Raw genomic sequence first — 56,315 nt, 5'->3', positions numbered from 1 at the left:
ATTCACAGGTACGCTGACTGACTATGTGTGGAATCGTCGGATACGTCGGCCAGCGGGATGCGCTCGGCATCGTGGTCGAGGCGCTGCGGCGGATGGAGTATCGCGGATACGACTCGGCCGGGGTGGCCATCCTCGACGGAAAGGGCGGCACGGCGGTCGAGAAGAAGGCCGGTCGCCTGGAGAACCTGGACAAGCAGATCGCCACCGTGGGGCCGGAGAAGCTCAGTGGCACCACCGGGATGGGGCACACCCGATGGGCGACGCACGGAAAGCCCACCGATCGCAATGCCCACCCGCATGTGAGTACCGACGGGCGGCTCGCGGTGGTGCACAACGGCATCATCGAGAATTACGCCACCCTTCGTGACGAACTCGAGGCCGACGGCATCGAGTTCGCGTCGGAGACCGACACCGAGACCGCCGTGCACCTCGTCGAGAGCTTCTACGCCGACGGCCCTACCGCCGGCGACTTCGTGTCGAGCGCCTACGCCGCGTTGCGGCGCCTCGAAGGCGCCTTCACGCTCGTCTTCACCCACTCCGACCATCCGGACACCATCGTCGCCGCCCGCCGTTCCACCCCACTGGTGGTCGGTGTCGGCGAGGGGGAGATGTTCGTCAGCTCCGACGTCACGGCGTTCATCGAGCACACCCGCGATGCGGTGGAACTCGGTCAGGACGAGGTCGTGGTGATCACCGCCGACGACTACCGAATCACCGATTTCGACGGCGACCCGCGGGCCGGGAAGCCGTTCCACATCGACTGGGATCTCGCCGCGGCGGAGAAGAGCGGCTACGACTTCTTCATGCTCAAGGAGATCGCCGAGCAGCCGGCCGCGCTGGCCGACACCCTCCTCGGTCATCTCGACGGTGGCCGCATCGTGCTCGACGAGCAACGTCTCACCGACGACGACCTGCGCGACGTGGACAAGGTCTTCGTGGTGGCGTGTGGCACCGCATATCACGCCGGACTGCTCGCGAAGTACGCCATCGAGCACTGGACGCGACTGCCGGTCGAGGTGGAACTGGCCAGCGAATTCCGCTACCGCGACCCGGTGCTGGACCGATCGACGCTGGTGGTCGCCATCTCCCAGTCCGGCGAGACCGCCGACACCCTCGAGGCCGTCCGGCACGCCAAGGACCAGAAGGCCCGGGTGCTGGCGATCTGCAACACCAACGGGGCGCAGATCCCGCGGGAATCCGACGCGGTGCTCTACACCCATGCCGGCCCGGAGATCGGGGTGGCCTCCACCAAGTGCTTCCTCGCGCAGATCGTGGCCGCCTACCTGGTGGGTCTCGCGTTGGCGCAGGCGCGCGGCACGAAATACGCCGACGAGGTCTCGCGCGAGTTCGCCGCGATGGAGGCGATGTCCGGTGCGGTGACCGAGGTCCTCAAGACGATGGAACCGGTCCAGCAGCTCGCCCGCTCGCTGGCCGACCACAACACGGTCCTGTTCATCGGCCGCCATGTGGGATATCCGGTGGCACTCGAAGGAGCGCTCAAACTCAAGGAACTCGCCTACATGCACGCCGAGGGTTTCGCGGCGGGTGAACTCAAGCACGGACCGATCGCGCTGATCGAGGACGGGCTGCCGGTGATCATCGTGATGCCCTCGGCCGACGGTCGGGCGGTACTGCATTCCAAGATGGTCAGTAACATCCGCGAGATCCAGGCGCGTGGTGCACGCACCATCGTGATCGCCGAGCAGGACGACACCGCAGCCGCAGTGGTCGCCGACCACTTCATCCCAATCCCCAAGACGCCGACCCTGTTGCAGCCGCTGGTGTCCACGGTGCCGCTTCAGGTGTTCGCGGCCACCGTCGCACAGGCCCGCGGCTATGACGTCGACAAACCTCGCAACCTGGCCAAGTCGGTCACCGTCGAGTAATCGGGCCCGGAGGAGGAGCAGCACCGATGCCGATCCGCCACCTCACCGCCGACGCCGTCCGCACCGCCGAACACGCGGCCGGTGATCTGCTGGCGAACGGAACCTTGATGCGCCGCGCATCCGGGGGCGTTGCAGCCACGGTGATCGAGGAGTTGCGCCGCACCGGCGGCTGCTACGGCCGTCATGTCGGCCTCGTCGTGGGCGCCGGCGACAACGGCGGGGACGCGTTGTATGCCGCCGCGGCGCTCGCCCGCCGCGGCGTGCGGTGTGTTGCGGTGCTCCTCGCGCCGCAGCGGGCGCACCCGGCGGGGCTCACCGCATTCCGGGCCTCGGGCGGTCGCGTCGTGGCCGAGTTGCCCGCCGGACTCGACGTGGTGCTCGACGGGGTCGTCGGCATCGGAGGTCGGGGTCCGCTGCGTCCGGCGGCCGCTGCCGTGTTTGCCGCGCTGGTGCCTGCCGACCAGGGCGGACCCATCGTCGTCGCTGTCGACCTGCCGTCCGGCGTCGACGCAGACACCGGACAGGTACACGACCCGGCCGTGCGCGCCGACATCACCGTGACGTTCGGTGTGCGGCGTCTCGCGCATCTGCTGGCCGGCCCACAGTGCGGTCGGGTGCGACTCGTCGACATCGGGATCGACACCTCGGGTGCCGACGAGGCGGACACGCTGTGGGAGCTGACCGATGCCGACGTCGGTCGGATGTGGCCGGTACCCGGCCCGTCCGACGACAAGTACAGCCAGGGTGTGGTCGGGGTGATCGCGGGGTCGGCCCGCTACCCGGGGGCGGCGATCCTCGCCTCCGGCGCCGCGGTGACCGCGACCTCAGGGATGACCCGATTCGTCGGTTCGGCCGCTGCGGACGTGGTCTCCCACCACCCCGAGGTGGTCGCCGTGGCGCGCTATGCCGACGCCGGACGCGTGCAGGCGTGGGCGGTCGGGCCCGGGATGGGTACCGACGACGACGCGCTGGCGCTGTTGGGTGAGATCCTGGCCACCGATCTACCGGTCCTCGTCGACGCCGACGGCCTCACCCTCCTCGCCGCTCACCCCGAACTGGTGGCCGACCGCGCCGCGCCGACCCTGTTGACCCCACACGCCGGTGAGTTCGCCCGGTTGACCGGCGCCGACGTCGGTTCCGACCGACTCGGTGCGGTTCGTGGCCTCGCCCGGGACTGGCGGGTGACCGTGTTGCTCAAGGGCCGAATCACGTTGGTGGCCGATCCCACCGGCACGGTCCTGGGCAACGACGCCGGATCGTCGTGGGCGGCGACAGCCGGCGCCGGCGACGTGCTCACCGGCATCGCCGGCGGGTTGCTCGCGGCGGGCCTGTCGCCGCAGTCGGCGGGCGCCGCGGCGGCCCGGGTGCATGCGCGGGCGGCCGCGCGGGCAGCCCGGGGAGCCCCGATCGGCGCCGCCGACCTCCTGGCCGAGGTCCGCGACGCGATCAGGGATGTGCGCGCCGGTCTGGGACAATGGTCGCGATGACCACTCATGCCCTGACCGCGACCATCGATCTCGACGCGATCGCCCACAACGTCGACGTCCTGCGTACCGCCGCGGGCGCCGATGTGCTGGCAGTGGTGAAAGCCGACGCCTATGGACACGGGGCGGTACCCGTCGCCCGGGCCGCGCTGGCCGCCGGCGCCGCCGAACTCGGGGTGGCCCACATCACCGAAGCGCTCGCGCTGCGCCGCGCCGGTGTCGACGCCCACCTCACCGCATGGCTACACGCACCCGACGCCGATTTCGCATCCGCCATCGAACACGACATCGACATCGCGGTGTCCTCGACGCGTCAACTGGACTCGGTGGTGGCGGCAGCCGAACGACTGTCGCAACCGGCCACCGTCACGGTCAAGGTCGACACCGGACTCAACCGCAGCGGGGTGGCGGCCGATGAATGGCCGGACTTCAGTGAGGTCCTCGGCAAAGCTCGTGCCGCCGGGGCCGTCGCGGTGCGTGCGATCATGTGCCATCTCGCGCGTGGCGACGAACCCGAACATCCGCTCAATTCCGAGCAGGCACGACGACTCGACGACGCAGCCGCCGACCTGCGCCGGCTCGGCGCCGGTCCCGAGGTCGCCCATATCGCGAATTCTCCTGCGGCGCTGACCCGTCCGGACCTCGCGCGGGATCTGGTGCGTCCGGGCATCGCCCTCTACGGCCGTAGCCCGATCCCCGAACGCGGTGACTTCGGGCTCGTGCCGGCGATGACGCTGACGGCTCAAGTGGCGCTGGTCAAGAAACTCGCTGCCGGACAAGGTGTTTCCTACGGACACACATTCGTGGCGCAACACGACACGATGATCGCGGTGCTACCTGCCGGATATGCCGACGGCGTGCCCCGCCTGCTGTCCGGTCGCTTCCAGGTCGCGATCAACGGGCGGCTCTTCCCCGGCATCGGACGAGTCTGCATGGACCAGTTGGTGATCGACCTCGGACCCGACGGAGGTGGGGTGCGCGAGGGCGACCTGGCCGAGCTGTTCGGCACCGGACGGACCGGCGGGCCGACGGCCGGCGACTGGGCCGACGCCATCGGCACCATCGACTACGAGATCGTCAGCGGTATCGGGTCGCGTGCCGTGCGCCGCTACGTGGGTGATGTCGATGAGTAGATCCGAGCGATTCGGTTGGCTCGCCGGGGTCACCGGCGTCGGGGCGATCGGTGCGGTCGCAGCCGGTGGGGTGGCTCGCAACGCGGCACGACGACGTGGGTCCGCGCGGGTCGATCCATTTGCCGGCGTGGACTTCACCACGATCTACGACGACGACGCGACCACGGTGACCGCCGACGACGGCGTATCGCTGGCCGTGCGCACCGTCGTCACCGGTCCGGGGCGCGAGGACCCCTCGATCGAACCCGACCTCACCGTGGTGTTCGTCCACGGCTTCAGCCTGCGGATGGCGAGTTGGCATTTCCAGCGCTATGCGCTGGAGGCATGGTGGTCGCAGCGGACGGTCCGCATGGTCTTCTTCGATCACCGTGGACACGGGCGTAGCGATCCGGCGCCGTCGGAGACCTGCACGATCACCCAGCTCGCCGACGACATCGCCGCGGTGATCCGATCGGTGGCCCCGCGCGGGCCCATCGTGCTGGTCGGACACTCGATGGGCGGTATGTCCGTGATGGGCCTGGCTCGCCGTGACCCGGCACTATTCGGGCCGGACGGCCGCGTCACCGGGGTGGCGCTCATCGCGACCGCGGCGCGCGGCATCACCGAGGCGGGACTCGGGGAGGGCTTGCACAATCCGCTCGTCGGCGCCTTCCGCATGTCGGTGCGTCACGTCCCCGCGCTGGTCCGCGCCGGTCGCGGAATCACCCGGCAGGCGCTCGAACCCGTCCTGGTCGCCGCGAGCTTCGGCACCGACTTCTACAGCCCGAACGCGGGTCGTGCAGTCGAGAAGATGATCCAGAACACACCGATCGAGACGCTCGTGGATTTCCTGCACGCTCTGGAGGACCACGATGAGACGACGGCGTTTCCGATTCTGGCGCATGTTCCGTCGGTGGTGGTGTGCGGCAACCAGGATCGGCTCACGCCGCTGCCGAGGTCGGTGCGCATGTACGCCGAGCTCGGTCCCGATTCGCGCCTCGTCGTGGTGGATGGTGCCGGGCACATGGTGCCGATGGAGCGGCCGGAGGAAGTGACCGAGGCCATCGCCGACCTGGTGGAGCGGGCCCGGGCCGCCGCCCCCCAGCCACACCGCCGATGGTGGCGAAAGCTGCTGGCGCGGTGAGCGAATCGACTCGACCCGCCACTGCAGGCGAACGGACACTGCCCGAGGTCGACGACACCGAGGCACTCGGCCGTGAACTCGCGGCGCAGTTGCAGGCAGGCGATCTGGTGATCCTGGACGGTCCACTCGGTGCCGGCAAGACCGCGATGACCAGGGGCATCGCGGCAGGTCTGGGGGTGATCGGACGGGTGTCATCGCCCACGTTCATCATCGCCCGGGAACACCGGGCCGCGCTGCCGGGACGGCCCGGCCTGATCCACGTCGACGCCTACCGGCTCGGCGGCCTCGACGAACTCGACGCCCTTGATCTCGATACCGATCTCGCGGATTCGGTGATCGTGGTCGAGTGGGGCGAGGGGGTGGCCGAACGTCTGGTCGAGCGTCACCTCCTGGTGCGCCTGCGGCGCGAACCGGAGTCCGAGGTGCGTAGCGCGGCATGGGAATGGGTGGAGCACTGATGTACATACTCGCGATCGACACCTCCACCGACGCAGTCGTCGCCGGTGTCGCGGCGCTTCGGGGAGCCGACGCCACCGGAGAGGTGCTCGCCGAACGGCAGGTGACCGACGGTCGGCGGCATGCCGAGATCCTCACCAGCCTCGTCGGCGAAACCCTGGACGAGGCCCGCGTGGCCCGCAGTCAACTCGACGCCGTGGTGGTGGGTTGCGGTCCGGGGCCGTTCACCGGGCTGCGGGTCGGGATGGCCACCGGGGCGGCATTCGGCGACGCGTTGGGCGTGCCGGTGCACGGGGTGTGTTCACTCGATGCGATCGCCGCAGCGCAGATGTCGGAGACCTCCGCGTCGTCGCTGTTGGTGGTCACCGACGCGCGGCGCCGCGAGATCTATTGGGCTACTTACGATCAGGGCAGGCGGACGGCTGGCCCCGCAGTGGCGCCGCCCGGCGAGGTCGTTGCCGATCTCGCCGACATGCCGATCGATGTCGTCGTCGGTTCACCGACCCACGCGGGGCTGTTCGATCGGCCGGTCGGCGCGGCGTCGGTACCGTCGGTGGTCGGACTGGTGACGGTGGCACGCGCCGACTTGTCGGGCAGCATGCCCCCGGCGGCGCTGGTGCCCCTGTACCTGCGGCGACCGGACGCGGTGGAACCCAAGCGGCGCCGACCCGCCGACCCGCAGCGACAGGAGTTGGCCCGGTGACGACCTCGGAACTGATCGTCGACGCCCTCGAACACCCGGACATCCCGCGTTGCGCGGCGTTGGAGAAGCTGATGTTCGCCGACGACTCTCCCTGGCCGGCGACTGCTTTCCGTGCCGAGCTGAATGCGCCGTACAACCGGTACTTCGCTGCGCGCGAACAACCCGGTGGCCCGGTCGTCGGCTACGCGGGCATCTCCACGCTCGGGTCGCCGGGGGATCTCGAGTGTGAGATCCACACCATCGCGGTGGCGCCGACCCATCGCGGTCGCGGATACGGGCGCGCGTTGCTCGCAGCGCTGCTCGCGGTGGCCGACGAGTGCGGTGCGCCCGTCTACCTGGAGGTGCGTACCGACAACGACACCGCGATCGCCCTGTACGAGGGCACCGGTTTTGTCCGGTCCGGCGTGCGCCGCAACTACTATCAGCCGTCCGGCGCCGACGCGTACACGATGATCCGCCCGGCGAGCGGAGTCACGTTGCAGCAGACCGGGGGTGCGCAATGATCGTGATGGGTATCGAGAGTTCCTGCGACGAGACCGGCGTGGGCATCGTCGAGTGGTCGCGCGACGGCATGGGCGACGGTGGACGCGGTACGGCGAGGTTGCTTGCCGACGAGGTGGCATCCAGCGTCGACGAACATGCGCGCTTTGGTGGCGTGGTACCCGAGATCGCGTCCCGGGCACATCTGGAGGCCATCGTGCCGACCATGCAGCGCGCCCGGGAGGCGGCTGGTGTCGACCGGCCCGACGCGATCGCGGTCACGATCGGCCCGGGGCTGGCCGGGGCGTTGCTGGTCGGGGTGGCCGCGGCCAAGGCGTACGCGCTGGCCTGGGACGTCCCGTTATATGCGATGAATCATCTCGGCGGCCATGTGGCGGTGGACACCCTCGAGCACGGCCCGATGCCCGAGTGTGTGGCGCTGCTCGTCTCGGGTGGACACACCCACCTGTTGCACGTCACCGACCTGGCACGTCCCATCACGGAGCTGGGCACCACCGTCGACGACGCGGCGGGGGAGGCGTTCGACAAGGTGGCGCGATTGCTCGACCTCGGGTTTCCCGGCGGTCCGGCGCTGGACCGGGCGGCGGCCCACGGCGACCCGCACGCCGTCGGCTTCCCCCGCGGGATGACCGGTCCCCGTGATGCGCGCTACGACTTCTCGTTCAGCGGCCTCAAGACCGCTGTCGCCCGCCACGTGGAGAAATGTGAGCGGCAGGGCACCGCGGTGTCGATTCCCGATGTCGCCGCATCGTTTCAGGAAGCGGTCGCCGACGTGCTGACGATGAAGGCGGTGCGGGCGTGCACCGATCTCGATGTCGACACCCTCGTTCTCGGGGGTGGTGCCACCGCCAACTCGCGCATCCGGTCGCTGGCCCAGGAGCGCTGCGCGGCCGCCGGGATCACCTTGCGAGTACCCAAGCCGCGCCTATGCACCGACAACGGCGTCATGATCGCCACCCTCGGAGCGCACGTGATCGGTGGTGGGGCAGAGCCCTCGCCACTGACCGTGGCCACAGACCCGGGAATGTCGGTGCAGGTCAGTCAGCTCTGAGCGATCAGATCGGACTTTCGCAGCCTCCGCCCTTGAGTGCTGGCACTCTCGTGTATAGAGTGCTAGTGGCACTGTGATGAAGCCTCGTACACCCGCGACGGCGGGGTTTCGGCCCAGGGCCAATGAACGTGCAATTCGATTCATCGTTCAACAACTCAGTACGAAAGTTGAGGAACCACATCGTGGCGAGCGTGAACATCAAGCCGCTTGAGGACAAGATCCTGGTGCAGGCCGTGGAGGCAGAGACGACCACCGCGTCCGGTCTGGTCATCCCGGACACCGCCAAGGAGAAGCCGCAGGAAGGCACCGTCATCGCCGTGGGCGAGGGCCGGGTCACCGAGCAGGGTAACCGCGTCCCCGTCGACGTCAAGGAAGGCGACACCGTCATCTACAGCAAGTACGGGGGCACCGAGATCAAGTACGCCGGCGAGGAGTACCTGATCCTCTCGGCGCGCGACGTGCTGGCCGTCATCGGCAAGTAAGACCCACGAGCACTTCGTGAGTCTCCCGCCCCGGTGCCCTCGTCGGGCGCCGGGGCGGAGCCATTTCTCCCGCGATTCCCCGGATCGAGAAAGAAATCCATGCCCAAACAGATTGAATTCGACGATGTAGCGCGCCGCGCACTCGAGCGCGGCATCAACCAACTGGCCGACACGGTCAAGGTGACGCTCGGCCCGCGTGGTCGGCATGTGGTGCTGGCCAAGGCCTTCGGTGGACCCAACGTCACCAACGACGGTGTCACGATCGCCCGCGACGTGGACCTCGAGGATCCGTTCGAGAACCTCGGTGCCCAGCTGGTGAAGTCGGTTGCCACCAAGACCAACGATGTCGCCGGTGACGGCACCACCACCGCGACGGTGCTGGCCCAGGCAATGGTGACCGCAGGCCTGCGCAACGTGGCCGCAGGCGCCAATCCGATCGCGCTGGGAGCCGGCATCGGCAAGGCCGCCGACGCGGTCAGCGCCGAACTGGTCCGGCTGTCCACCCCCGTCGATGGGGAGAAGGCCATCGCCCAGGTCGCCACCGTGTCTTCTCGTGACGAGGAGATCGGCGAGATGGTCGCCAAGGCCATGACGCGCGTCGGCGCCGACGGCGTCGTCACCGTCGAAGAAGGATCGGGTCTGTCGACCGACCTCGACGTGACCGAAGGTATCCAGTTCGACAAGGGCTACCTGTCGCCCTACTTCGTGACCGACGCCGACAGCCAGGAAGCCGTTCTCGAGGACGCCCTCGTGCTGCTCTACCGCGACAAGATCAGCTCGCTGCCGGAATTCCTGCCGCTGCTGGAAAAGGTCGCCGGCGACGGCAAGTCTCTGTTGATCATCGCCGAGGACGTCGAGGGCGAGCCGCTGTCGACCCTGGTGGTCAACTCGATCCGCAAGACCATCAAGGCGGTCGCGGTCAAGGCGCCGTTCTTCGGTGATCGTCGCAAGGCGTTCCTGGAGGATCTGGCCGTGGTCACCGGCGGCACCGTCATCTCCTCGGACATCGGCGTCAGCCTCTCCGACGCGGGTGTCGAACTGTTGGGCTCCGTGCGCCGGGCGGTGGTGACCAAGGACACCACGACGCTGGTCGAGGGTGCGGGTACATCCGAGGAGATCGCGCAGCGCTCCGAGCAGCTGCGCCGCGAGATCGAGCGCAGCGATTCCGATTGGGACCGCGAGAAGCTCGCCGAGCGGTTGGCGAAGCTCGCCGGCGGTGTCGCGGTGATCCGAGTGGGCGCCGCCACCGAGACTGCGCTCAAGGAGCGTAAGCATCGCGTCGAGGACGCGGTCGCCGCGGCGAAGGCAGCCGTCGAGGAGGGCATCATTGCCGGTGGCGGTACCGCCATCCTGCAGGCCGCGAAGGTCCTCGACGATCTGGCCGCCGACCTGTCCGACGAGGAGGCCCTGGGCGTGAAGGTCGTCCGCGACGCAGCGCGGGCCCCGCTCTACTGGATCGCATCGAACGCCGGCGTCGACGGCTCGGTCGTCGCTACCCGGGTGACCGATTCGGACTCGGGTATCGGCTTCAACGCCGCGACACTGGAGTACGGCGATCTGCTCGCCGACGGCATCATCGACCCGGTCAAGGTGACTCGGTCGGCTGTCGTCAATGCAGCCTCGGTGGCCCGCATGGTGCTCACCACCGAGACCGCCATCACCGATCAGCCGGAAGAGGCCGCGGCCGACGCGCACGGTCACGGTCACGCGCACTGATGAAGTGAGACCGGGCAGCGGCGGACGAACCCGACCGCACTGCCCGAGACGCACCGATGGGGGCATCGATCACACGATCGATGCCCCCATCGGCGTAGAGGTCTGAAAACTGTCGTCAGCTCGCGATGCGGCGGCCCACACCGCGCTTCATCAGCATGCTGCGCTCGGACTCCGACAGCCCGCCCCAGATGCCGTAGGGTTCGGCAACGGCGAGGGCGTGTTCGCGGCACTGGGCGATCACCGGGCACTGATGGCACATCTCTTTCGCGCGGCGCTCGCGTTGGGCGCGCGCCCGGCCGCGTTCGCCGTCCGGGTGAAAGAACATCGACGAGTCCACACCGCGGCACAGGCCCTGCATTTGCCAGTCCCAGATGTCGGCATTCGGGCCAGGGAGGTGATTCGGCTGAGGCATGACAGCGACTCCTTGTCTGCGAGTGGCACTCGATTGATCGGCGCAAACACACAGTAAGCAAGCCGCAGAAATGCAGTCAATCCCGCCAAATAAGGGGTCAACGATGGTGAAATTTCCAGAAATGTTAACTGTGCGTTGACTATGCGTCGGCGGCTACCATACCGATTCGGTGTGGTCGGCCCGACCCGGCACATTCGTCGTTTTGGTGCGACTGACCTGCTGTTTTCGGTGTGTTGGCGGGTGCTTGGCGCGGCCCTGTGTCGCGTGACGAGCAGGTGACGGAACAACTGCCGAGTAACACGATTGAAACTCAGAGCTCATTTCTGTGTGACCTGGGCGGCGAATTAATGTTTGTGACACCAGGTTAAATTCATGCAAACTAGAACAGGTTACACTCGTTCTGAATCGATGTCGGAACCGCAAAAAACAGGGTGTGAAATGGGGGAATGCGCGCACGGCCGGGCGTTGTGGTCTGCCGCGGTTGAGCAGGGAGGTATAGGTCACACTGCCGGCGCATTCGCGATCCTCGACGAGGTTGAGCGTGCCGGCCGGCGATGCGGGGCTCCGGCATTGGAGTCCTTGGCACTGTCGACGCGCGCCTCACTTCTGCGGCAGGCGGGCCGACATCGGAACGCGGCCGCGCTCGACGGTCGCGCGTTGCTGCTTGTCGGATCTTCTGGCGCACCAGAGCCGCGCAACCGGACACAGACACAGACGCATCGCGCCGCAGTGCTCGATGCGCTCGTCGGTCTGGCCGCTGATCATCTGGGGCAGGTGCACCTCGCGGCAGCACGACGCCTGTTGGCGCGGGCACGTGGCATCGCAGACGTGGCCGACACCGCATGGCTGGCCGGCCGTCGGCCGCTGCTGCGCATCGAGTGGGTCAGTGCCGAGGTCGCGATCTACTCGGCAGACTCCGCGTCGGCGCTCGAGCACGCGCAACACGCCCGGGAACTGTGCACGGTCGCCGACACGCCCCTGCGGCACCGGGTCAAGACCGAGTTGATCGCTGCGGCAGCGCACGCGGCGGCGGGCGACCTGCTCATGGCCGCTCAACGTGCGGCCGAGGTCACCGCGGACGCGCGGGCCGGTGGGCTCGTGCCGTTGGAATGGGCGTCGTTGGCGCTGCGACACGGTCTGGATCCCGCCGATGAGGACGTGGCCGGAGACCTCACCCGGGTTCGGGGGTTACTGGTGGGTCGAGGAGTGCCGTTTGCAGATGAGAGGACCGCCGGTGGGTGACTCGGTACTCGGTGGCAATCGCTAAGGTGACGTGGGTACACAGCACACGAGCAACACCACGACCATGTAACACGGGGATCTCAACTGACGATGAAACTGACGGGTGTTGAGCTGGACGAGGCCGTCCGCGCCGCAGGGCAGGGCGATCGAACAGCGCTCACGTCGGTTCTCGAAAGTGTGCAGGATCCGATCCTGCGTTACTGCCGAGGGCGGATTGGAGTCGGAGAACGCCACCTGTTCTCCGCCGACGATATCGCGCAGGAGGCGTTGATGGCAGTGATGACCGCGCTGCCCCGGTACCAAGACCAGGGCAGGCCGTTCATGGCTTTTGTGTACGGCATTGCCGCGCACAAGGTTGCCGATGCCATGCGAGTGGCCGGTCGGGTCAAGTCCGATCCGGTCGAGACGCTCCCCGAGACCGTGTCGTTCGTCGGTGGGCCCGAGCAGATGGCGCTGGATTCCGACGGCAGCCGCAGGATGCGGTCGCTGCTGGAGATCCTGCCGGACAAGCAACGCGAGGTGCTCGTGCTGCGGCTGGTGGTGGGATTGTCGGCCGAGGAGACCGCGGACGCGATCGACAGTACGCCCGGCGCGGTGCGGGTCGCCCAACACCGCGCGCTGGCAAAACTACGGACCGAACTGAGGAAGGCAGGTGAGGTCGATGAACGACGAGCATGAGCCTGCCGATCAGCGATGGGATGTGAACGATCCCATCGACATGACCTCGGTTCACGCGGACGACCATTTCATCGAGTCGTTGTCTCACGATCGACCCGTGCCGACCCGGGATCAGGCCGAATACGAACTGGCCGAACTGTTGTCGGGCTGGCGTCACGAGGCTGTCGCCGCGCCGCTGCCCGAGTTGCCCACCGTCGACGAGGTCGAGTCCGCGATCGCGGCGTCCCAGCGCGCAGAACGCGGGCGCGGGGTCATCCGGCACCTGCGGGTGGCCTCCGGCGTGGCTGCGGTTGTGGTCATCGCCTGCGCGGGCCTCACCGTGTTGGCAGAGGGATCGTCTCCCGGCGACCCGCTGTGGGGTGTCAAGAAGGTGGTCTTCGCCGAAGCTGCCAGTGAAACCCAGGCGGCGATGGACATCCAGTCCGACCTGGAGAAGGCCGAGGCCGCGATGGCAGCCGGCGACGCCGATCAGGCTGCTGCGTTGATCGCCAAGGCGCAGCAGCAGATGGGGCCGGTGCGCGACGATGCCACCCGTAACCGCATGAACGAGTGGATGCAGCGACTGCGCGCCGACACCGATTCGGCCAAGTCCGCATCGTCTGCCTCGTCTGCTGCCGTGCCCGGCGGATCGAGCAGTGTGGGTGGTGCGCCCGGGCCGAGCACACCGCCGCGTGACCTCGATCGTCAGAGCAGTGGTTCGGTGACCGTCACCCTGCCCAGTTCGGGGAATCCGCCGGCGACGTCGGCGCCGGACAGCCCGACCGGTCAACCCGACACCACCAAGCCCGAGCAGCCGCCGACCTCCACCACGACTCCCACGCCGACTGCTGCGCCGGGCGATGAGACCGGACAGCCCAGTCGGCCGGTCACCACCACGACGACCACCACCACGACGTTCTTCTTGTGGTGAGTGGCGCGGAGGCCGGTTGCCCCTGATCTCTGAGGAGGGCCGGAGCGTGCGGAGGCCCGTCACGAAGGGCCCTACTCAGGATGGATGCCGAAGCGACCCGATGAAACGCTGAAATAGCGCACGGACGCCACTCAACGTGGCGCGAGGGGAATTCTCAGCGCTCGTCGTCCATGTGTCCGCGCGCATCGGCGTAGCCGCGGCAGTAGTCCCAGGTGACGTAGGCCTCGGGGCGCGGATCGACGGCCGGTTCGTGAGGCCGAACGGTGCCGTCGATGAGCAGCTGCAGCAGGTTGGCACGCAGCATGTCCCAATCGTGATAGTGATCCTCGTGGCAGTCCTCGCACACGACGACCAGGCCGCGGACCCCACGATGGGCCAACAGCGCTTCGTAGACCGCCAGATCGGCGAGATCCTCCTCGACGGCGACGCGCTCGTTCTCGTCGAGCGGGACGCCGGGTTCCACCGAGTCGAGAGCCGACGCCGGGTCGCTGGGGTCGTCGGCGAACGGATCTGGCGGCAGTCCGGGTGGAAGATGGTCACGCACAACACCACGGTAACCGATGATCGGACCCCGGTGGAGCAAGGCGTCCACAGGTCGATCGACCCCGGTGGGCGATGACGTGGAAAGGCTCGACGCAGGGTGAGCCCGGACACGCCCATGGTGCCGATACCATGGTGCAATGACTGCAGTGCGCACCGGTGGAGACGACCCCGGCAAGGTCGCGATGCTCGGCCTCACCTTCGACGACGTCTTGTTGCTGCCCTCGGCGTCCGACGTCATTCCCAGCGACGTGGACACCTCGTCGCGGGTGACCAAGGACATCACCCTCAAGGTCCCGCTCGTGAGTTCGGCGATGGACACCGTTACCGAGGCGCGGATGGCCATCGCGATGGCGCGCGCGGGTGGCATGGGTGTGCTGCACCGCAATCTGTCGATCGAGGATCAGGCAGGGCAGGTGGAGACCGTGAAGCGCTCGGAGGCCGGCATGGTCACCGACCCGGTGACGTGCTCGCCGACCCACACCCTCGCCGAGGTCGACGCGATGTGTGCGCGGTACCGGATCTCCGGTCTCCCGGTGGTCGACGGTTCGGGTGAACTCGTCGGCATCATCACCAACCGTGACATGCGTTTCGAGGTCGACCAGTCGCGCCCGGTGTCCGAGGTGATGACCAAGGCTCCGCTGATCACCGCACAGGAAGGGGTCTCCGCGGAGGCCGCCCTCGGTTTGCTGCGTCGCAACAAGGTGGAGAAGCTGCCCATCGTCGACGGCAACGGCAAACTTACCGGCCTGATCACCGTCAAAGACTTCGTAAAGACCGAACAACACCCGTTGGCGACCAAGGATGCCGACGGCCGTCTGCTGGTCGGTGCTGCTGTGGGAACCGGTGACCCGCAATGGGATCGAGCGATGGCGCTGGCCGATGCAGGCGCCGACGTGATCATCGTGGACACCGCGCACGCGCACAACCGCCTCGTCCTTGACATGGTGGCCAAGCTCAAGGCCGAGGTGGGCGACCGGGTGCAGGTCGTCGGCGGCAATGTCGCAACCCGTGAGGCGGCCCTCGCGCTCGTCGAGGCCGGCGCCGACGCCGTCAAGGTGGGCGTGGGACCGGGGTCGATCTGCACCACCCGGGTCGTCGCGGGCGTCGGGGCACCACAGATCACCGCGATCCTGGAAGCGGTAGCCGTCTGCAAGCAGCATGACGTGCCGGTCATCGCCGATGGCGGTCTGCAGTACTCGGGCGACATCGCCAAGGCGCTCGCCGCCGGTGCGTCGACCGCCATGCTCGGCTCGCTGCTGGCGGGCACCGCAGAGGCACCCGGCGAGTTGATCCTGGTCAACGGCAAGCAGTTCAAGAGTTACCGGGGGATGGGCTCGCTCGGTGCGATGCAGGGGCGCGGTCAGGGCAAGTCGTACTCCAAGGACCGGTACTTCCAGGACGACGTGCTCGCCGAGGAGAAGCTGGTGCCCGAAGGCATCGAGGGCCGGGTCCCCTTCCGCGGGCCCCTCGGCCAGGTGATCCATCAGCTCGTCGGCGGCCTGCGCGCGGCGATGGGCTACACCGGGTCGTCGAGCATCACCGATCTGCACGACGCCCGCTTCGTCCAGATCACCGCGGCCGGTTTGAAGGAATCGCACCCGCACGACATCACACTGACCACCGAAGCGCCCAACTACTATTCCCGCTGACGCGCGTTTGCCCCGGTGTGATCCGGGGCACAACCGCGACCTCAAACGTGTAGCAGAAAGGCGCAACGGTGCGTGACCTCGTCGACATCGGCATGGGGCGGACGGCCCGACGGACGTTCGAACTCGATGACATCAGTATCGTCCCGTCGCGACGGACCCGGTCGTCCAAGGATGTGTCGACCGCCTGGCAGATCGATGCCTACCGCTTCGAGTCACCGATCCTGAGTCATCCCACCGACGCCTTGGTGTCGCCGTCGGCGGCGGTCGAACTGGGCCGCCTCGGCGCTCTCGGGGTGATCAACGGTGAAGGGCTGTGGGCCCGACACCGCGACGTGGACGCCAAACTCGAGGAATTGGCCGCGGTGGCCACCGACAACGCCGATCCGTTGGCCGCGATCCGGCTGCTGCAGCAACTGCATGCCGCACCGCTCGACCCCGACCTACTCGGTGCGGCGGTCGCCACGGTGCGCGACGCGGGTGTCACCACAGCCGTCCGCGTGAGTCCCCAGCATGCGCCCGAACTGACGCCGGCGCTGTTGCAGGCGGGTGTGGAGATCCTCGTCGTGCATGGCACCATCATCTCTGCCGAGCATGTGGCCCAGGCGGATCCGAACGACGGCCCGGTTCGCGAGCCGTTGAACCTGAAGACCTTCATCGCCGAACTCGACATCCCGGTTATCGCCGGTGGCGTACACGATCACCGGACCGCCCTGCATCTGATGCGCACGGGTGCGGCCGGCGTCATCGTCGGGTACGGCTCTGCCGAGGGTGCCACCACGACCGGCGAGGTACTCGGCATCGGGGTGCCGACGGCGACGGCGATCGCCGACGCGGCCGCGGCCCGGCGCGAGTACCTCGACGAGACCGGCGGCCGGTATGTGCACGTGATCGCCGACGGTGACATCCACACCTCCGGTGACCTCGCCAAGGCCATCGCCTGTGGTGCCGACGCGGCAGTTCTCGGTACACCGCTGGCCGCCGCCGCCGAGGCGCCCGGGCGCGGGTGGTACTGGCCGTCGGCCGCCGCCCACCCCGACACCCCACGCGGTGCTCTGTTGCAGGTCGCGACCGACGAGGACCGGCCCAGCCTGGAATGTGTGCTGAACGGGCCGTCGCAGGACCCGTACGGCGAACTCAATCTCGTCGGCGCCCTGCGTCGTTCGATGGCCAAAGCCGGCTACAGCGATCTCAAGGAATTCCAGAAGGTGGGCCTGAGCGTCCACGTGTGAGCAGCACTCTGCGACCCCGGCGACCCCGCGCACCCGTCACGTTTGCGCGCATGTCGCGACGTGCGCGGATACCTGGCAGGTGCGCGGTTGGCTCCGGGTGCGGTAGCGCGGGAGGCGAGCGGCTCGGCGCGGGTACGGTCGGCGGGTCAGTCGAGGCCGCGGGCGATCAGCGTGTCGGCGAACCCGTCGGCGGTACGTAGCGCCGCGATGACCACCGGCGCGACGAGAATCCGTGCGCCGGGACGCAACCCGCGCGCCTTGCGGGCCTCGTCGACCTGCGCCACCACCTCGACCATGAGCGGGATGGACCTGATGGCCAGAGCCAGCGCCAGCGCGATGTGATCGACCCGCACTCCTCGCCCGGCCAGCGGCCGAAGCGCGGTGACGACGGCGTCGAGAATCGCCGAGGTCCTGGTGGTGAGGGTGACCGCGGCGGCCATCGCCACCGATGCCGCGAGAACGGCGCAGACGACCAGGGCACGTTGCCAATCGGTGAAGATCACCTGGAAGACGAAGACGAACACCACCACCCAGACGACCGGGCGCATCTGGCGCCACGCCTCACGCGGCCGGATGCCGCCGAGAGCGAACACGCCGACCACCCCGAGCGCGAGGAACCCGACCGCGGCCGGCGTCCGTACGGTGATGCTGACGGCGAGGATCGCCGCACCCAGCCCGAGCAGTTTGAGCCCTGCAGGAAGCCGATGCAGTGGTGAATGACCCGGCCGATAGACACCGAGGGTCGTCATGTCATCAGCCGACGGTAAGCGGTGACCGCCGCGGCGGGCTCGTCGTCGGCGACGACGCGGCCCTCGTCGAGCACGATGACCCGGTCGTAGTCGGCGACCATGTCCAGATCGTGTGTGAGCACCACCAGTTGTTCGTCCAGCGTCGTGAACACCGTGCGCAGCATCGCGCTGTTGCGGAGATCCAGCAGCGTGGTCGGTTCGTCGGCGACCAGCACCGATGGCCCGGTCGCGAGCACCGAGGCCAGCGCGAGTAGCTGTTTTTGGCCACCCGAGAGCCGGTGTGCGGGGTGGTCGGCGTGATCGGCCAGCCCGAACTGCGCGAGCACCGCCGCGGCGCGCGACGACCGCTCAGCGCGGTCGCGGACGGTACGGGTGAGGGAGAGCTCGATGTCCTCGATGACGGTCGGCATGATGATCTGTCGATCGGGATCGCTGAAGATGAACCCGACCTCTTTGCGGACCCGACGTTTGTCCCGGGCAGCGTCGATCCCGTTGACCGTCACCGAACCGCGGTCGGGGACCACCAGCGCGTTGATCATTCGCGCCAGGGTCGACTTGCCGCTGCCGTTGGCGCCGATGATCCCGATCCGCCGCTCGCTCAGGGTGAGATCGATGTCGTCGAGCACGACCCGGCCCTCGTAGGCGTGGCCGACACCACGGAATTCGATCATCGATCTGATTCGCTCACCGACGTCGGGTCAGTGGCCGCGGCGCAGCCGGATCGGGGCGATCAGTCCCGGGTAGGCGCGGTGCACCTGAGCGGCCACCAGCGCCGCGATCACAGCCTTGGCGATGTCGCCGGGAATGTAGATGCCGTTGGTGGAGATGGCCGCCCACAGCGACAGATCGGTGCGCAGCAGCAACCCGATGACGCCGCACGCGTAGATCACCACCATGCCGCCGACGATGTTGATGCCGACGCCCCACACGATGCGATAACGCGGCATCATGGCCGCGGTAGCCAGCCCGATCACCAGTACGGCGGGCAGAAAGCCCACGAAGAAGCCGGCCGTCGGCGAGGACAGTGCGACCAGCCCGCTGCGTCCACCGGCCAGGATGGGTAGCCCGGCGATAGCCAGTACGGCGAAGATGATCACCGCGAGCGTGCCCTTGCGGGGGCCGAGGATGGAACCCGCCAGCATCACACCGAGGGTCTGCAGGGTGATGGGCACACCCGAGGCCCCGATGGTGATGGTGCCAGGTAGTCCGAGGGCCGCGATCAGCGCGGCGAACACGGCGGCCTGCGTCAGATCGGCCACCGACAGTGAAAAACGGCGTGAGGATGATGGCGCGCCGGTGGTCGAAGACATGCCTGCATTATGTCTGGCGACGTTGATCACTAAACTCCCTGGGGTGACAGATTCTTCTTCCGCACCCCTTCCCGACGGTCCTCGCCCGGTGCTCGTCATCGACTTCGGTGCGCAGTACGCGCAGCTGATCGCCCGGCGGGTGCGTGAGGCGCGGATCTATTCGGAGGTCATCTCGCACGACGCGCCGCTCGCGGAGTTCGAGGCCCGCAAACCGCTGGCACTGATCCTGTCGGGTGGGCCGGCGTCGGTGTACGCCGAAGATGCGCCCGCCCTCGACCCGGGTGTCTTCGACCTGGGGGTCCCGGTGTTCGGCATCTGCTACGGGTTTCAGGCCATGGCCCGCCAGCTCGGTGGGGAGGTGGCCAACACCGGCGGGCGTGAGTTCGGTCGGACCACGCTGACGGTGACCGGTGACGGAGTGCTGCACGAGGGACTGACTGAGACGCAGCCGGTGTGGATGAGCCACAACGATGCGGTGCAGCAGCCCCCGGAGGGTTTCATCGTCACCGGATCGACCCCGGGCGCGCCGGTGGCCGCGTTCGAGTGCGTCGACCGTCAAATGGCGGGTGTCCAGTATCACCCGGAGGTACTGCACACGCCCCACGGTCAGCAGGTGCTGACGCGCTTTCTCTACGAGATCGCCGGCCTCGAGGCGACCTGGACCGCGGCCAACATCGCCGATGCGCTCATCGACGCGGTGGCCGATCAGATCGGCGACGGATTGGCCATTTGCGGACTGTCGGGCGGCGTCGACTCCGCGGTGGCGGCTGCCTTGGTGCAGCGGGCCATCGGCGATCGGTTGACCTGCGTGTTCGTTGACCACGGGTTGTTGCGGGCAGGCGAGCGGGAGCAGGTACAGCACGATTTCGTCGGCGCGACCGGCGCGAAGCTCGTCACCGTGGACGCCGCCGACACCTTCTTGTCCGAACTCGCCGGTGTCAGCGACCCGGAGACCAAACGCAAGATCATCGGTCGCGAGTTCATCAGATCCTTCGAAGGCGCGGTCACCGACGTGCTCGGTGATCACGCGTCCGATGGTGCCAAGGTCGAGTACCTGGTCCAGGGGACCTTGTACCCCGATGTCGTCGAGTCCGGTGGCGGCAGCGGTACGGCCAACATCAAGAGTCACCACAACGTGGGTGGTCTCCCCGAGGATCTGGAGTTCTCGCTGGTCGAGCCCTTGCGGCTGCTGTTCAAGGATGAGGTCCGGGCGGTTGGGCGGGAACTAGGTCTGCCCGAGGAGATCGTGGGGCGCCAGCCCTTCCCGGGGCCGGGTCTGGCCATTCGGATCGTCGGCGAGGTCACCGCCGATCGTCTGGCGATGTTGCGCAAGGCCGACCTCATCGCCCGTGAGGAACTCACCGCCGCCGGCCTCGACGGTCAGATCTGGCAGTGCCCGGTGGTGTTGCTGGCCGATGTGCGCAGTGTGGGGGTGCAGGGCGACGGCCGCACGTATGGCCATCCGATCGTGCTGCGCCCGGTGTCCAGTGAGGACGCGATGACCGCGGACTGGACCCGGGTGCCCTACGAGGTGCTCGAACTCATCTCGACGCGCATCACCAACGAGGTGCCCGACGTGAACCGGGTGGTTCTCGACGTCACGAGCAAGCCGCCGGGCACCATCGAGTGGGAGTGACTTCGGTCGATGGCGATCGATGGGTCATCGTCGTCGTGACGACCGTGCGCCGGTGACGATGAGCAGCAGGCCGATCACCAGGCCGGTGGCGACCGCGATCCATCCGAGGTCGCCGGCCGACGGTAGGTCCGGTCCACCGGCCAGTCCCCACGCCGCGACCGACAGGGCGGCGATTCCGAGGAGGACCAGACCTGGCGCGCGGTGCCGGGTATTGCTGCTCCCGGTGGTGCGGAGATCGGTGTCGTCGTCGTTCATCGGGTCACCTCCACATGTCCCACGTTGGTGTGCGCATCGATGGTGAGCACGGGTCCGTCGGTACCGTCGCGGCCGCCGTCGAGTCCGTCTGGGCAGACATAGTCGCCGACGTTCGCATCGCAGTTGGCGCTTATGTTGGTGTTCTCGCCCACCAGTACCTCGATCTCGCCGACGCCGTTTCGCAGTTCCACGGTGCGATCGGCGGTGATGTCCACACCGCGCAGGTCGAGCACCATCTTGCCCATCGTGAGGGAATACGCGTCGTCGATGTCGGATTCCGCGATCGGTGTCCACGTCCGCTCACCGACGCCTCCCGACGGCAGGTTCAGATGTCCGATACTGGTGGTCGCGATGGCGGCGACGCCCAGGATCAGGGCGATCGGCACCAACCCGGCACTGTGCCCGCCGGCGTTGCGACGGCGGAGACCCGCATAGATCAGGCCGCCGCCCACCACCGCGAGGGCCATCGAGACGATGCGTGCCGGGGTGAACCAGTCGACGCCGACCTGATGCAGTGCGGCACCGGCCGCGGCGACGATCACCGCGAGGCCGATCACCACGAGGGTCAGCGGCGAACGGCGTTGCGAGCGATGGTCGATCGCCTGTTCGGTGGCGGGTTCGGGCAGATCCCAGGCGAACCGGGCGGTGCCCAGCGGATCCCAGGCCGGTGGGGTACGGCGCAACTCGTCGGTCGCGAAAACCTCTGTCGGTCCGGTGTCGGTCTGGGCGGCAGGCCCTGTGCCGGAAGCGCGTTGGGAGGCGACGTCAGGTGTTCCAGCCCCGAACGCCCCGGCCCCGAACGCCGATTGCCCGGGAGGAGAGGTCGACGGACCTGCGGGTGGTGCGGCAGAACCAGGGGAGTTCGTCGGGGTGGCGGGAGCGGCACCGCTCGGACCGGTCATCATCGCCCGTGGAATCCACGGCTGCAGTGGGCCATCGGTGCGGGCCGCGACCACGTCGGGCGTGCCCGGGTGATGAGTGTCGACGCTGGTGCCCGCCGGCGGTTCCGGTGTGCGCTGGTAGAGCAGCCACCAGCCCAGCAGCATCAGTGCTGCGCCGAGGAGGCCACCAGAACTCCACGTGGTGTTGGGGCCGAATGAGGTGAGCACGATGATCGCGAGCACGATCAGCAGGATCAGCTGTGGATTGCGGTGACGCCGATGGCGCGAATGCTGTTGCGTGGGGCCGTGGATGAACTCGCCGTGCCGAATCGAGCCGAGCTCGTCGTGCTGCTTGTTCTCACTCGGCGTGGCCACCCACGCGGCGATGTACAGCACGAGGCCGCTACCGCCGAACAGCGTCGCCACCACGAATGCGATCTTGACCAGCGTCGGGTCGACGCGGTACCGCGCGCCGATGCCGGCACACACACCGGCGACGGTGCGGTTGGTGCTCGGTCGAATCGGCCGGGTCGCCCACAACCCCTCGAACTGCTTGGTGTCCATGGTCTCCATCGTGGCGACTCGGACGTGCCACCACATCGGGGGAGGACCCTGAGAAAGTCCCTGATGTGCGGGGCGGGTCGGTCGTGCCACTATCGAGGTGTGAGTGGTTCCCCCGTGCCCGCGGCCTCGAGCCCGTCGACGTCGGCCCAGTTGCCGACGCCGCGACTGATGCGTCGCGACGGCGGTCGGGTCATCGCCGGGGTCGCGGGAGGCATCGCCGATCACCTCGGTGTGGACGCCTTCCGCGTGCGGGTGGTGTTCATGGTGCTCGCCGCGCTCGCCGGAGCCGGTGTGCTCGCCTACGGGCTGCTGTGGTTCTTCTGTCCGCCCGGTCGCGACACCGCACCGCCCGGACCTGGCGAGCGTCGGCAGGCCTATGGCCTCGCGCTGGTCGGGCTGGTCGCGATGTCGGTGGTCGGCTTCGCCACCTCCGGCACGCCGGCGGCCTATCTGGTCCCGTTCGTCTTCGTGGTGATCGGTGCGAGCCTCGTGTGGCGGGAGTTCGACACCTCGCACAGCACACCCCGCACCCCGTTGCTCACCTGGACGCGCTTCATCGGCGGCGCATTGTTGGTGATCGGCGGTCTGGTGGTGATCGTGCTGGCCGGCGACCGGTCGTTCGGGGGGTTGTCGACGACGTTGCTCGCGGTGGTCGCCACCCTGATCGGGGTGGTACTGCTGACCGTGCCACTGTGGATGCGGATGTGGCGCGCGCTCAACGAGGAACGGGCCGCACGCATCCGTAACGCCGAACGCGAGGAGATCGCCTCGCATCTGCACGACTCCGTGTTGCAGACGCTCGCGTTGATCCAGAAGCAGGCGGGCAGACCGGAGGAGGTCGCCCGGCTCGCGCGAAGTCAGGAACGTGAACTGCGCGGCTGGTTGTTCGGTGATCCCGCCCAACGCGCGGGTTCGCTGTCGGCGAGTTTGCAGGAGGTCGGCGCGGAGGTCGAGGACCACTACGGCATCGAGGTCGACGTGATCACGGTCGGCGACCTGCGCCCGGAGGATGAACCCGCTGCGCAGCGACGCCGCTGGGCGGCGTTGGTGGCGGCGACACGCGAGGCCTTGATCAACGCCGCCAAGCATTCCGGGGAGCGCAAGGTGGATGTCTACGGGGAGGTGACCGACGACCAGGTCGAGGTGTTCGTGCGCGATCGGGGCATCGGTTTCGACCCCGAACTCGTCGATGGCGATCGGCACGGCATCACCCGTTCGATCACCGCCCGGATGCATCGCGCAGACGGGGAGGCCACCATCGATTCGGCGCCCGGACGTGGCACCAACGTCCGGCTCGTGATGCCCCGCGAATCCGGTGGGGGACACGCCGATCCCGACGGCGGTTCGGTGGATAAGGGTGCCGGACAGACGGGTTCGGCCGGAACCGCAGACAATACAAGTGGCGCGGGCCGGCCCTCACATCTCGACGCAGGACAGACCAGGGAGGCATCGTGACGACGGAATCCACGGACGCGGCGGTGTGTCGGATCTTTCTGGTCGACGACCATGCGGTGTTTCGTTCCGGCGTGCGAGCCGAGCTGTCCTCGGAGCCGGGTCTGGCGATCGCGGGCGAGGCGGGCACGGTGGCCGAGGCGGTGGCGGGCATCCTCGCCGTAGCGCCCGACGTCGTTCTGCTCGACGTGCACATGCCGTCGGGCGGAGGGGTGGCCGTGTTGCGTGGGGTCACCGACGCGATCACCGATGGCCCGCCGCCGGTGTTCCTGGCGCTCAGCGTGTCCGACGCCGCCGAGGATGTCATCGCGACGATCCGGGCCGGTGCGCGTGGCTATGTCACCAAGACCATCGACGGGGCGGCGCTCGCCGACGCCGTGCGGAGGGTCTCCGATGGGGATGCGGTGTTCAGTCCGCGCCTGGCCGGATTCGTGCTCGACTCGTTCACCGGCAAGTCCGCTGCGCCCGAGCCGCCTCTCGATCCGGAACTCGACTCGCTGACCAAGCGGGAACTCGAGGTGCTACGGCTGCTGGCGCGCGGTTACACCTACCGGGAGATCGCCGACGAGCTGTTCATCTCGATCAAGACGGTCGAGACGCATGCCTCCAATGTGTTGCGCAAGACCCAACAGTCCAACCGAAACGCGTTGACCCGATGGGCGGCCACCCGCCACATCGGCTAGCCCCAGCACTCCGGGCCGTTCACCCGGCTACGACGAGGATCAGCACCACCACGACGATCAGCGCGAGGACCGCACCGATGCCGACGGCGAGCATCGTCGGCGACAATCCCGACGGGCCTGAGCGCCCCAGCCCGGTCCGGTCCGAGGGCTGATGGGTCCCGGATTCTGTTGCCGTCGACACCGCCGACACCCGGTCGTCGGCGTGCGGGGAGGCAGCGGGCGGTCGGGCCGGCAGCGGTCCCCCGACCGGGAGGTGGGTGCCGGTGGGATGCGTTCGTGGTGGACGCGGCGATCGCTGGGCCCATGTGGGCAGTCCGCCATCCGGTGTGGTGATCGGGCTGGTCAGCACGTGGCGGACCGAACCACGTTCACCCGCAGCGACTTCGGCGAGCAGGTCGCGTGCCTGGGCCATGGTCGGTCGCCGCGACGGGCTCGGTTCCAGCAGCCGTAGCAGTACCGGCTCGACTGCGCCGGCCCGCGTCATCGGGTTGATGCGGGCGCGAGCGACCTTGTGCAGCAGGGCAAGTGAATCGTCGTCTACGCCGAACGGCGGTTGTCCCTCGACCAGGGTGTAGACCGTTGCGCCGAGTGAATACACATCCGACGCCTCGGTGGGTTCGGCGCCACGGGCAACCTCGGGTGCGAAGTATGCTGGCGTCCCGGTGATCACGCCGGAGCCGTGCAGACTGACCTCGTCCTTGAGGCGGGAGATCCCGAAGTCGGTGATCTTGACCAGACCGGCGGTGCGGCCGGTGGTGGTCACGAGCAGATTGCCCGGTTTGATGTCACGGTGGATGATGCCGGCGGTGTGTGCGGTGGCCATGGCGTCGGCCACCTGGGCGCCGATCTGCGCCGCTTGTCGTACATCGAGAGTCTTTGTGGTGTGCAGGATCTGCGCGACGCTGCGGGATGGGAGATACTCCATCACCAGCCAGGGCTCACCGCTGTCGAGGGCGACGTCGTGCATCGCGATGGCGTTGCGATGGACGAGTTTGGCGGCTATCCGACCCTCGCGCATGGCGCGTTGGCGGATGTTCTCGGCGGTTTCTTCGCTGAGGCCCTCGGTGGAGACCACTTGCTTGACCGCGACGTCCCGGTCGAACAGCTGATCGCGGGCCAGCCAGACCGCGCCCATGCCGCCGCCGCCGATGCGTGACCGCAATCGATACCGTCCGGCGACCAGATACTGGGGACCGGGCGTGCGATGGTGGTCCGGGGTGGTCGGCATAGGCTGCATGATAGTCGTGCCGTCGAGACAGGGTGCGACGCTTGACAGCGTCATCGCACATATGTTCGACTTCGGGTATGCGGTGGTCCGATCAGGGGGTCGTGGTCGACGACGGTGCTCTGCCCGGCTTGGGAAAGGCGGGTCTGGTGCGGTCGGTGCAGACCCCTGAGTTTGAGGGAGTCACGTTCCACGAGGTGCTCGCCAAGAGTGCGCTCAATCAGGTTCCCGACGCCGCGAATCTGCCGTTCCGTTTCACTGTCAACACCTTTCGCGGCTGCACGCACGCTTGTCGATACTGTTTTGCCCGGCCGACCCATGAGTACCTGGATCTCGACGCCGGCCGTGACTTCGACAGCCAGGTGGTGGTGAAGCTCAACGTCGCCGCGGTGCTGCGCAAGGAACTGCGGCGGCGATCGTGGACCCGGGAGACCGTTGCGCTGGGGACCAACACCGACCCCTATCAGCGCGCCGAGGGGCGTTATCGGCTGATGCCGGGGGTGATCTCGGCGCTTGCGGAGTCCGCGACACCCTTCTCGATCCTGACCAAGGGCACGTTGTTGCGTCGCGATCTGCCGTTGTTGCGGCAGGCGGCGCAGAAGGTGCCGGTGAGCATCGGGATCTCGCTGGCCTTCTATGATGCCGAACTGCAGAAGGCGATCGAACCGGGCACACCCTCGCCCAAGGCAAGGCTGGAGCTGATCCGGGCGGTGGCCGATGCGGGATTCGCGCCGCATGTGATGGTCGCGCCGGTGATCCCGTATCTGACCGACTCGGTGTCTCATCTCGAGAGCCTGATCGCGGCCCTCGCCGATGCCGGTGCCGCCGGTGTCACCGCCTTCCCGATGCATCTGCGCGGCGCTACGAAGCCGTGGTTTCTGGAGTGGCTGGCCGCCGAGCATCCGGCGCTGGTGCGTCGGTACCGCGGCCTCTACGGCCGGGGTGCCTATGTGACCCCGGAGTACTCGGCGTGGTTGGCCGCTCGGATGCGCCCCCTCGTCGAACGTCACGGGTTGTCGGGTGCGGCCGGCCTGCGGGCCGCGGCGTCGGCCGGTGCCCCTGCCCCCGGTCCGACGCCAGAGGCGCTCACCCTCTTCTGAGTTCCGCCGTGCCGCGTCCCGGCCGTACGCGTCGCCGCCGTGCTTCGCGTGCTCGATGTCGGCGCTCCTCCGTGTGTTGCGGGGGCGACTGGGTTCTGGGTGGAACAACGATCGGGCGCATGCCGCTGACCTCGCGCGTTGCGGTTGTCGGTGGTGCGCCCTAGTATCGAAACCACTCGAAAACATGTTCGAACGCACGTGCATCTTCCCGGCGCGCTATTGCGGAAAGTCGCTGGTAGGAGGCTGTATGAGTGTGTCGTTGGAGGTTTCCGAGAACGGTTCGGAGAACCCCCGTGTCCGCCGTTCGACAGACGGTGAACTGGACCGTCTCCGGCGTCGGATCGCGGCGATGTCGGGGCAGCCGGACCGGCCGGCGATGCGGGTGTCCGATCCGTCCGACGAGGTCCTGCCGGTCCCGGCCGCGATCGCCGATCTGTTGCCGCGCGGTGGCCTGGGCCGCGGTGGTGTGCTCACGGTCGATGGCGCGCGGTCGGTGTTACTGGCGGTGATCGCATCGGTGAGCGGCGCGGGATGTCAGGTGGGACTGGTGGGTATGCCGCACCTCAACCTGGGGGCGGTGACCGGACTCGGCGGCGATCTGGCCCGTATCGCCACGGTGCCAGAGCCGGGTGTCGACCCGGTCGAGGTGGCCGGCGTGCTACTCGACGGGATGGATCTGGTCGTGCTGGATCTGGCCGGCGCCGCGGTGCCGCCCGCGCGGACCCGGGTGATGATGGGACGGCTGCGTAAACAGAAGTCGGTGCTGCTGATCACCGGTGGTTCCTGGCCGGGTGCGCACCTGCGTCTGGTGACCGAGGTCGTCACCTACCGGCATCTACCGGGTGCCGATTCCGCAGACCTGGCGACGGCGCGGCCGGGGGTCGGCCGGATCGGTGGGATGACCCTTCGGCTGACGGTCGCCGCTCGCGGTGCGCGTCGTGTGGTCGGCGAGATCGAGATGCGGACAAGCGGATACGGTGCGGGCCGGCAGGTGGAACTGGCTGCGTCATCGACCGGCCCCCGCTTGGCGGTGGCGAACTGATGTCCGAGCTGACCACGGCACCGGAGCTCGGCTCACCGGAACCACCGGGAGCGTCGCAGGCATCGGGAGCGTCGGAGAAGCGCATCCTCGCCTTGTGGTGCCCGGACTGGCCTGCGACCGCGGCGGCGATCGCCGCGGATCTGCCGCCACATCACCCGGTCGCCGTCCTCCACGCCAATCGGGTGGTGGCCTGTTCGGCGCCGGCGCGGATGGCCGGGGTGCGGCGTGGCATGCGTAAGCGGCAGGCGCAGTCGGCCTGTCCGGAGATGACGGTGATGGCCGGCGACGACCACCGGGATGGTCGGGTGTTCGAGCCGGTGGTCGCGGTGGTGGCAGATCTGGTGCCCGTCGTCGAGGTGTTGCGGCCGGGGCTGCTGGTGGTGCCCGCGGGGAGGGCCGCCCGGTATTTCGGGGACGAGCACGTGCTGGTCGAGAAGCTGATCGATGCGGTGGCGGCGGGCGGGGTGGAGGTCCAGGGCGGGATCGCCGACGAGTTGTTCACCGCCGTGCTGGCTGCCCGTGGTGGGCATCATGTGCCGCCGGGCGGTGACGCTGCGTATCTGGCCGATCGACCTGTCGGCGACCTCGCGGTGGAGCCGAGCCTGAGCGATCCGGCTCGTGTCGAGCTGGTGGAACTGCTGCGCAGACTGGGGATCTCCACCATCGGGGCCTTCGCGATGATGTCGGTCCGCGACGTCGCCACCCGGTTCGCCGCCGACGCGGTGGTGGCTCATCGGTTGGCCAACGCCGCACCCGGCAGGCCGCCTTCGGGACAGGTTGCCCCGGCCGACCTGATCATCGAGCACCGGTGTGATCCGCCGATCGACCGGGTGGACTCGGCTGCTTTTCTCGGGCGCCGACTGGCCGACGAACTGACCGGACGTCTGGCGGCGGCGTCGGCGGCGTGTACGCGGCTCACCGTGGAAGCGGTCACCGAACGAGGGCAGCGCCATGCCCGGACCTGGCGGTGTGCGCAACCGCTGACACCGGAGGCCACCGCCGACCGAATCCGATGGCAACTCGAGGGGTGGCTGACCGGCGGGCGTCCCGGGGCCGACGACCGACCGGATTCCCCGGTGGCACTGCTGCGTCTCGAGCCCATCGAGGTGGTCGGTGCGGGTACGTTGCAATACTCGTTGAGCGGCAACGGTTTACCCGAGGACCCGGAGATCGGTGAACGGGCCCGGCGCGCTCTTGTGCGGGTTCAGGGTCTGCTCGGCGGCGATGCCGTGCAGCTTCCCGTCACGAGCGGAGGCCGCGGCCCCGCGGACCAGATCACCCTGGTGGCGCTCGGCGAGGAGCGGCTACCGTCACGGGATCCGGCGGCACCATGGCCGGGTGGACTACCCCAACCGACCCCGGCGGTGCTGATGGCGACACCGATCCAGGTGTTGGACATGCTGGGCACCCCGGTGGAGGTCACCGGTCGGGGCGGTTTCTCCGCCGAGCCCACCACGATTCAGATGGCGTCGGACGGTCGGCGACGACGCAGCTGGGAACTGCGGTGGTGGGCCGGACCGTGGCCGAGCGGGCTCGACGACGATGACCCCACCGGGATGACCGCCCGAGCTCAGGTGCTGCTCGATGATTCGCGTGCCCTGCTCCTGCGCTATCGGGCGCGGAGCTGGGTGGTGGAGGGAGTGTATGAGTGATGTGGTCAGCTGTTGGCGCCGCGGGCGATCACCGGCCATCGGTCCGCAGGCCCATCGGCCATCGGCACGACGAGTTCATCGACCAGATTGACTGCGGTACACACATGATTGGGCACCATGCGCACCGTCGTGCCGGGATCGGGAATCAACACTGCCGGGTGGTCGATCGGAAAGTCGATGACTGCGTGGTGTTCCGACAGCGAGGTGACGACAGCCGTCGGGGCTTCGAGGAGGCGACCGAACCCCGACGTCCAGGCGGGTCGGTCCGCGCCCACGATCTTGCTGCCCGCATCGATGACGATCCGGGTACCGCTGCGGTGTACCACGGTGGCGATCGCCGTCAGCGCGACATCGTCGGCGGTGCACGACCCGAGCTCGAGCTGCTGTGCATCGTTGAACGGGTAGACCCCGGGACGGATCTCGGTGAGCACCTCGGCGCTCGCGAAGCCGATCGTCGGGGTGGAGCCGCCGCTGCGCACCACCGGGTCGATCCCGTTGTCGCGCAGTGATCGGGCTGCCTGCGTCAGGGCCTCGAACTCGTCGTCGGCGGCGCGTCGACGGGCCGGGCCGGGGCCGTAGCCGTGGCCGGGGAAGGTGAACACGCCGACGACGTGCAGCCCGAGGTCGTCGGCAGCGCGGGCAAGGGCTCCGGCTTTGTCGGCGACAACTCCGGTCCGGTGCTGACCGGAGTCGACCTCCACGACCACCTCCACCGGGACATCCGTCAACACGGCAGCGAGTTGTCGTGCACCGGCCACCGAGTCGATCGCCAGGCGCAGCCGGGTTCGGCGGGCGAGTGAACGCAGCCGTGCACCCTTGTGCTCGGTGACCCACAAGGGGTAGGCGATGAACAGGTCGGAGACCGTCGGCGCCAGAGCGTCGGCGAAGGCTTCCGCCTCGCCGATCGTCGCCACCGTCAGGCCCACTGCGCCGGAATCGATTTGGCGTCGGGCGAGCTGTGCACACTTGTGGGTCTTGGCATGGGGCCGAAGGTCGATGCCGAGCTCGCGTGCGCGATCGGCGACCGCGGTGAGGTTGCGGTCCAGGCGAGCGAGGTCGACCGACAGGAAGGGCGTGTCGTCGGCCATCGACTCATCTGTCATGGACGACGATCGTAGCCGGTGGCCTGTCCGAGTGCGGCGGCCGATTCGCCGAACAGCAGGTATTCCTGGTGCAGGAGCCGCGCGGTCAGACCCGGAGCGATCCGATGCCCGAACTCGGCCAGTGACCCCATCGCGGAGTTGATCCGGCGCGGGCGGTCGACGATGCCATGCAGCACCCGCGACGCCGCTTTGTCCACGCCCCAGACGCCGGCCTGGTCCTCATAGGCCTCGGTCGGAGCGATCATGCGGGTGCGGACCAGTGGTAGCCGGACATTGGTGAATGTCACGTGATCGGACAGGGTCTCGACCCCGACGACGTCACTGAAGGCCTCCAGCGCCGCTTTCGACGCCGCATACGCACCGAACCGAGCCGTTCTGGACTGCACCGCGATGGAGGTCACGTTCACGATATGGCCGGATTGCCGGGCCACCATATGTGGTAGCAGCGCGAGGATCAGGTTGACCGCACCGAAGTAGTTGACCGCCATGACCCGCTGGTAGTCGTGCATCCGATCGGTGGCGTTGATGGTGGCCCGGCGGATGGAGCGACCCGCGTTGTTCACCAGCACGTCCACGTGATCATGTTCGGCGAGAACTCTTTTGACCATGCCGGTGACGGATTCGGTGTCGGTGACGTCGCATTGATAGGCGCTCACGCGGCCGGGAGGCACCCCGTCCTTGCTAGGGGTCGCGGAGAGTTCGGACACGGCCGCATCGAGTCCCGCCGGATCTCGTGCCACGATCATCACGTTCGCGCCGCGGGCCAGACACATCCTGGCCGCAGCCTTGCCGATTCCCGCCGAGCCGCCGGTGATCAGGATGTTCTTGCCGACCAGTGGCCCGCGTGGATCCTGCCGCCGATGTCGTGCGGGGTCGAGGTGTTCGGCCCAGTAGGACCACAGCCGTGGCCCGTACTCCTCGAGGTCGGGCAGCGTGATGCCGAGACCGTGCAGAACGGTGGCAGTGGCGTCCGCACGGAAGTCCGCGGTCAGTGCGACGGTGTCCAGCAGCGCCGGCGGGACACCCTGCTGGGTGGCCAGTAGATCGCGGCCGACCCGCAGCGGACCGGTTCCCGCCAACCGCAGCATCGGTTCGACGATGGCGTTCGGCACCACGGTGTGCCCGCGCGGTCCGTCGAATCCCGGTGCGATCGCGTTGTACATGTCGGTGATCGTCCGTCGCCGTGGGTCGGCGAGGTGATGGACGAGGCCGCTGTGTTCCGGATCGAGCGCGCACAGCGCGACGAGCGAGGCGACCACATAGTCGACCGGGACGATGTTGGTGTTTCCCAGATCGGGCATCGGCAGTGGCAGCGACGAGGGCAGCGCGCCGAGCAGTTGCAGGTGGCCGAAGAAGTAGTAGGGTCCGTCGACCTTGTCCATCTCACCGGTACGGGAGTCGCCGACCACTACCGACGGACGATAGATGCGCCAGCGCAACCCTTCTCGGTTGCGAACCAGACGCTCGGCCTCGAACTTGGTGCGGTGATACGGCGTGGGGAACCCCTGACCGGTGTCGAAGTCGTCCTCGGTGTAGGTGCCGCGATGATCGCCGGCCACCGCGATAGACGAGACATGGTGCAGAAGCGCGTCGGCGGCCATCGCGAAGTCGGCCACGCGTGCGGTGCCCTCGACGTTGGCGGTGTGCTGCACATCGGCGTCCGCGGTCATGTCGTAGATGGCCGCGAGATGGATGACGTGATCGATGTCGGGCAGTTCGTCGGCGTCGAGGCCGAGTCCGGCAGCAGTGAGATCGCCGACCACCGGCAGGACGCGTCCCGTGCTGTCGGCGGAGGCCAGGAATTCGCTGAACCGCGACAGCGTGGCGCCCCGTACCAGCGCGATGATCCGTGTGTCGGACTCGACGGCCAGGAGGCGTTCGATGACCCGACGGCCGATGAAGCCGGAACCGCCGGTGATGAAGTAGGTCGTCATGGGTATGGATCCGATCTCGAGGGGATACTGGACCAGGCGATGAGTTCTTACTTCACGGTAAGAACGCTGTTGATAGACAGGGTGACACTTACATTGACGAATGGCAACATCGGTGAACACGCATGTCGGCCCGAGGTCGACGCCGATCGTCGCGGCATCGACGACCTGGTGGCCGCGGCGTTCGGCCGTCGGGCGGAAGCGGATCTGGTCAGCGCGCTGAGGCGCGACCGCGCCGCCTGGATTCCGCAGCTGTCGTTCGTGGCCGTCGACGACGCAGACTGCGTCGCGGCGTACGCGCTGTTGACGCGCTGCCGGGTGGGCGACCGGGCGGCGCTGGCGCTGGCGCCGTGCGCGGTGTGGCCGTCGATGCAGAACTCCGGACTCGGGACACTGGTCACGCGAGCTGCGCTCGACGCCGCACGTGGGCGGGTCGAGGCCGGCGCCGAGGAGAACCTCGTCGTGGTCCTCGGGCATCCGGGGTTCTATCCGCGATTCGGATTCCGGCGCGCGTCGGAGGTCGGCGTCGCCGCGCCGTTCGAGGTCCCCGACGAGGCGCTGATGTTTCTGGCTCTCGACCCGACCCGTTCGACGCCCGCGGGGATGATCGACTATCCGCCTGCCTTCGGGGTGTGAGCTCGCGCTTGATTCATCGAACGCATGTTCGATAAACTTCCTCGGTGGGTTGGGATCAAGGACCGCCGACATGGTCGGAGATGGAGCGGGTGCTCTCCGGTCGTGCGCCGGACGGACGACGTCCGGGCGAGGCCTTCGGTCCCGGTGACAACGCCGGTGACGGCAACGACAGTCCGGCGTGGTCGCGCAAGCGGGGGGCCTACCGCGCCGACGGGGTCGAACGGGGCCGATCGTCGGTGCCATTCGCCGAACTGCATGCGCACAGCGCCTACAGCTTCCTCGATGGTGCCTCGATGCCCGAGGAGATGGTGGAGGAGGCGCAACGTCTCGGCCTGTCCGCACTGGCCCTGACCGATCACGACGGTTTCTACGGGATCGTGCGATTCGCCGAGGCGGCACGCGAATTCGAGCTGCCCACGGTGTTCGGTGCCGAACTCTCCCTGGAACCCGACGCCGCGCGGACCGGCGTCCCCGATCCGCCGGGTGAGCATCTGCTGGTACTCGCCCGTGACAGCGAAGGATATCGGCGGCTGTCGCGGACCATCGCCGACGCGCACATGCGTGCGGGGGAGAAGGGGTTGCTGCGCTATGACTCCGATGCCCTGCCGGACATGGCAGGTGGACACTGGTTGATCCTCACCGGATGCCGGAAAGGGGCGGTGCGCCGCGCGTTGGACCGGGGTGGTCCGCAGGCGGCGCGAGATGCGCTGGCCGGGCTGGTGCAGCGGTACGGGGTCGATGACGTCGTCGTGGAACTCACCGCGCAGGGGTTGCCCGACGACGATGAACGCAACGCGGTCCTGGCCGGGTTGGCCGGCGAGTTCGGGCTGGCGACGGTGGCGACCACCGGTGCGCATTTCGCCGGTCCGCGGCGACGTCGACTGGCCACGGCCGTTGCCGCGGTCCGTGCCCGCACCGATATCGAGACCATCGACGGCTGGCTGCCGGGGGTGGGCGGAGCACATCTGCGCAGCGGCGACGAGATGGCCCGGTTGCTGCCGGGCCACCCGGAGGCCATCGACAACGCGGTCGGTCTGGCGACCGACTGCGCGTTCCGGCTCGGTCTGATCGCGCCGCAGCTACCGCCGTTCGATGTACCCGCCGGGCACACCGAGAACAGCTGGTTGCGGGAGAAGGCGATGGCCGGGGCGTTGCGTCGCTACGGCCCGCCGAGTGCTCATCCGCAGGCTTACCGGCAGATCGAGCACGAACTCGCCATCATCGAGACCCTCACCTTCCCGGGTTATTTCCTGGTGGTCGCCGACATCGTCGATTTCTGCAAGGCCAACGACATCCTGTGTCAGGGCCGTGGCAGCGCGGCGAACTCCGCGGTCTGCTATGCCCTCGGGATCACCAATGTCGATCCGGTGGCCAACAAGTTGCTGTTCGAGCGGTTTCTCGCGCCGGAGCGGGACGGTCCGCCGGATATCGACGTGGACATCGAATCCGACCGCCGCGAAGAGGCGATTCAGTACGTCTACCGCCGATACGGTCGCGACTACAGCGCGCAGGTCGCCAACGTCATCACCTATCGCGGTAAGTCCGCCGTTCGGGACATGTCGCGGGCACTGGGATATGCGACCGGCCAGCAGGACGCCTGGAGTCGCGCGCCCGACGAGGCGCCTGCCGACGTCACCCGACTCGCCGGTGAGATCCTGGGTATGCCAAGACATCTGGGTATCCACTCGGGTGGGATGGTGATCTGTGACCGGCCGATCGCCGACGTGTGTCCCACGGAGTGGGCGCGGATGGCCGACCGCAGTGTCCTGCAGTGGGACAAGGACGACTGCGCCGCGATCGGTCTGGTGAAATTCGATCTGCTCGGTCTGGGGATGCTCTCGGCGTTGCATTACGCGATCGATCTGGTGGCCGAGCACAAGGGGATCGAGGTCGACCTCGCCACACTCGACCTCACCGAGCCCGAGGTGTACGAGATGCTCTGTCGCGCAGATTCGGTCGGCGTCTTCCAGGTGGAGTCGCGTGCTCAGATGGCCACCCTGCCGCGGCTGCGACCGCGTACCTTCTACGACCTGGTGGTGGAGGTCGCGCTGATCCGTCCCGGTCCCATCCAGGGTGGGTCGGTGCACCCCTACATCCGGCGCCGCAACGGTGCCGAGGAACCCACCGTCGAACATCCGTCGATGCGTAAGGCACTCGACCGGACCCTGGGGGTGCCGTTGTTCCAGGAGCAGCTGATGCAGTTGGCGGTCGATGTGGCCGGATTCGACGCGTCGGAGGCCGACCAGTTGCGGCGTGCGATGGGGTCCAAGCGCTCACCGGAACGGATGGAGCGGCTGCGCCGGCGGTTCTACGCCGGGATGCAGGAACTGCACGGGATCACCGGGGAGATGGCCGACCGCATCTTCGAGAAGATGGCGGCATTCGCGAATTTCGGTTTCCCGGAGAGTCATTCGCAGAGCTTTGCGTCGCTGGTGTTCTATTCGTCGTGGTTCAAGCTGCACCATCCGGCCGCGTTCTGCGCGGCGCTGCTACGGGCGCAGCCGATGGGTTTCTACTCGCCGCAATCGCTGGTCGCCGATGCCCGGCGTCACGGTGTGCGGGTTCATCGACCCGACATCAACAGGTCGTTGGCGCATGCGACCCTGGAGAACGCGGGCCTCGAGGTCCGTCTGGGTCTGGGTGGAGTGCGTGGCGTCGGTGCCGACGTTGCCGACCGGATCGTCGAATGTCGCACTCGAGAAGGGGATTTCGCCGACATCGCGGATGTGTCCCGGCGGGCCGGTCTGACGGTCGCGCAACTCGAGGGGCTCGCCGGTGCAGATGCGTTCGGCTGTTTCGGGATGAGTCGGCGGCAAGCGCTCTGGGAGGCCGGGGCGGCCGCGACGGTCCGCTCGGATCAACTGCCACTCGAGGCGGCTGCCCCCACGCCGACGCTTCCGGGGCTTTCGGATGTGGAACTCGCGGCCACCGACGCGTGGGCCACCGGGATCACCCCGACGTCGTATCCGACCCAGTTCCTGCGGCCGCGGTTGGCGGCGATGGGCGTGATCCCCGCGGATGGTCTTTTGACGGTCGCCGACGGTTCGCGCGTCCTGGTGGCCGGTGCGGTGACTCATCGACAGCGTCCGGCCACCGCGTCCGGCGTGACGTTCATCAACCTGGAGGACGAAACCGGAATGGTCAATGTGGTGTGCTCGGTCGGGCTGTGGACGCGGCACCGGAATCTGGCACACTCGGCCTCGGCGTTGCTGATCCGGGGCACCGTGCAGAATGCCGAGGGGGCGGTGACGGTGGTGGCAGAGCGTTTGCAGCGCTTGGATCTTCGAGTGGGAACACGTTCGCGTGACTGGCACTGACACATACTGGCCCGAGGATGGAAGTAGGGAAACCGTCATGGGGAAACAGATCGTGGTGACCGTGAAGCCGGGCAGCCGCAAAGGGCCGTTGGTGGAGACGAATCCGGCGGGATCGATGACCGTCTACGTGCGCGAGCCGGCAGCGGAGGGACGGGCCAACAAGGCGGTCGCCGAGATCCTCGCCGACCATCTCAGGGTGCCCAAAAGTCGCATCGCACTCGTGGGCGGCGCGACATCGCGCACCAAACGGTTCCGCATCGACTGAGGTGCGCGCCGCGTCCCTCACACCGCGCCGGTGAACCCGTTCTGCCGCCAGGCCTCGTACACGACGATGCTGGCGGCGTTGGCCAGGTTGTGCGACCGACGACCGTCGAGCATCGGAATCCGCAGACGGTCGGTGATCTGCGGTTGGTCGAGGACGTCGTCGGGGAGGCCGGTCGGCTCGGGACCGAACAGCAACACGTCGCCGGGCCGATAGTCGACGTCGGTGTGATAGCGCGAGGTGTGGGCGGTGAATGCGAACACCCGTTCCGGCTGCAGCGTCTCCCATGCCGCCGTCAGATCGGGATGTACTGTCACGGTCGCCATCTCGTGGTAGTCGAGTCCGGCTCGTTTCACCTGTGCATCGGACATGTCGAATCCCAGCGGCTCGATGAGGTGCAACTCGCACCCCGTGTTGGCGGCCAGCCGGATCGCGTTGCCGGTATTCGGCGGAATGCACGGCTGATAGAACATGATGCGGAACATGATCGGCGAGTCTAGCCAGTGTCGCGAGTCCAGAACTTCTGGCCGCAGCTTCTGCTTCCGGTCGCAGTTTAGGCCCCAAGCCGGAACCCGGAACTGCGGCCAAAACGGTTACGGGTCGAGCGTGAAGGGGGTGTTGGCGCCGCAGAGGACCACGCACAGTGTGGTGTCTGGTGCGGCGGTGACCTGGCCGGTGCAGATGGCGGCGACCGCAGACGCGGTGCCGTGTTCCACCAGGATCCGGTAGTCGGTCCACAGCATCCGACGAGCCGCGATCAGGTCGGCATCCGACACCGTCACGCTGGTCACCTCGCGGCCGGCGATCGTGGCCCAGCAGATGTCGCCGAGGCGGGTGGCACCCAGGGAATCGGCCGCGACACTGTCCAGCTCCACCGGTACCGGTCGGCCGGCGTCGATGGCCTGGTGCAGACACGACGCCCCGATCGGTTCGACCCCGACCATCCGGTCACCGGGTCCCGTCGCGGCGGTCATGCCGCCGAGCAGTCCGCCCCCACCGACACAGACCACGCAGGTCAGCGGACCGTCCACGTCCTCGGCGAGCTCGAGACCGATGGTCCCGGCACCGGCAACGATGTCGGGCAGGTCATAGGCGTGCAGTGCCAGCGCACCGGAGCGCCGGATCATCTGCGCAGCCGCGTCGGCCGCGTCCTGGTAGCGCCGACCGATCAAATGAACATCAGCGCCCAACGCTCGCAGCCGCTCCACTTTCACCGTCGGCGCGGTCTCGGGGATTACAACGGTGCAGCGGCAACCGGCGATCCGGCCCGCCCAGGCCGCGCCGATCGCGGCATTGCCGCCCGAGGCCACCAGCACGCCGGCATCGTCGAGTCGTCCATCGTTTGCGGCATGCAGGACCGCGTTGAGGCTGCCGCGCGCCTTGAAGCACCCGCCGAGCTGCAGATACTCCAGCTTGATGACCACCTCGACGGGCCCGTCCACCGTGGGCAGTGCAGTTCGAAGCGTCGGCGTGCGCCGCAGATGCCCCGCGATCCGGTCTTGTGCCGCGATGACATCGGCTCGGGTCACGGCGTCGTTCGACATCGGATGAGTGTCCACGTCCGGTCACGCTAGTCGGAGTGGAACAATGGTCTCCCGTGACCGCGATACGACTAGACGGCAAGGCCACTCGCGACGAGATCTTCACCGACCTCGGAGCCCGCGTGGAGAAGTTGCGGGCCGCCGGCATCACCCCGGGCCTCGGCACGGTCCTCGTCGGTGACCACCCCGGATCGCAGTCGTATGTGAAGGGCAAGCACTCCGACTGCGCGCGGATCGGGGTGGCCTCGATCCGCAAGGACCTGCCGGCGGACGCGACAACCGAGGAACTCAACGCGGCCATCGACGATCTCAACGCCGATCCGGCATGTACCGGCTACATCGTGCAGTTGCCCTTGCCGCGGCACCTCGACGAGAACGCGGCACTCGAGCGGATCGATCCCGACAAGGACTCCGACGGTCTGCATCCCATCAACCTCGGGCGACTGGTTCTCGGCAAGGAGGCGACGCTGCCGTGTACGCCGCGCGGCGTCGTGCATCTGCTGCGGCGATACGACATCCCGATCGCCGGGGCGCGGGTCACCGTGATCGGGCGCGGCGTCACCATCGGTCGCCCGATCGGGCTGTTGCTGACCCGCCGCAGTGAGAACGCCACTGTCACGCTCTGTCACACCGGCACGCGTGACCTCGCGGCGGAAGTTGCCCGCGCCGACATCGTCGTGGCCGCCGCCGGCGTGCCGCACCTGATCACCGCGGACATGGTGAAGCCGGGTGCCGCCGTCATCGACGTGGGCGTCAGCCGCACGGATGCCGGACTCACCGGCGATGTGGCTCCCGACGTATGGGAGGTGGCCGGACACGTGTCGCCCAACCCCGGTGGCGTCGGGCCGCTGACTCGCGCGTTTTTGCTGGTCAATGTGGTGGAACGGGCAGAGGCGCAGCTGGCCGAACGGGCCCGGGTGGGAACGTCGGGGTGACGCCGGCCGACCGGGACCCTACGGCCCGCGGCTCCGTCACCAGGGTCCGGCGTGGCCGCAACGCAGCGCGGTTGCGCCGCTACCTGGTGCAGATTCCGTACTTCGTCGTGTTGCTCGGTCTGCTCGCCGCAGCGGTGCTCGTGTTGTTCGACCGCTGGCGTCGCGGCGCTTTCGTCTTCGGGTCGGTCTTGCTGCTCGGTGCCGTGTTACGTGCCTTCATTCCAACCTCAAGAGTGGGATTGTTGCAGGTCAGAAGTAAATTCTTTGACGTCGCCGTGATGGCGTCGGTGGGCTCGCTGATCTTGTGGCTGGCGACGTCCATCGATCCGTTGGGCACAGATTGATTACAATAGAGATCAACATGTGACCTGACGGCCCCCGACCGGGGACAACACAGCTGGAGAAAACGCATCACTTCGACGATCACCACCGATGACTCGACCACCGCCGACACCTACACGTCGATGGGTGTGTCCGCAGGCGAGGGCATGATCCATTTCGTCCTGCTCACCCGCGACGACGTGGGTCGCAACGTGGTCGACACCCGGGTCATCGACATCGATCGAAGCGACGGCCTCGACATGGCGGGTCGCGTGAACGCCGGCATCGACCTCATGCTCACCGCTGCCCGGGACGCCGGTCGGCGTGTCGGACCCATCGGCGTTGCAGCGCGCACCGCCAAGCAGCGGCGCGATCTGGCCTCGCGGGGCAGCGGTCCGCGTCGTCAGATCCATCTCGTCGACGAGGGCGACGCTGTGGTGGCCTATCTGTCGGCAAGCGGGCGAATCGACCGCTACGCGTCGGTCGTGGTGGCCGATTGCGGTGATACGGGGATGTCGCTCTACACCGTGGATCCGTCCTCGCAACGCATCTCGGCGCCGATGCGCTCGCGTGCGCTGGCCGGCCGTGACGTGGACCGGGCGCTCGTGGCCGAGCTGACCGCTGAAGACACCCACCGCGACAGTCACCTGGCGCGCGGCCGTCGCAGCGCACTCCTCGCGGCCTGCCGCGCCGCCAAAGAAGAGGTCACTCCGCACGGTGACGATTCGGTCGTGCTGGCCGAAGGCCGCGGTCATCCTCGCCTCACCAGCGCCGTGATGGAGCGGGCTCTCGCTCCGATGGTCGCCGAGGCCCGTGCGGTGATCACGCGCTATCTGTCCGAGAGTGCGGTGCGTGACGCCCGCCCGGAAGCCGTCGTGCTGGTCGGTGGCATCGCGAATCTGCCGGCCGTGCGTGCCATGCTCGACACGGCCCGCGTCGAGGTGGTGGTGCCCGACGCCCCGGAACTCGCGGCATCGGTCGGCGCGGCGATTGCGGCCCGGGCACAAACCTCGGCGGCAACCTCGCGATTGGCGTTCATCGGTGGGCGGCGCAACCGGGAATGGCTCTCGGCCACTCCGCTGGCGGTGGTGGGGGCGATCCTCGCGGCTGCGACGATGACGATCTATGCGGTGAGTTCATCGTTGGCGGGTCACAACGCCCCGGCGCCGTCACCGATACCGCCGGTCGCCACATCCATCGAGTCGGAGACGTCCACGACGACCGCCCAGACGTCGAGCACCACCACCGCCGCCGCACCGGCGCCGCGGACCCCGCAGCTCCAACCTGAACCGATGGTGCCGACGACGCAGCAGCCGCAACCGCGGTGGGACGAATCACCGGGATGGGCGACCACGGAACTGCCGCCGACCGCAGAGTCGGGCCCCGCCACGTCGACACCGACACGCACGCTGCTGCCGTATCCGCTGCCGTCGTTGCCGTGGCCGCCGGGCACCCGCCCCACCCCGACCCTGCCGGAGTTCATCCCACCGGGACTGCTGCCGCAGTCGTCCACGCAGGCGCCACCCGCGGCACCGGTGACGCCGACCACGACGACGCCGGCGCCGCGGCGCGCGGCTCCGGAGGATGCGGCGCCGGTGTCCACCACACCGACCACGACAACGCCGACCCCGGTCCGGTAGCGCCGATCAGGCCGACGGCCGTCGGGTCGGGTCGGGTCTCAGGCTCGGGCGATCTCGGCGGTGCGCTTGAGAAGGTCGCTGATCGCGTCGAATTCGGTCAGGAAACCGTCGTGACCGTTGTCGGAGTGCAGTACCTGCAGTCCGCCGACGCAGTTGCCGAGTTGCTCGGCGAGTTCTTCCTGCAGCCGTATCGGATACAGGCGGTCCGACGCGATCCCACCGACGATCACCGGAACCTGGCAGGCACCCAGGACGTCCTCGACGCGGCCCCGGTTGCGGCCGACGTCGTGATGGTTGAGCACCTCGCTGAGTACGACGTAGCTGCCGGCGTCGAAGCGTTGGGTCAGCTTGTCCGCCTGATGCTGCAGGTAACTGTCGGCGGAGTAGCGACCACCGTGCAGGGGTTGTTCGTCGGCCTGGGGATGGTTGGCGAAGCGACGATCGAGTTCCACCTCACCCCGATAGGTGAGATGGGCGATCCGCCGGGCCACACCCAGTCCGGCGGTGGGAGCACGGCCCGTGCGGTGATAATCGCCGTTCTGCCATGCGGGATCAGCCTGGATCGCGGCGATCTGAGTGGTCTGGGTGCCGATCTGATCGGCAGTCGCCCGGGCCCCGACCGCGAGCACCAGTGCGCTGCGCACCATCTCCGGATATTCGATGGCCCACTCGAGCGCCCGCGCGCCGCCCATCGACCCGCCGACCACCGAGCCGATTCCGGTGATCCCCAGGTGATCCATCAGGATTCGTTCGGCGCGAACCTGATCGAGCACCGTGATCTGCGGAAAGCGAGAGCCCCACGGCCGCCCGTCCGGGGCCGGCGATGCAGGTCCGGTGGAGCCGCGACATCCGCCGAGCACGTTGGCCGAGATGACACACCATTCGTCGGTGTCGATGGCGAGTCCGGGGCCGATCAGCCCGTCCCACCATCCAGCGGTCGGGTGCTCGTCGTCGGCGGGGCCGGTGACGTGTGAGTCACCGGTCAGCGCGTGCAGGGTGAGGATGACGTTGTCGCGGGTGGGCGACAATGTCCCCCAGCGCTGGAAGGCCAGGGTGACATCGTCGAGCCGTTGGCCGTTGTCGAGAGATACCGCACCGATGCGGACGCTGGACATCGCCCCGTCCGGCATCTGCTCCCAGTCGGGGCGATCAGCGGGCTGGGTTTGCGGTTCGATACTCACCGACACAATTCACTCACTCTTCGTCACACTCGATTGTCGACGCATTGGCCTGTTGTCACATGAATGCTCTTGTCCCACACATCACTTGGCAGCAGCAAACCCCAGTTCCAGGTCGGTGATGATGTCGTCGATGCCCTCGATACCCACTGCCAGCCGCACCAGACCGGGGGTGACGCCGGCGTCGATCTGCTCCTGCGGGGCCAGTTGGCTGTGGGTGGTGGAGGCGGGGTGGATCACCAGTGATCGCACATCACCGATGTTGGCCACGTGACTGTGCAACGTCAGTGCGTCCACGAACTTCTTGCCCGCATCCACGCCGCCGATGATCTCGAAACTGACGATGGCGCCCTGCCCCTTCGGCAGTAGCTTCTGGGCGCGGTCGTACCAGGGCGACGACGGTAGGCCCGCGTAGGCCACCGACTCCACCTGAGCGTGACCCTCCAGGAACTCGGCCACGCGACGTGCGTTGCTCACGTGGCGTTCGATGCGCAGACTCAGCGTCTCCAGTCCCTGCGCCAACAGGAAGGCATTGAACGGAGAAATCGCCGCGCCGGTGTCGCGCAGCCACTGAACTCTGGCCTTCAGGGCAAACGCCGGGGCACCGAGGTCGGCGAACACCGCACCGTGATAGCTGGGGTCCGGTGTGGTGAAGCCCGGGAAGAGATCGACGCCGTCGCGTTGTACCCGCCAGTCGAAGGTGCCGCCGTCCACGATGGCACCGCCGATCGCGGTGCCGTGGCCGCCTATGTATTTGGTGGCCGAGTGCACCACGATGTCCGCGCCGTGGGCGAGCGGGTTCAGCAGATACGGCGTCGCGACCGTGTTGTCGACGATCAGCGGCAGGCTGTTACGGTGCGCCACCTCGGCGATGCCCTCGATGTCGAGGATCTCGTTGTTCGGATTGGAGATGGTCTCACCGAACACCGCCCGGGTGTTGTCCTTGATGGCCGCCTGCCAGGAGTCCAGGTCCTCGGGATCATCGACGAAGGACACCTCGATGCCGAGCTTGGGCAACGTGTAGTGGAACAGGTTGAATGTGCCGCCGTAGAGCCGTGGGCTGGAGACCACGTGGCCACCGGTCTCGACGATGTTCAGGATGGAATACGTCTCGGCGGCCTGACCCGACGCGAGCAGGAGCGCGGCGACGCCACCTTCGAGCGCGGCGATTCGCTGTTCCACCGCATCCTGGGTGGGGTTCATGATCCGGGTGTAGATGTTGCCCGGTTCGGCGAGCCCGAAGAGATCAGCGGCGTGTTGGGTGTCGTTGAAGACGTACGACGTCGTCTGGTAAACGGGCAGTGCCCGTGCATTGGTAGTGGGATCCGCCGTCTGTCCGGCGTGGATCTGTTTGGTCTCGAAGCTCCAGTTCGACGTGGGATCGACGACGTCGGAGCCAGTGGAGTCAGACATGACCATGTCCTACTTTCTGCGGTCGGCAGGGTGCAACGACCCTGGTGGGGTCCGACCTTCGGACCCGCGCTTGCCTCGGAGTGCATCTGCATTCCTCAACCCGGTCATCACCCGGAGCACCCCACCGCGGTTGGAGGGTTGCCGATCAGCAAGCCGGGGCTTGACGCTGATGCTCATGACCTGGCGTCAAGGATATAGCACGCCCCTGCGCGGCTGAGAACCGTGTTGTTCGCGGTGATCGGAACACGCCTGGATCGGCAGGTCACAAACTGAGAACAACTGTCGTCCGAAAGGATGAACTTCGGCCGTAATGCGACTGAAACCCCAGGTGAGAGTCGTTAGTCTAACGAACGATGATGCGGTCTTTGAGATCGCGGATCTAGGCTGTCGCCAGCCCAGGCCCTGCGACGAGAAGAGATCTGATGCCTGCTCGGTGCCGTTCGGCACACCGGATGACGGTCGTGCTCGTTGCCATAGCGAGTGCTCTCGCGGTGGCTGCCGCGTACTGCCTTCCGGCCGGCGTGGCCCGGGCGGATTCGGACGACGACTACGACTGTGGTGCGGGCGCCGTGATCATCGTCGGCGGGACGAATGACCCGGACGCGGCGAACATGATCGGCGTCAAGCAACGCTTCAGCGGCACCGGAATCGATGACACGCCCGGGACCGCCGACGACGACCCGCGCTACGCGGACGCTCCCTACAAAGTGATCAACGCCGACTATCCGACGACCCTGTGGCCGCTCGGCGCTGCGGGCTACGACGACAGCGTCGCGCAGGGCAACGCCGCGACGAAGCAGGCGATCGCGCGCTACCAGTATCACTGTGACACGCCGGTGGTGGTCGCCGGCTACTCGCAGGGTGCGCGGGTGGCCGGCGACGTCCTCTCCGACATCGGCAACGACCGCGACGACAAGGTCGTACTGCTCGACGAGCACGGGAACCCGGAGCTCGACGACGAGGGCGAACCGATCGTCGTCGACATCAGTACCGACGACCTGTCCGGCGAGCTCTACGCCGATCCCCGGCGGGTGGGGGACAAGACCGGCCGTGGCATCGAACTCTCACTGATCGGCGTGATCCCCGGACTCACCATGAGCGGCGCCCGAGAGGGCTATGGCAACCGGGGTTTCGGTGAGCTCGAGGACTCCGTGGTTTCGGTCTGCGTCCAGGGCGACCCCATCTGCGACCTGCCCGACCCGCTATACGACCCCATCGGGACCGTCGACGGCCTGGTCGGCTATTTCACCAAGCACGGTCTGTACAACTGGCAGATGTATCGCGATCCCACCGAACCGGTATGGAACACGGGACGCGTGGTCGATTGCGGAGCCGACCAGACCGACTGCATCGCCGAGGCGGACTCGGCCATCATCGGCGTCATCCGCGATGGTGCCGAGACGATCGGGCTCGACGGTACGAGGATCCGCGATGTCCTCGCCGATCGGTGGACCGTCGATCTGCCCTATGGAATCGAGCTGTCCAACCTGCAGCCGGTGGTCCGCGTCGTCCAGGACGTCCTGCCGCCGCTGCCGAACGTCGGCTACGGCGGCTATCTTCCCGATCTGTTGGTGTTCGAGAAGATCCTCAATGGAGTGGTCGAACGGGCACCCGACGATGTCAAGGAGGGCGTCGCCGCCCTGGCCGCCAGCGCCAAGAGCATCGTGCTGATCCCCGCCAACTTCGTGAAGTACTGGGCCGGCGAGATCATCGGACCGCTGCCGACCCGCAGCACGGTCGTGGGTCCGCACGTCACGGAAGAGAGCGCCGACGATGCGCCCCGACAGGTCACCTTCTTGCGTGCGATGTCGCAGGTGACGGACATCGAGTCCGAGGCGGTGGGCCCCGAACGCTCGACGCCCTCGGAGTCCGGGGCCGTTACGTCGGCAGTGGCACCTGACTCGGGGCCTGAATCGTCACCGAGCGCTACGCCACCGAACGCTACGCCACCGAGCTGGCCGACGACGGCCGACAGCTCGACGACCACCTCGGTCCGCCCCACGCCGACGAGTCCGTCCACGACGGCCGACACCTCGCCCCCGTCTCCGACGACACCGCCCGCCTCCTCGTCGGGCACGGCTTCCTCGACGGCCGAGGTGCCGGCACCGATCGAGACGGACACGTCCGACCCGAACACCCCGACCGAGGAGAACACCGATCCAGACGACGGCGAGGGCGACAGCAGAACCGAGCCCGGCCCCGCGACGGGCGTGACCGGCACCGGATCGGGCTCCGGCTCGCCGAAGGTGGGTACGTCAGACGGCGACAGTCCGGAGGATGGCGAGTAGCCGCGCACCCGTGTGAACGAACTCACGCCCGGCTCGGGGAATCACGTCCGGGGAGGCCGTGGTTGGTGACGGAGTGTCTTCAGCCCCTGCCGATTCCGCAGCCCTGACCGTCGCCGACCGCGCGCCGGTTCCCCCGTCGGTGCGGCGGTGGGCCATCATCGCGCTGGCACTGGGCGGCTTCGGGATCGGTACCACCGAGTTCGTGGCGATGGGATTGTTGCCCAACATCGCCGGCACCCTGGGGATCAGTGAGCCCACCGCCGGTCACGTCATCTCGGCGTATGCCCTCGGGGTGGTGGTCGGAGCCCCGTTGATCGCTGCGCTCACTGCCCGCGTCCCGCGCCGGACCTTGCTCATCGGTCTCATGGTCGCGTTCACCGTCGGCAACCTCGTCACGGTGCTGGCACCGAGTTACGGCCTGTTGATGGCCGCGCGCTTTGTCGCCGGTCTGCCGCACGGCGCCTACTTCGGGGTGGCGGCTCTGGTCGCCGCGCACCTGGCCGGCCCGCGTGATCGTGCCAAGGCAGTGGGCAAGGTGATGCTCGGGTTGTCGGTGGCCAATGTCGCGGGTGTGCCGATGGCCACCTGGCTCGGTGAATCGCTGGGTTGGCGTTCGGCGTTCGCACTGGTGGTGGTCATCGGTCTGGCGACGATCGTGGCGCTGATGCGCAGCCTTCCGCCGCTGGCCGACATGCGGGTGACCAATCCCATGACCGAATTGGGCGCACTGGCCCGGCCGCAGGTGTGGTTCACCCTGCTGATCGGCGTGGTCGGGTTCGGCGGCATGTTCGCCTACTACACGTACTTGAACTCGGCGCTGACCACGGTGGCGGGTGTGCCGGTGTCGCTCGTACCGGTGGCGATGATGCTGTTCGGACTCGGCATGGTCAGCGGCAACATCGTCGGCGGCATTCTCGCCGACCGCAGCGTCCCGTTCGGCATCCTCGCCGGCCTCATCGCCACCTCGGTGTCCCTGGCGCTGTTCGCTTTGACCCTGCAGAACGCCTGGGCGGCAATGATCCTGAGCTACGCCATCGGTCTGTCGGGGGCATCGACGATCCCCGCACTACAGACCCGGCTGATGGACGTGGCCGACGACGCGCAGACGTTGGCGGCGGCGCTGAATCACTCCGCACTCAACATCGCCAATGCGACAGGCGCCTGGCTGGGCGGCCTCGTCATCGCCGCGGGGCACGGATACCGGGCGCCGTCGATGATGGGTGCGGGGCTGGCGGTCGCGGGGATCGCGGTGTTGGGCTTGGCGCTGTTCACCGGGCGACGCCGCGGGCCCCGACCTCAGTCGATGGTCGGGGGTGTGGCGACCGTCTTGGACAGGTAGAGCTGTTCGCCGATGCGGTCCATCAGCTCGAGCTGGGTCTCGAGATAGTCGATGTGGTGTTCTTCGTCGGCAAGGATGTCCTCGAGGATCTTCGCGCTGGTGATGTCGCCCTTCGAGCGACACATCGTGGCGCCCGGGCGGAGCCGTTCGACGACCTCCATCTCGATGGCCAGGTCGGACTCGAACTGCTCGCGCAGCGTCTGACCGATGCGCAGGGGAAGGATCTTCTGATAATTCGGCAGCGCCTCGAGGAACAGGATGCGATCGGTGAGGATCTCCGCGTGCTGCATCTCCTCGATGGACTCGGCGCGGGTTTTGCTCGCGATCTCGGTGAGGCCCCAGTTGGCCTGCATCTTGGAATGCAGGAAATACTGGTTGATGGCGGTCAGCTCGCTGGTGAGCTGTTCGTTGAGCAGTGCGATCACTTCGTCGTCGCCGCGCATGACCGTTCCTCCGTTCACAGTGGTGAAATGAACGTAGCACGCCGAAAAGCCCCACGTTCGGCATCTGAACGTGAGGTTGTGGATTCGGCCGTCACACGACGGTGATCATGCTGCGGTGGTCGCGGTGGCGGTCCTTTCGGAGACGATCTGTGCGAGTCGCTCGAGGCATGTGCCGCAACCTTCACCGGCGCCGCATCGTTCGCCGATGGCGTCCACGGACATGGCGCCCGCTGAGCAGTGCTCGTGGACTTCGTCCTCGGTCACTGCGCGGCATATGCAAACGAACATCGGTTTCACCTCGAATCGGATCAGTTAGGCAAGGATTACATAAAGCGCTACCCATGGCAAGGGTTGCCTTACCTTTGGTACGGACGCACCAATTTCGCCGGTACCCTCGTGGCCGTGTCACTTGCCATCACCACTGTCAACGTCAACGGAATCCGCGCGGCCGTGAAACACCGTTCGGAACGCAACCGCGGCCTGCATGCCTGGCTGGCCGGCACCGAGTCGGACATCGTGCTGATGCAGGAGATCCGAGCCGATGCCGAGCAGGCCCACGAGGCGTTGGCGCCGGCGCTTGCCGACGGTTGGCAACTGGAGATGAGCGACTCGGTCGTCAAGGGGCACGCCGGTGTGGGCATTCTCAGCCGCCTGCCGATCGAGGCGGTTCGCGTCGGCTTCGGTGATACCGAGTTCGATCCCACCGGCCGATACCTCGAGGCCGATCTCGACGGGCCGTTGGGTCCGATGACCGTCGCCAGTGTGTATCTGCCGAAGGGTGCGGCGGCGACGTCGGAACCCAAGGATGTGCAGAAGTACGACGAGAAGGTCCGATTTCTCGATGGCTTCGGTCGACACCTCGACCGGTTGGCGCGTCGGCAGCGCCATGTGGTGATCGGCGGTGACTGGAACATCGCGCACTCCGAGGCCGACATCAAGAACTGGAAAGGCAATCGCAAGAGTCCGGGCTTTCTGCCCCACGAGCGTTCCTGGGTCGGCGATCGGCTGGGTGCGGGATGGTCGGATGTGATGCGCGAGCTGACACCTGGGCAGGCGGGTCCGTATACGTGGTGGTCGTGGCGCGGCAAGGCCTTCGACAACGACTCGGGGTGGCGCATCGATTACCAGCTGGCCAATCGACGACTGGCCCGGCATGCGGTCAAGACATGGGTGGACCGCGCCGACGCCTATGACCTGCGCTGGTCGGATCATGCACCGATGACCGTCGTCTACGACTGACCCGAGGTCGTCTGAGACACTGGACGTCATGAGCAGTGACGTCCCAGGGTCAGGCGCCGCGCGGCCGCGCGTGTTGTCGGGTATCCAGCCGACCAGTGATTCCTTCCATCTCGGCAACTACCTCGGTGCCGTTCGGCAATGGGTTGCGCTGCAGGACGATTTCGAAGCCTTCTACTTCATCCCGGACATGCATGCCATCACCGTCGCCTATGAGCCCGCGGTACTGGCCGAGCGGACCCGGCGCAGCGTCGCCCAGTTGCTGGCGGTCGGCGTGGACCCGGCGCGGTCCACGATCTACGTGCAGTCCCACATTCCCGAGATCGCGCAGTTGACCTGGGTGCTGTCCTGCATCACCGGTTTCGGTGAGGCCAGCCGGATGACGCAGTTCAAGGACAAGTCGGCCAAGCAGGGTGTCGACGCCGCCGGCGTCGGGCTGTTCACCTATCCGATTCTGATGGCCGCCGACATCCTGGCCTTCGACGTCGACCGCGTGCCGGTCGGCGAGGATCAGCGTCAGCACCTCGAACTTGCGCGAAACCTCGCGCAGCGCTTCAACTCTCGTTTCGGCAAGGTCCTCAAGGTGCCCGAGGCGCATATCGTGCGCGAATTCGCCAAGATCTACGACCTGCAGAACCCGACCGCGAAGATGAGCAAGTCGGCGGAGTCCGACCGCGGCCTGATCAATCTGCTCGACGAGCCCAAGCGCTCGGCGAAGAAGATCCGCTCCGCGGTCACCGACACCGACACCGAGATCCGGTTCGATCCGGACACCAAGCCCGGGGTGAGCAACCTGCTGACCATCCAGTCGGCGCTCGGTGGCACTCCGGTGGATGTCCTGGTCGACAAGTATCAGGGCAAGGGATACGGCGATCTCAAGGTCGACACCGCCGACGTGCTGACCGAGTTCGTGACCCCGCTACGGGGCCGGGTGGCCGAGTACATGGACGATCCGGCCGAACTCGACGTGACCCTCGCGAGCGGAGCCGAACGCGCGCGGTCGGTCGCTTCGGCGACACTTGCGGCCGTCTATGACAAAGTGGGTTTCCTGGCACCCGGCGGGTGATCAGTCACCGACCGGGCTGACCCCGCAACCCGACCGAGGAGGCGGCGCAGGTGAGTTCGGTGGTTGATTCGGCCAAAGGGACCGTGGAGCGTGCGAAGAGCGGATTCGCCGCCGCCCGGGAGAGATGGACCTGGCTCGAACACGTCATCCAGACGGTGCAGCGCTACAACGATCGCCGGGGCAACCTCTACGCTGCTTCGATCAGCTTCAACGGCATCTTGGCGTTGGTCCCGATCGTGATGGTGGTTTTCGCGATCGCCGGTTTCGTTTTGGCCAGTCAGCCCGACCTGCTCGACGACCTGCAACGGGCCGTGGTGGAGAACATGCCCGAAGGGCTGGGTGATCAGGTCAGCGATCTCATCGACTCCGCGGTCGACCAACGCGCCGCTGTCGGCATCGTCGGTCTGGTCGGCGCCGCGTTCACCGGCATCGGTTGGATCTCCGGGGTGCGCACCGGCATGACCGAGATGTGGGGCGGACGAGTCAACCGCAACCCGGTGATGTCCAAGGTGTGGGATCTGGTGACCTTCGCCCTGCTGGGCATCGCCTTCGCGGGGACGATGGCGATCACCGCGCTGGGGAACTCGGGGCTGACCACCGAGGTTCTGTCCTGGGTCGGGCTCGACGACGCGGCGTGGGCGCCGGCCGTCGTTCGCACGGTTGCGATCGTGGTGTCGGTATTGGCGAGTTGGTTGCTGTTCACCTTCGTGATGTCGCGACTTCCTCTGGTGCAGTTACCATTTCGCAACACGATGAAGGCCGGTCTGCTCACCGCGATCGCCTTCGAGATCGTCAAGACGGTCGGCGGCATATACTTGGAGTCGGTGCTGAACGGGCCCGCCGGAGTGACGTTCGGTCCCATCATCGGCCTGCTGGTCTTCGCGTACCTGGCCTCGCGGATCGTGTTGTACGCCGCCGCCTGGTGTGCCACCGACGTGGCCAACGAGCCGTATCAGGTGACCGAGGAGGACGAGACACCGGCGCCGGTGCTGGTCTCGCCGAACTATCAGGTCAGCCCGGCACCGCGACCGACGACGCTGGTGGCGGTGGCGGGGATCGGTGCTGCCGCAAGCGCCGTCGTCGGTTGGCTGATGCGACGCTGAGTATCACCTCTTGGCGAACAGGCGTATCGCGAGGAGCGCCAACAGCACTGCCACGAGCGCGGCAACGAGACCGATCAGGATGCGGACCGACCAGCCTGCCGGATGGTCGGGTCCGGTCGCGGTGACTGTCCGCGGCGATGCGGTCGGGGTGGTGGTCGGAGTGGACGTTCGTGTCCCAGTGGCGGCAGAGTCGGCCACGGGGGTTGTCAGCGTGCCGATCTCGACGTTCGCAGGTGTCCGGAATCCGTAGTCGAACAATGCTTTCGTCTGGTCCCAGTACGAATTGGTGCCGACGGTCAGGCCGAACATCTCCACAACGAGGATTCGTCGTCCGTCCCGCTCGGTGACGCCCACATACGTCTTGCGGGCATCGTCGGTGTAGCCGGTTTTGCCGCCGATCATGCCCGGATATCCCTCGAGCAGAAGGTGGTTGGACGTCTGCATCAGATACGCGGGATGATCCTTGTCGCCCGGGACATCGGGACGCTTCGGGTAACCGGGAAACCGGTAGCTCTCGAGCGCGACGATCGACTGGAACGTGGTGTCGGTCATCGCCTCCCGAAGGATCACCGCGAGGTCGTACGGCGACGACGACATTCCTGGCGCGTCCAACCCAGACGGTGACGCCGCACGGGTGTCGAGCGCACCGAGCGCCTGCGCCTTGGCGTTCATCTTCGCGAGCGTCTCCTCGACGCCACCCAGTTGACGGGCGAGCGCGTTGGCGCAGTCGTTGCCCGAGACGACGAGCAGGCCGGTGAGCAGGTCGCGATTGGAGTAGTGGCCACCCGGGCCCATCCCGCAGGAGTCGCCTTCGGTGCTCCATTCCGCCACGGTGGGCGTGATGACGGCGTCGAGGTCGAGCTCGTCGAGGACGACCAGGGCCAGGAGCACCTTGATCGTCGAGGCCGGCCGGTACCGACCGTGGGGGTCCTTGGCGGCGAGTACCGCTCCCGAGTCGAGGTCGGCGACCAACCAACCGGCCGACGTTAGCGCGGGCGGGATGGGTCCGGCGATCGGATCGGCGACGACACCGCAGTGCGCGAGTTGTTCACCGCCCACGGACGTCGCAGGCACCGGCAGCGGTGTGGGGGTCGGTGAACCGGGTGCGACCACCTCGGACTCGTCCACCGGAGGCGGGGTGCCCACCCGATAGGGGCAGTGATCGGTGATCGGGGTCGTCGGCATCGGAGCGGCGGCGGCCGGCCCGAACGTCCCGCCGGTCATCATCAGGCACACTGCCGCGGCGAAGGCCGCGGCCAGACGCTTGCCGACACCCGCCGGCCTCCCCTCCGTCACCGGCAGGAGCCTACCAGCGGCCGCCTATCTGCTGATGGCGTCGGGTGGCGAGTTCTGGCGGGACGTCGTGGGTTGAGTAGGTCGAGGCGCTAGCCGCGGCCGAATCGAAACCTGGTTGGCCGGGGTCTCGATACGCTGCCTCGCCCAGGGGCTCGGCGGCTACTCGACCAGCGGTTTGTGGCCGGTGGTGGGGTGGCGTGGCGGTTACTCGACCGGCGGTTTGTGGCCGGTGGTGGGGTGGCGTGGCGGTTACTCGACCGGCGGTTTGTGGCCGGTGGTGGGGTGGCGTGGCGGCTACTCGACCAGCGGTTTGTGGCCGGTGGTGGGGTGGCGTGGCGGTTACTCGACCGGCGGTGGGTGGCCGGCTGCCAGCCACTCGTCGATCTGGGCGAGCACCGTGTCTCGGCGCTCCTGTGGTAGGAAACTCGCGGTCACCGAGTTGCGGGCCAGCTGGGCGAGTGTGTCGTCGGTCAAGGCGAACTGTTCGGCGACGGCGAGGAAGTTGTCGTCGACGTGGCCGCCGAAATATGCGGGATCGTCGGAGTTGATGGTCACCACGACGCCTGCCTCGATCAGGTGCGGCAACGGATGCGATGCGAGATCTGCGACCGTGCGCAGCCGCACATTCGACAACGGACACACCGTCAGCGGAATGCGGTGGGCCGCGAGCTGGGCCATCACACCTGGATCGTCGACGCTGCGGATGCCATGGTCGACGCGGTGCACCGCCAGTTCCTCGATCGCCTCGCGCACCGATTCCGGACCTGACTCCTCGCCGGCATGGGCCACCCGTCGCAGGCCGAGCGCGGCTGCCCGCGCGAACACTTCGGCGAACGGCGCGGCGGGATTACCGATCTCGGCCGAATCGAGGCCCACGCCGACGATCGGCGCGGACATGTCCACGAGCTCGTCGAGTACCGCCGACGCTTCGGCGACCGGCCGGTCACGCAGAAAACAGGCGATGAGATCGGTGGTGACACCGAACTCCGCCCGCGCATCATCGAACCCGTCGACGAGTCCGCCGACGACGTCGTGCAGTGGCACGCCACGTGAGCGGTGGGCCTGCGGGTCGAAGAACACCTCCGCGTGCACGACTCCGGCCAGGTGCGCCCGCGCGCCGTATTCGTATGCGAGGCGGGCGAAGTCGTGGCGGCGACGGAGCACATCGAGGTTGGCGTAGTAGATGTCGAGGAACGATGACAGGTCGGCGAACACGTAGCGCTCACGTAGTACCTCGGCATCGGGATACGGCAGTTCGATGCCCTGATCGTGCGCGAGTTCCACTACGAGATCGGGCTCCAACGTGCCCTCGATGTGCACGTGCAGCTCGACCTTGGGTAGTTCGCGAATCCGGGACATGCTCTACAGGAGCGTATATGCCTCAGTGAGTACCGAGCGCAAGATCTGCTCCATCTCGTCGAACTCCGCTTGACCGGCGATCAGTGGGGGAGCGAGCTGCACAACCGGGTCGCCGCGGTCATCGGCGCGACAGTACAGCCCCGCGTCGAATAGGGCCGAGGACAGAAATCCGCGCAGGATGCGTTCGGACTCGACGGCGGTGAACGTCTCCTTGGTGGCCTTGTCCTTGACGAGTTCGATCCCGTAGAAATACCCCGCGCCGCGGACGTCACCGACGATCGGCAGGTCACCGAGCCGCTCCAGGGTCGCCCGGAACGAAGCAGCGTTGTTCTTGACGTGGTCGTTGAGGTGCTCCCGCTCGAAGATGTCGAGGTTGGCCAGCGCCACCGCAGCCGAAACGGGGTGACCGCCGAAGGTGTAACCGTGCGGGAAACTGGTGGTGCCGTCGCGGAACGGTTCGAACAGTCGATCGCTGGCGATCATCGCGCCGATCGGCGAGTAACCCGAGGTCATTCCCTTGGCGCAGGTGATGATGTCGGGGACGTAGCCGAAGTCGTCGCAGGCAAACATCGACCCGATGCGGCCGAACGCGCAGATCACCTCGTCGGAGACCAGCAGCACGTCGTAGGTGTCGCAGATCTCGCGGACCCGATCGAAGTATCCCGGTGGCGGTGGGAAGCAGCCGCCGGCGTTCTGGACCGGCTCAAGGAACACAGCGGCCACGGTGTCCGGGCCCTCGAACTCGATGGCCTCGGCGATGCGGTCGGCTGCCCACCGACCGAACTTCTTCGGATCGGCGGCCAACTCGCCGGTACCGAAGGGATCCGGCGCGCGGTAGATGTTGGTGTTGGGTACCCGGAACGCGCCCGGCGTCAGCGGTTCGAACGCCTCCTTGAGCGCGGGCACACCGGTGATAGCGAGTGCGCCCTGTGGCGTGCCGTGGTAGGCCACCGAGCGCGAGATCACCTTGTGTTTGCCCGGTTTGCCGGTGAGCTTGAAGTACTGCTTGGCCAGCTTCCACGCGCTCTCCACGGCCTCGCCGCCACCCGTGGTGAAGAACACGCGATTGAGGTCGCCGGGTGCATGAGCGGCGAGCCGTTCGGCGAGTTCGATCGCCGGCGGGGTCGCGTAGGACCAGAGTGGGAAGAACGCCAGGTCCTTGGCCTGCCGCGCGGCGGCCTCGGCGAGCTCGTCTCGGCCGTGCCCCACCTGGACGACGAAGAGGCCGGCCAGGCCATCGAGGTAACTCCGGCCGCGGTCGTCGAAGATCCGCACTCCCTCACCGCGGGTGATGACCGGTGGCCGGATCGCGTCGCCGTGCCTGGCGAAATGTCCCCACAGGTGTGCGGCGCTGCGGTCGCCGAGCGACAGGGTGGCGGTGGGCTCGTCGGCCATGCTCATCGGGTTCCCCAATTGTATTGCTGTTTCACGAGTTTGAGATAGACAAGGGTCTCCGTGGCGTTGACCTCAGGGTGGGCTCGGACGTGTCGGTTCAGAATCTGCAGCAGGTGGTCGTCGTCCTCGCAGACCACTTCGATGAGGATGTCGAACGAGCCTGCTGTGAGCACCACGTAGTCGATCTCCGGACGGGTGGCGAATTGCTCTGCCAATGCTTCGGTGTCGCCGGTACACCGGACGCCGATCAGGGCTTGCCGGGAGAAGCCGAGGGTGAGCGGGTCGGTGACCGCGACCACCTGCAGCAGCCCGCTCTCGGTCAACTTCTGGACGCGGTTGCGAACAGCGGCCTCCGACAGGCCCACTGCTTTGCCGATCGATGCATACGAGGCGCGGCCGTCGGCTTGCAGCTGTTCGATAATTCTCTTCGCGGTGTCGTCGAGTGTGGGGAGAGCGGATTCGGCCACACCTACGATCCTGGCGGATTCAGTAGTAGAAAGCAACAGATCTCACGGAATTCGTAGTCCTCTGCGCCTTGCGACAAGCGATTCTGTCTTTGGAGCGCCCCGAACCGTGTTGTCAGCTCATGTGGACGGCCGGGCATCGGGTCCGCAGTACGCCGTGGCATGTTGCCCCGAATGTGCGGTCTTCTCCCGAACCTTCACCGCGTTTGACGAGGCTCAAGAAAGTTCCCCAGGTGTGCTCACTGAAATTCCCCACCTGTGGGCGGCTTCTACTGTAGCGACCTTCGGGTGGGGGCGGTGGC

At 67.6% G+C, this 56,315-nt stretch carries 52 protein-coding genes and 1 riboswitch; of the genes, 32 read left to right on the top strand and 20 right to left on the bottom strand.

All coding sequences use genetic code 11. The features are described from left to right. Positions 1-23 precede the first annotated feature (23 nt). From glmS to groL, 10 genes are all read left to right on the top strand, one after another. Positions 24-1,886, top strand: a complete 1,863-nt coding sequence (glmS, locus tag ACIGKQ_RS14640; RefSeq protein WP_235723693.1) for a glutamine--fructose-6-phosphate transaminase (isomerizing) — start codon at positions 24-26, stop codon at positions 1,884-1,886. 26 nt (positions 1,887-1,912) lie between these two features. Then, positions 1,913-3,373: an NAD(P)H-hydrate dehydratase gene (locus ACIGKQ_RS14635; RefSeq protein ID WP_396574223.1), complete on the top strand. Its 1,461-nt coding sequence runs from the start codon at positions 1,913-1,915 to the stop codon at positions 3,371-3,373. Continuing rightward, entirely contained in the window at positions 3,370-4,503 is a 1,134-nt protein-coding gene (alr, locus tag ACIGKQ_RS14630) for an alanine racemase (protein WP_396574221.1), read from the top strand. The genes ACIGKQ_RS14635 and alr overlap by 4 nt, the downstream gene beginning before the upstream one ends. Further along, positions 4,496-5,626: an alpha/beta fold hydrolase gene (locus ACIGKQ_RS14625; protein ID WP_396574219.1), complete on the top strand. Its 1,131-nt coding sequence runs from the start codon at positions 4,496-4,498 to the stop codon at positions 5,624-5,626. The genes alr and ACIGKQ_RS14625 overlap by 8 nt, the downstream gene beginning before the upstream one ends. After that, positions 5,623-6,084 (top strand): tRNA (adenosine(37)-N6)-threonylcarbamoyltransferase complex ATPase subunit type 1 TsaE, encoded by a 462-nt coding sequence (tsaE, locus tag ACIGKQ_RS14620; RefSeq protein WP_396574217.1) that lies wholly within the window; start codon positions 5,623-5,625, stop codon positions 6,082-6,084. The genes ACIGKQ_RS14625 and tsaE overlap by 4 nt, the downstream gene beginning before the upstream one ends. Continuing rightward, a complete protein-coding gene (tsaB, locus tag ACIGKQ_RS14615) occupies positions 6,063-6,785 on the top strand; it encodes a tRNA (adenosine(37)-N6)-threonylcarbamoyltransferase complex dimerization subunit type 1 TsaB (protein WP_396574215.1) in 723 nt (240 codons plus the stop codon). Before tsaE ends, tsaB begins: the two co-directional genes overlap by 22 nt. Then, complete coding sequence (gene rimI, locus ACIGKQ_RS14610) at positions 6,782-7,288, top strand: ribosomal protein S18-alanine N-acetyltransferase (RefSeq protein ID WP_396574214.1); 507 nt, start codon at positions 6,782-6,784, stop codon at positions 7,286-7,288. The genes tsaB and rimI overlap by 4 nt, the downstream gene beginning before the upstream one ends. Then, positions 7,285-8,337, top strand: a complete 1,053-nt coding sequence (tsaD, locus tag ACIGKQ_RS14605; protein ID WP_396574212.1) for a tRNA (adenosine(37)-N6)-threonylcarbamoyltransferase complex transferase subunit TsaD — start codon at positions 7,285-7,287, stop codon at positions 8,335-8,337. The genes rimI and tsaD overlap by 4 nt, the downstream gene beginning before the upstream one ends. A gap of 182 nt (positions 8,338-8,519) precedes the next feature. Further along, the gene (groES, locus tag ACIGKQ_RS14600; RefSeq protein ID WP_006334733.1) at positions 8,520-8,819 is read left to right on the top strand and encodes a co-chaperone GroES; all 300 of its coding nucleotides are present in this window, start codon (positions 8,520-8,522) and stop codon (positions 8,817-8,819) included. A gap of 99 nt (positions 8,820-8,918) precedes the next feature. Beyond that, positions 8,919-10,535: a chaperonin GroEL gene (groL, locus tag ACIGKQ_RS14595; protein WP_235723701.1), complete on the top strand. Its 1,617-nt coding sequence runs from the start codon at positions 8,919-8,921 to the stop codon at positions 10,533-10,535. Positions 10,536-10,650: 115 nt separating this feature from the next. On the opposite strand, the gene ACIGKQ_RS14590 is transcribed toward groL, so the two are convergent. Beyond that, on the bottom strand, positions 10,651-10,947 hold the full coding sequence (locus tag ACIGKQ_RS14590) for a WhiB family transcriptional regulator (protein ID WP_129911804.1): 297 nt from the start codon (positions 10,945-10,947) through the stop codon (positions 10,651-10,653). Positions 10,948-11,526: 579 nt separating this feature from the next. On the opposite strand from ACIGKQ_RS14590, the gene ACIGKQ_RS14585 reads away from it, so the two are divergent. The 3 genes from ACIGKQ_RS14585 (at position 11,527) to ACIGKQ_RS14575 (ending at position 13,777) form a co-directional block, all read left to right on the top strand. Beyond that, positions 11,527-12,189: a hypothetical protein gene (locus ACIGKQ_RS14585; protein WP_396574209.1), complete on the top strand. Its 663-nt coding sequence runs from the start codon at positions 11,527-11,529 to the stop codon at positions 12,187-12,189. A 90-nt stretch (positions 12,190-12,279) separates the two neighbouring features. Continuing rightward, a complete protein-coding gene (shbA, locus tag ACIGKQ_RS14580) occupies positions 12,280-12,867 on the top strand; it encodes an RNA polymerase sigma factor ShbA (RefSeq protein WP_235723703.1) in 588 nt (195 codons plus the stop codon). Beyond that, entirely contained in the window at positions 12,851-13,777 is a 927-nt protein-coding gene (locus tag ACIGKQ_RS14575; RefSeq protein WP_235723704.1) for an anti-sigma-D factor RsdA, read from the top strand. The genes shbA and ACIGKQ_RS14575 overlap by 17 nt, the downstream gene beginning before the upstream one ends. Before the next feature lie 154 nt (positions 13,778-13,931). Here ACIGKQ_RS14575 and ACIGKQ_RS14570 read toward each other — a convergent pair whose 3' ends face one another. Beyond that, positions 13,932-14,321, bottom strand: coding sequence for a DUF5319 domain-containing protein (locus ACIGKQ_RS14570; RefSeq protein WP_235723705.1), 390 nt, complete (start codon positions 14,319-14,321; stop codon positions 13,932-13,934). Between the two features lie 136 nt (positions 14,322-14,457). On the opposite strand from ACIGKQ_RS14570, the gene guaB reads away from it, so the two are divergent. Both guaB and ACIGKQ_RS14560 read left to right on the top strand, forming a co-directional pair. Continuing rightward, on the top strand, positions 14,458-15,969 hold the full coding sequence (gene guaB / locus ACIGKQ_RS14565; RefSeq protein WP_235723706.1) for an IMP dehydrogenase: 1,512 nt from the start codon (positions 14,458-14,460) through the stop codon (positions 15,967-15,969). Between the two features lie 68 nt (positions 15,970-16,037). After that, entirely contained in the window at positions 16,038-17,198 is a 1,161-nt protein-coding gene (locus tag ACIGKQ_RS14560; protein WP_396574206.1) for a GuaB3 family IMP dehydrogenase-related protein, read from the top strand. A 146-nt stretch (positions 17,199-17,344) separates the two neighbouring features. Here the strand turns inward: ACIGKQ_RS14560 and ACIGKQ_RS14555 are convergent, their stop codons facing one another. From ACIGKQ_RS14555 to ACIGKQ_RS14545, 3 genes are read right to left on the bottom strand one after another with little or no spacing between them, the layout of a single operon-like run. Then, on the bottom strand, positions 17,345-17,947 hold the full coding sequence (locus ACIGKQ_RS14555) for an energy-coupling factor transporter transmembrane component T family protein (protein ID WP_396574204.1): 603 nt from the start codon (positions 17,945-17,947) through the stop codon (positions 17,345-17,347). Next, positions 17,944-18,618, bottom strand: a complete 675-nt coding sequence (locus ACIGKQ_RS14550) for an energy-coupling factor ABC transporter ATP-binding protein (protein WP_396574202.1) — start codon at positions 18,616-18,618, stop codon at positions 17,944-17,946. Before ACIGKQ_RS14550 ends, ACIGKQ_RS14555 begins: the two co-directional genes overlap by 4 nt. Before the next feature lie 27 nt (positions 18,619-18,645). After that, positions 18,646-19,257, bottom strand: coding sequence for a biotin transporter BioY (locus ACIGKQ_RS14545; protein ID WP_266059569.1), 612 nt, complete (start codon positions 19,255-19,257; stop codon positions 18,646-18,648). Positions 19,258-19,345: 88 nt separating this feature from the next. On the opposite strand from ACIGKQ_RS14545, the gene guaA reads away from it, so the two are divergent. After that, a complete protein-coding gene (gene guaA, locus ACIGKQ_RS14540; protein ID WP_372512288.1) occupies positions 19,346-20,893 on the top strand; it encodes a glutamine-hydrolyzing GMP synthase in 1,548 nt (515 codons plus the stop codon). A gap of 24 nt (positions 20,894-20,917) precedes the next feature. Here the strand turns inward: guaA and ACIGKQ_RS14535 are convergent, their stop codons facing one another. After that, entirely contained in the window at positions 20,918-21,148 is a 231-nt protein-coding gene (locus tag ACIGKQ_RS14535) for a hypothetical protein (protein WP_396574200.1), read from the bottom strand. Continuing rightward, positions 21,145-22,593 carry a PspC domain-containing protein gene (locus ACIGKQ_RS14530; RefSeq protein WP_396574198.1) on the bottom strand — a complete coding sequence of 483 codons (1,449 nt, stop codon included), beginning with the start codon at positions 22,591-22,593 and terminating at the stop codon, positions 21,145-21,147. The genes ACIGKQ_RS14535 and ACIGKQ_RS14530 overlap by 4 nt, the downstream gene beginning before the upstream one ends. 168 nt (positions 22,594-22,761) lie before the next feature. On the opposite strand from ACIGKQ_RS14530, the gene ACIGKQ_RS14525 reads away from it, so the two are divergent. Further along, positions 22,762-24,048 (top strand): ATP-binding protein, encoded by a 1,287-nt coding sequence (locus ACIGKQ_RS14525; RefSeq protein ID WP_235723757.1) that lies wholly within the window; start codon positions 22,762-22,764, stop codon positions 24,046-24,048. Then, positions 24,045-24,728 carry a response regulator transcription factor gene (locus tag ACIGKQ_RS14520; protein WP_308191702.1) on the top strand — a complete coding sequence of 228 codons (684 nt, stop codon included), beginning with the start codon at positions 24,045-24,047 and terminating at the stop codon, positions 24,726-24,728. Before ACIGKQ_RS14525 ends, ACIGKQ_RS14520 begins: the two co-directional genes overlap by 4 nt. A gap of 19 nt (positions 24,729-24,747) precedes the next feature. On the opposite strand, the gene ACIGKQ_RS14515 is transcribed toward ACIGKQ_RS14520, so the two are convergent. Next, positions 24,748-25,956, bottom strand: coding sequence for a serine/threonine-protein kinase (locus ACIGKQ_RS14515; protein WP_235723713.1), 1,209 nt, complete (start codon positions 25,954-25,956; stop codon positions 24,748-24,750). Positions 25,957-26,033: 77 nt separating this feature from the next. On the opposite strand from ACIGKQ_RS14515, the gene ACIGKQ_RS14510 reads away from it, so the two are divergent. The 3 genes from ACIGKQ_RS14510 to ACIGKQ_RS14500 all read left to right on the top strand — a co-directional run bounded on the left by ACIGKQ_RS14510 (position 26,034) and on the right by ACIGKQ_RS14500 (position 29,747). After that, a complete protein-coding gene (locus ACIGKQ_RS14510; protein WP_396574195.1) occupies positions 26,034-27,053 on the top strand; it encodes an Rv2578c family radical SAM protein in 1,020 nt (339 codons plus the stop codon). A 247-nt stretch (positions 27,054-27,300) separates the two neighbouring features. Further along, the gene (locus ACIGKQ_RS14505; RefSeq protein WP_396574193.1) at positions 27,301-28,095 is read left to right on the top strand and encodes a hypothetical protein; all 795 of its coding nucleotides are present in this window, start codon (positions 27,301-27,303) and stop codon (positions 28,093-28,095) included. After that, positions 28,095-29,747 carry a DNA polymerase Y family protein gene (locus ACIGKQ_RS14500; RefSeq protein WP_396574192.1) on the top strand — a complete coding sequence of 551 codons (1,653 nt, stop codon included), beginning with the start codon at positions 28,095-28,097 and terminating at the stop codon, positions 29,745-29,747. Before ACIGKQ_RS14505 ends, ACIGKQ_RS14500 begins: the two co-directional genes overlap by 1 nt. A 5-nt stretch (positions 29,748-29,752) precedes the next feature. Here ACIGKQ_RS14500 and ACIGKQ_RS14495 read toward each other — a convergent pair whose 3' ends face one another. Beyond that, positions 29,753-30,850, bottom strand: coding sequence for an alanine racemase (locus ACIGKQ_RS14495; protein WP_235723717.1), 1,098 nt, complete (start codon positions 30,848-30,850; stop codon positions 29,753-29,755). Next, complete coding sequence (locus ACIGKQ_RS14490; protein ID WP_235723718.1) at positions 30,847-32,784, bottom strand: SDR family oxidoreductase; 1,938 nt, start codon at positions 32,782-32,784, stop codon at positions 30,847-30,849. The genes ACIGKQ_RS14495 and ACIGKQ_RS14490 overlap by 4 nt, the downstream gene beginning before the upstream one ends. 93 nt (positions 32,785-32,877) lie before the next feature. On the opposite strand from ACIGKQ_RS14490, the gene ACIGKQ_RS14485 reads away from it, so the two are divergent. From ACIGKQ_RS14485 to ACIGKQ_RS14475, 3 genes are read left to right on the top strand one after another with little or no spacing between them, the layout of a single operon-like run. Next, positions 32,878-33,417: a GNAT family N-acetyltransferase gene (locus ACIGKQ_RS14485; protein ID WP_266059558.1), complete on the top strand. Its 540-nt coding sequence runs from the start codon at positions 32,878-32,880 to the stop codon at positions 33,415-33,417. 44 nt (positions 33,418-33,461) lie between these two features. Further along, positions 33,462-36,734 carry an error-prone DNA polymerase gene (locus ACIGKQ_RS14480; protein WP_266059557.1) on the top strand — a complete coding sequence of 1,091 codons (3,273 nt, stop codon included), beginning with the start codon at positions 33,462-33,464 and terminating at the stop codon, positions 36,732-36,734. Positions 36,735-36,771: 37 nt separating this feature from the next. Continuing rightward, positions 36,772-36,999: a DUF167 domain-containing protein gene (locus ACIGKQ_RS14475; protein WP_266059556.1), complete on the top strand. Its 228-nt coding sequence runs from the start codon at positions 36,772-36,774 to the stop codon at positions 36,997-36,999. A gap of 17 nt (positions 37,000-37,016) precedes the next feature. On the opposite strand, the gene ACIGKQ_RS14470 is transcribed toward ACIGKQ_RS14475, so the two are convergent. Together ACIGKQ_RS14470 and ACIGKQ_RS14465 are read right to left on the bottom strand one after the other, a co-directional pair. Then, entirely contained in the window at positions 37,017-37,481 is a 465-nt protein-coding gene (locus ACIGKQ_RS14470; RefSeq protein ID WP_266059554.1) for a tRNA (cytidine(34)-2'-O)-methyltransferase, read from the bottom strand. A gap of 108 nt (positions 37,482-37,589) precedes the next feature. Next, positions 37,590-38,540, bottom strand: coding sequence for a serine/threonine dehydratase (locus tag ACIGKQ_RS14465; RefSeq protein WP_235723723.1), 951 nt, complete (start codon positions 38,538-38,540; stop codon positions 37,590-37,592). A gap of 53 nt (positions 38,541-38,593) precedes the next feature. On the opposite strand from ACIGKQ_RS14465, the gene ACIGKQ_RS14460 reads away from it, so the two are divergent. From ACIGKQ_RS14460 to ACIGKQ_RS14450, 3 genes are all read left to right on the top strand, one after another. Next, positions 38,594-39,472: a bifunctional methylenetetrahydrofolate dehydrogenase/methenyltetrahydrofolate cyclohydrolase gene (locus ACIGKQ_RS14460; RefSeq protein WP_266059550.1), complete on the top strand. Its 879-nt coding sequence runs from the start codon at positions 38,594-38,596 to the stop codon at positions 39,470-39,472. Continuing rightward, entirely contained in the window at positions 39,469-39,816 is a 348-nt protein-coding gene (locus ACIGKQ_RS14455) for a DUF3017 domain-containing protein (protein ID WP_372475002.1), read from the top strand. Before ACIGKQ_RS14460 ends, ACIGKQ_RS14455 begins: the two co-directional genes overlap by 4 nt. Positions 39,817-39,936: 120 nt before the next feature. After that, the gene (locus ACIGKQ_RS14450; RefSeq protein WP_287016430.1) at positions 39,937-41,433 is read left to right on the top strand and encodes an Hsp70 family protein; all 1,497 of its coding nucleotides are present in this window, start codon (positions 39,937-39,939) and stop codon (positions 41,431-41,433) included. A gap of 38 nt (positions 41,434-41,471) precedes the next feature. Here ACIGKQ_RS14450 and ACIGKQ_RS14445 read toward each other — a convergent pair whose 3' ends face one another. Together ACIGKQ_RS14445 and ACIGKQ_RS14440 are read right to left on the bottom strand one after the other, a co-directional pair. Next, positions 41,472-42,620, bottom strand: a complete 1,149-nt coding sequence (locus tag ACIGKQ_RS14445) for a homoserine O-acetyltransferase (protein ID WP_396574187.1) — start codon at positions 42,618-42,620, stop codon at positions 41,472-41,474. 75 nt (positions 42,621-42,695) lie between these two features. Next, positions 42,696-44,024: a bifunctional o-acetylhomoserine/o-acetylserine sulfhydrylase gene (locus ACIGKQ_RS14440; RefSeq protein ID WP_235723727.1), complete on the bottom strand. Its 1,329-nt coding sequence runs from the start codon at positions 44,022-44,024 to the stop codon at positions 42,696-42,698. Between the two features lie 61 nt (positions 44,025-44,085). Beyond that, positions 44,086-44,205: riboswitch (SAM riboswitch) on the bottom strand. A 241-nt stretch (positions 44,206-44,446) separates the two neighbouring features. Between ACIGKQ_RS14440 and ACIGKQ_RS14435 the strand changes: the two genes are divergently transcribed. Both ACIGKQ_RS14435 and ACIGKQ_RS14430 read left to right on the top strand, forming a co-directional pair. Continuing rightward, positions 44,447-46,312 (top strand): cutinase family protein, encoded by a 1,866-nt coding sequence (locus tag ACIGKQ_RS14435; RefSeq protein ID WP_266059548.1) that lies wholly within the window; start codon positions 44,447-44,449, stop codon positions 46,310-46,312. A 103-nt stretch (positions 46,313-46,415) separates the two neighbouring features. Beyond that, complete coding sequence (locus ACIGKQ_RS14430; protein WP_266059886.1) at positions 46,416-47,651, top strand: MFS transporter; 1,236 nt, start codon at positions 46,416-46,418, stop codon at positions 47,649-47,651. On the opposite strand, the gene bfr is transcribed toward ACIGKQ_RS14430, so the two are convergent. Continuing rightward, positions 47,609-48,094: a bacterioferritin gene (gene bfr, locus ACIGKQ_RS14425; RefSeq protein ID WP_235723729.1), complete on the bottom strand. Its 486-nt coding sequence runs from the start codon at positions 48,092-48,094 to the stop codon at positions 47,609-47,611. The two genes, ACIGKQ_RS14430 and bfr, sit on opposite strands and share 43 nt — an antisense overlap. A gap of 105 nt (positions 48,095-48,199) precedes the next feature. Beyond that, positions 48,200-48,382, bottom strand: a complete 183-nt coding sequence (locus ACIGKQ_RS14420; RefSeq protein ID WP_235723730.1) for a bacterioferritin-associated ferredoxin — start codon at positions 48,380-48,382, stop codon at positions 48,200-48,202. A 114-nt stretch (positions 48,383-48,496) separates the two neighbouring features. On the opposite strand from ACIGKQ_RS14420, the gene ACIGKQ_RS14415 reads away from it, so the two are divergent. From ACIGKQ_RS14415 to ACIGKQ_RS14405, 3 genes are read left to right on the top strand one after another with little or no spacing between them, the layout of a single operon-like run. Continuing rightward, positions 48,497-49,333, top strand: coding sequence for an exodeoxyribonuclease III (locus ACIGKQ_RS14415; RefSeq protein WP_235723731.1), 837 nt, complete (start codon positions 48,497-48,499; stop codon positions 49,331-49,333). A gap of 28 nt (positions 49,334-49,361) precedes the next feature. Further along, the gene (gene trpS / locus ACIGKQ_RS14410) at positions 49,362-50,396 is read left to right on the top strand and encodes a tryptophan--tRNA ligase (RefSeq protein WP_266059546.1); all 1,035 of its coding nucleotides are present in this window, start codon (positions 49,362-49,364) and stop codon (positions 50,394-50,396) included. Positions 50,397-50,446: 50 nt separating this feature from the next. Beyond that, positions 50,447-51,499, top strand: a complete 1,053-nt coding sequence (locus ACIGKQ_RS14405; protein ID WP_235723733.1) for a YhjD/YihY/BrkB family envelope integrity protein — start codon at positions 50,447-50,449, stop codon at positions 51,497-51,499. Between the two features lie 3 nt (positions 51,500-51,502). Here the strand turns inward: ACIGKQ_RS14405 and ACIGKQ_RS14400 are convergent, their stop codons facing one another. From ACIGKQ_RS14400 to ACIGKQ_RS14385, 4 genes are all read right to left on the bottom strand, one after another. Further along, on the bottom strand, positions 51,503-52,726 hold the full coding sequence (locus ACIGKQ_RS14400; protein WP_372512286.1) for a serine hydrolase: 1,224 nt from the start codon (positions 52,724-52,726) through the stop codon (positions 51,503-51,505). Positions 52,727-53,134: 408 nt separating this feature from the next. Next, entirely contained in the window at positions 53,135-54,154 is a 1,020-nt protein-coding gene (locus tag ACIGKQ_RS14395; protein WP_235723734.1) for an adenosine deaminase, read from the bottom strand. 3 nt (positions 54,155-54,157) lie between these two features. Continuing rightward, positions 54,158-55,555, bottom strand: a complete 1,398-nt coding sequence (locus tag ACIGKQ_RS14390) for an aspartate aminotransferase family protein (RefSeq protein WP_235723735.1) — start codon at positions 55,553-55,555, stop codon at positions 54,158-54,160. Then, a complete protein-coding gene (locus tag ACIGKQ_RS14385; RefSeq protein ID WP_235723736.1) occupies positions 55,552-56,016 on the bottom strand; it encodes an Lrp/AsnC family transcriptional regulator in 465 nt (154 codons plus the stop codon). Before ACIGKQ_RS14385 ends, ACIGKQ_RS14390 begins: the two co-directional genes overlap by 4 nt. Positions 56,017-56,315: the final 299 nt, after the last annotated feature.

It is taken from the genome of Gordonia sp. NPDC062954 (assembly GCF_044543825.1).
In the GTDB taxonomy this organism is placed as follows: domain Bacteria; phylum Actinomycetota; class Actinomycetes; order Mycobacteriales; family Mycobacteriaceae; genus Gordonia; species Gordonia tangerina.
Note: the sequence above shows the minus strand (reverse complement) of the source record. Positions and strands in the feature narration are given on the sequence as shown.

What these genes read in the sequence shown, in the direction of transcription:
- glmS (WP_235723693.1), top strand. Translation starts at nt 24, where the DNA reads ATGTGTGGAATCGTCGGATACGTCGGCCAGCGGGATGCGCTCGGCATC.
- ACIGKQ_RS14635 (WP_396574223.1), top strand. Translation starts at nt 1,913, where the DNA reads ATGCCGATCCGCCACCTCACCGCCGACGCCGTCCGCACCGCCGAACAC.
- alr (WP_396574221.1), top strand. Translation starts at nt 3,370, where the DNA reads ATGACCACTCATGCCCTGACCGCGACCATCGATCTCGACGCGATCGCC.
- ACIGKQ_RS14625 (WP_396574219.1), top strand. Translation starts at nt 4,496, where the DNA reads ATGAGTAGATCCGAGCGATTCGGTTGGCTCGCCGGGGTCACCGGCGTC.
- tsaB (WP_396574215.1), top strand. Translation starts at nt 6,063, where the DNA reads ATGGGAATGGGTGGAGCACTGATGTACATACTCGCGATCGACACCTCC.
- tsaD (WP_396574212.1), top strand. Translation starts at nt 7,285, where the DNA reads ATGATCGTGATGGGTATCGAGAGTTCCTGCGACGAGACCGGCGTGGGC.
- groL (WP_235723701.1), top strand. Translation starts at nt 8,919, where the DNA reads ATGCCCAAACAGATTGAATTCGACGATGTAGCGCGCCGCGCACTCGAG.
- ACIGKQ_RS14590 (WP_129911804.1), bottom strand. Translation starts at nt 10,947, where the DNA reads ATGCCTCAGCCGAATCACCTCCCTGGCCCGAATGCCGACATCTGGGAC.
- shbA (WP_235723703.1), top strand. Translation starts at nt 12,280, where the DNA reads ATGAAACTGACGGGTGTTGAGCTGGACGAGGCCGTCCGCGCCGCAGGG.
- ACIGKQ_RS14575 (WP_235723704.1), top strand. Translation starts at nt 12,851, where the DNA reads ATGAACGACGAGCATGAGCCTGCCGATCAGCGATGGGATGTGAACGAT.
- guaB (WP_235723706.1), top strand. Translation starts at nt 14,458, where the DNA reads ATGACTGCAGTGCGCACCGGTGGAGACGACCCCGGCAAGGTCGCGATG.
- ACIGKQ_RS14555 (WP_396574204.1), bottom strand. Translation starts at nt 17,947, where the DNA reads ATGACGACCCTCGGTGTCTATCGGCCGGGTCATTCACCACTGCATCGG.
- ACIGKQ_RS14550 (WP_396574202.1), bottom strand. Translation starts at nt 18,618, where the DNA reads ATGATCGAATTCCGTGGTGTCGGCCACGCCTACGAGGGCCGGGTCGTG.
- ACIGKQ_RS14545 (WP_266059569.1), bottom strand. Translation starts at nt 19,257, where the DNA reads ATGTCTTCGACCACCGGCGCGCCATCATCCTCACGCCGTTTTTCACTG.
- ACIGKQ_RS14535 (WP_396574200.1), bottom strand. Translation starts at nt 21,148, where the DNA reads ATGAACGACGACGACACCGATCTCCGCACCACCGGGAGCAGCAATACC.
- ACIGKQ_RS14530 (WP_396574198.1), bottom strand. Translation starts at nt 22,593, where the DNA reads ATGGACACCAAGCAGTTCGAGGGGTTGTGGGCGACCCGGCCGATTCGA.
- ACIGKQ_RS14525 (WP_235723757.1), top strand. Translation starts at nt 22,762, where the DNA reads ATGCGTCGCGACGGCGGTCGGGTCATCGCCGGGGTCGCGGGAGGCATC.
- ACIGKQ_RS14515 (WP_235723713.1), bottom strand. Translation starts at nt 25,956, where the DNA reads ATGCCGACCACCCCGGACCACCATCGCACGCCCGGTCCCCAGTATCTG.
- ACIGKQ_RS14510 (WP_396574195.1), top strand. Translation starts at nt 26,034, where the DNA reads ATGCGGTGGTCCGATCAGGGGGTCGTGGTCGACGACGGTGCTCTGCCC.
- ACIGKQ_RS14505 (WP_396574193.1), top strand. Translation starts at nt 27,301, where the DNA reads ATGAGTGTGTCGTTGGAGGTTTCCGAGAACGGTTCGGAGAACCCCCGT.
- ACIGKQ_RS14500 (WP_396574192.1), top strand. Translation starts at nt 28,095, where the DNA reads ATGTCCGAGCTGACCACGGCACCGGAGCTCGGCTCACCGGAACCACCG.
- ACIGKQ_RS14495 (WP_235723717.1), bottom strand. Translation starts at nt 30,850, where the DNA reads ATGACAGATGAGTCGATGGCCGACGACACGCCCTTCCTGTCGGTCGAC.
- ACIGKQ_RS14490 (WP_235723718.1), bottom strand. Translation starts at nt 32,784, where the DNA reads ATGACGACCTACTTCATCACCGGCGGTTCCGGCTTCATCGGCCGTCGG.
- ACIGKQ_RS14475 (WP_266059556.1), top strand. Translation starts at nt 36,772, where the DNA reads ATGGGGAAACAGATCGTGGTGACCGTGAAGCCGGGCAGCCGCAAAGGG.
- ACIGKQ_RS14470 (WP_266059554.1), bottom strand. Translation starts at nt 37,481, where the DNA reads ATGTTCCGCATCATGTTCTATCAGCCGTGCATTCCGCCGAATACCGGC.
- ACIGKQ_RS14465 (WP_235723723.1), bottom strand. Translation starts at nt 38,540, where the DNA reads ATGTCGAACGACGCCGTGACCCGAGCCGATGTCATCGCGGCACAAGAC.
- ACIGKQ_RS14450 (WP_287016430.1), top strand. Translation starts at nt 39,937, where the DNA reads ATGGGTGTGTCCGCAGGCGAGGGCATGATCCATTTCGTCCTGCTCACC.
- ACIGKQ_RS14440 (WP_235723727.1), bottom strand. Translation starts at nt 44,024, where the DNA reads ATGTCTGACTCCACTGGCTCCGACGTCGTCGATCCCACGTCGAACTGG.
- ACIGKQ_RS14435 (WP_266059548.1), top strand. Translation starts at nt 44,447, where the DNA reads ATGCCTGCTCGGTGCCGTTCGGCACACCGGATGACGGTCGTGCTCGTT.
- bfr (WP_235723729.1), bottom strand. Translation starts at nt 48,094, where the DNA reads ATGCGCGGCGACGACGAAGTGATCGCACTGCTCAACGAACAGCTCACC.
- ACIGKQ_RS14420 (WP_235723730.1), bottom strand. Translation starts at nt 48,382, where the DNA reads ATGTTCGTTTGCATATGCCGCGCAGTGACCGAGGACGAAGTCCACGAG.
- trpS (WP_266059546.1), top strand. Translation starts at nt 49,362, where the DNA reads ATGAGCAGTGACGTCCCAGGGTCAGGCGCCGCGCGGCCGCGCGTGTTG.
- ACIGKQ_RS14400 (WP_372512286.1), bottom strand. Translation starts at nt 52,726, where the DNA reads ATGATGACCGGCGGGACGTTCGGGCCGGCCGCCGCCGCTCCGATGCCG.
- ACIGKQ_RS14395 (WP_235723734.1), bottom strand. Translation starts at nt 54,154, where the DNA reads ATGTCCCGGATTCGCGAACTACCCAAGGTCGAGCTGCACGTGCACATC.
- ACIGKQ_RS14390 (WP_235723735.1), bottom strand. Translation starts at nt 55,555, where the DNA reads ATGAGCATGGCCGACGAGCCCACCGCCACCCTGTCGCTCGGCGACCGC.